At 71.7% G+C, this 56,091-nt stretch carries 52 protein-coding genes (1 of these 52 only partly in view); 18 read left to right on the forward strand and 34 right to left on the reverse strand.

What is annotated here, in order from left to right; all coding sequences use genetic code 11:
- Positions 1-111 precede the first annotated feature (111 nt).
- The 5 genes from AB0H82_RS23210 to AB0H82_RS23230 are packed head-to-tail and all read right to left on the reverse strand — an operon-like array spanning position 112 to position 2,776.
- Positions 112-933, reverse strand: a complete 822-nt coding sequence (locus AB0H82_RS23210) for an isoprenyl transferase (protein WP_362995627.1) — start codon at positions 931-933, stop codon at positions 112-114.
- Between the two features lie 49 nt (positions 934-982).
- A complete protein-coding gene (recO, locus tag AB0H82_RS23215; protein WP_362995629.1) occupies positions 983-1,735 on the reverse strand; it encodes a DNA repair protein RecO in 753 nt (250 codons plus the stop codon).
- A 28-nt stretch (positions 1,736-1,763) separates the two neighbouring features.
- Positions 1,764-2,216, reverse strand: coding sequence for a PIN domain-containing protein (locus AB0H82_RS23220; protein WP_362995631.1), 453 nt, complete (start codon positions 2,214-2,216; stop codon positions 1,764-1,766).
- On the reverse strand, positions 2,209-2,502 hold the full coding sequence (locus tag AB0H82_RS23225) for a type II toxin-antitoxin system prevent-host-death family antitoxin (RefSeq protein ID WP_362995633.1): 294 nt from the start codon (positions 2,500-2,502) through the stop codon (positions 2,209-2,211). The genes AB0H82_RS23220 and AB0H82_RS23225 overlap by 8 nt, the downstream gene beginning before the upstream one ends.
- A 46-nt stretch (positions 2,503-2,548) precedes the next feature.
- Positions 2,549-2,776, reverse strand: a complete 228-nt coding sequence (locus AB0H82_RS23230) for a hypothetical protein (RefSeq protein WP_362995635.1) — start codon at positions 2,774-2,776, stop codon at positions 2,549-2,551.
- A gap of 336 nt (positions 2,777-3,112) precedes the next feature.
- Here AB0H82_RS23230 and AB0H82_RS23235 point away from each other — a divergent pair, with 336 nt between their 5' ends.
- Together AB0H82_RS23235 and AB0H82_RS23240 are read left to right on the forward strand one after the other, a co-directional pair.
- Positions 3,113-3,946, forward strand: a complete 834-nt coding sequence (locus AB0H82_RS23235) for a helix-turn-helix transcriptional regulator (protein WP_362995637.1) — start codon at positions 3,113-3,115, stop codon at positions 3,944-3,946.
- The gene (locus AB0H82_RS23240; RefSeq protein WP_362995639.1) at positions 3,928-4,203 is read left to right on the forward strand and encodes a DUF397 domain-containing protein; all 276 of its coding nucleotides are present in this window, start codon (positions 3,928-3,930) and stop codon (positions 4,201-4,203) included. The genes AB0H82_RS23235 and AB0H82_RS23240 overlap by 19 nt, the downstream gene beginning before the upstream one ends.
- A 28-nt stretch (positions 4,204-4,231) precedes the next feature.
- Here AB0H82_RS23240 and AB0H82_RS23245 read toward each other — a convergent pair whose 3' ends face one another.
- The gene (locus AB0H82_RS23245; protein ID WP_362995641.1) at positions 4,232-5,020 is read right to left on the reverse strand and encodes an isocitrate lyase/phosphoenolpyruvate mutase family protein; all 789 of its coding nucleotides are present in this window, start codon (positions 5,018-5,020) and stop codon (positions 4,232-4,234) included.
- 126 nt (positions 5,021-5,146) lie between these two features.
- Here AB0H82_RS23245 and AB0H82_RS23250 point away from each other — a divergent pair, with 126 nt between their 5' ends.
- The 3 genes from AB0H82_RS23250 (at position 5,147) to AB0H82_RS23260 (ending at position 8,030) form a co-directional block, all read left to right on the forward strand.
- Positions 5,147-5,824, forward strand: coding sequence for an AIM24 family protein (locus AB0H82_RS23250; RefSeq protein ID WP_362995643.1), 678 nt, complete (start codon positions 5,147-5,149; stop codon positions 5,822-5,824).
- A gap of 104 nt (positions 5,825-5,928) precedes the next feature.
- Positions 5,929-6,444, forward strand: coding sequence for a PH domain-containing protein (locus AB0H82_RS23255; RefSeq protein ID WP_362995645.1), 516 nt, complete (start codon positions 5,929-5,931; stop codon positions 6,442-6,444).
- Between the two features lie 89 nt (positions 6,445-6,533).
- Positions 6,534-8,030, forward strand: coding sequence for a PH domain-containing protein (locus tag AB0H82_RS23260; RefSeq protein WP_362995807.1), 1,497 nt, complete (start codon positions 6,534-6,536; stop codon positions 8,028-8,030).
- Here the strand turns inward: AB0H82_RS23260 and AB0H82_RS23265 are convergent.
- Positions 7,975-9,273, reverse strand: coding sequence for an aminotransferase class I/II-fold pyridoxal phosphate-dependent enzyme (locus tag AB0H82_RS23265; RefSeq protein WP_362995647.1), 1,299 nt, complete (start codon positions 9,271-9,273; stop codon positions 7,975-7,977). The genes AB0H82_RS23260 and AB0H82_RS23265 overlap by 56 nt on opposite strands.
- Positions 9,274-9,580: 307 nt before the next feature.
- On the opposite strand from AB0H82_RS23265, the gene AB0H82_RS23270 reads away from it, so the two are divergent.
- From AB0H82_RS23270 to AB0H82_RS23290, 5 genes are read left to right on the forward strand one after another with little or no spacing between them, the layout of a single operon-like run.
- Positions 9,581-11,197, forward strand: coding sequence for an ABC transporter substrate-binding protein (locus tag AB0H82_RS23270; RefSeq protein WP_362995809.1), 1,617 nt, complete (start codon positions 9,581-9,583; stop codon positions 11,195-11,197).
- 28 nt (positions 11,198-11,225) lie between these two features.
- Complete coding sequence (locus AB0H82_RS23275) at positions 11,226-12,185, forward strand: ABC transporter permease (RefSeq protein WP_362995649.1); 960 nt, start codon at positions 11,226-11,228, stop codon at positions 12,183-12,185.
- A complete protein-coding gene (locus AB0H82_RS23280; RefSeq protein ID WP_362995651.1) occupies positions 12,185-14,236 on the forward strand; it encodes a dipeptide/oligopeptide/nickel ABC transporter permease/ATP-binding protein in 2,052 nt (683 codons plus the stop codon). Before AB0H82_RS23275 ends, AB0H82_RS23280 begins: the two co-directional genes overlap by 1 nt.
- On the forward strand, positions 14,233-15,306 hold the full coding sequence (locus tag AB0H82_RS23285) for an ABC transporter ATP-binding protein (RefSeq protein WP_362995653.1): 1,074 nt from the start codon (positions 14,233-14,235) through the stop codon (positions 15,304-15,306). The genes AB0H82_RS23280 and AB0H82_RS23285 overlap by 4 nt, the downstream gene beginning before the upstream one ends.
- Entirely contained in the window at positions 15,303-16,238 is a 936-nt protein-coding gene (locus AB0H82_RS23290) for a dihydrodipicolinate synthase family protein (RefSeq protein ID WP_362995655.1), read from the forward strand. The genes AB0H82_RS23285 and AB0H82_RS23290 overlap by 4 nt, the downstream gene beginning before the upstream one ends.
- Positions 16,239-16,287: 49 nt before the next feature.
- Here the strand turns inward: AB0H82_RS23290 and AB0H82_RS23295 are convergent, their stop codons facing one another.
- The 5 genes from AB0H82_RS23295 to leuA form a co-directional block, all read right to left on the reverse strand.
- Positions 16,288-16,971: a response regulator transcription factor gene (locus tag AB0H82_RS23295; protein ID WP_362995657.1), complete on the reverse strand. Its 684-nt coding sequence runs from the start codon at positions 16,969-16,971 to the stop codon at positions 16,288-16,290.
- Positions 16,968-18,221: a histidine kinase gene (locus tag AB0H82_RS23300; RefSeq protein WP_362995659.1), complete on the reverse strand. Its 1,254-nt coding sequence runs from the start codon at positions 18,219-18,221 to the stop codon at positions 16,968-16,970. Before AB0H82_RS23300 ends, AB0H82_RS23295 begins: the two co-directional genes overlap by 4 nt.
- A gap of 62 nt (positions 18,222-18,283) precedes the next feature.
- On the reverse strand, positions 18,284-20,383 hold the full coding sequence (locus tag AB0H82_RS23305; protein WP_362995661.1) for an MMPL family transporter: 2,100 nt from the start codon (positions 20,381-20,383) through the stop codon (positions 18,284-18,286).
- A 172-nt stretch (positions 20,384-20,555) separates the two neighbouring features.
- On the reverse strand, positions 20,556-21,296 hold the full coding sequence (locus AB0H82_RS23310) for a TerB family tellurite resistance protein (protein WP_362995663.1): 741 nt from the start codon (positions 21,294-21,296) through the stop codon (positions 20,556-20,558).
- A 170-nt stretch (positions 21,297-21,466) separates the two neighbouring features.
- Positions 21,467-23,188: a 2-isopropylmalate synthase gene (gene leuA, locus AB0H82_RS23315; RefSeq protein ID WP_362995665.1), complete on the reverse strand. Its 1,722-nt coding sequence runs from the start codon at positions 23,186-23,188 to the stop codon at positions 21,467-21,469.
- 291 nt (positions 23,189-23,479) lie between these two features.
- On the opposite strand from leuA, the gene AB0H82_RS23320 reads away from it, so the two are divergent.
- The 3 genes from AB0H82_RS23320 to AB0H82_RS23330 all read left to right on the forward strand — a co-directional run bounded on the left by AB0H82_RS23320 (position 23,480) and on the right by AB0H82_RS23330 (position 26,353).
- A complete protein-coding gene (locus AB0H82_RS23320; RefSeq protein WP_362995667.1) occupies positions 23,480-24,556 on the forward strand; it encodes a M4 family metallopeptidase in 1,077 nt (358 codons plus the stop codon).
- Positions 24,557-24,607: 51 nt separating this feature from the next.
- The gene (locus AB0H82_RS23325) at positions 24,608-24,874 is read left to right on the forward strand and encodes a protealysin inhibitor emfourin (RefSeq protein WP_362995669.1); all 267 of its coding nucleotides are present in this window, start codon (positions 24,608-24,610) and stop codon (positions 24,872-24,874) included.
- 120 nt (positions 24,875-24,994) lie between these two features.
- Positions 24,995-26,353, forward strand: a complete 1,359-nt coding sequence (locus AB0H82_RS23330; protein WP_362995671.1) for a GH1 family beta-glucosidase — start codon at positions 24,995-24,997, stop codon at positions 26,351-26,353.
- Between the two features lie 39 nt (positions 26,354-26,392).
- Here AB0H82_RS23330 and era read toward each other — a convergent pair whose 3' ends face one another.
- From era to AB0H82_RS23345, 3 genes are all read right to left on the reverse strand, one after another.
- Entirely contained in the window at positions 26,393-27,355 is a 963-nt protein-coding gene (era, locus tag AB0H82_RS23335) for a GTPase Era (RefSeq protein ID WP_362995673.1), read from the reverse strand.
- Between the two features lie 74 nt (positions 27,356-27,429).
- The gene (locus tag AB0H82_RS23340) at positions 27,430-27,783 is read right to left on the reverse strand and encodes a cytidine deaminase (RefSeq protein ID WP_362995675.1); all 354 of its coding nucleotides are present in this window, start codon (positions 27,781-27,783) and stop codon (positions 27,430-27,432) included.
- A 49-nt stretch (positions 27,784-27,832) separates the two neighbouring features.
- Complete coding sequence (locus AB0H82_RS23345) at positions 27,833-28,738, reverse strand: helix-turn-helix transcriptional regulator (protein WP_362995677.1); 906 nt, start codon at positions 28,736-28,738, stop codon at positions 27,833-27,835.
- A gap of 91 nt (positions 28,739-28,829) precedes the next feature.
- Between AB0H82_RS23345 and AB0H82_RS23350 the strand changes: the two genes are divergently transcribed.
- The gene (locus tag AB0H82_RS23350) at positions 28,830-30,260 is read left to right on the forward strand and encodes an MFS transporter (protein ID WP_362995679.1); all 1,431 of its coding nucleotides are present in this window, start codon (positions 28,830-28,832) and stop codon (positions 30,258-30,260) included.
- 30 nt (positions 30,261-30,290) lie between these two features.
- Here AB0H82_RS23350 and AB0H82_RS23355 read toward each other — a convergent pair whose 3' ends face one another.
- The gene (locus AB0H82_RS23355) at positions 30,291-30,524 is read right to left on the reverse strand and encodes a DUF397 domain-containing protein (protein ID WP_362995681.1); all 234 of its coding nucleotides are present in this window, start codon (positions 30,522-30,524) and stop codon (positions 30,291-30,293) included.
- Positions 30,525-30,672: 148 nt separating this feature from the next.
- Positions 30,673-31,635: a helix-turn-helix transcriptional regulator gene (locus AB0H82_RS23360; protein WP_362995683.1), complete on the reverse strand. Its 963-nt coding sequence runs from the start codon at positions 31,633-31,635 to the stop codon at positions 30,673-30,675.
- 464 nt (positions 31,636-32,099) lie between these two features.
- Between AB0H82_RS23360 and AB0H82_RS23365 the strand changes: the two genes are divergently transcribed.
- On the forward strand, positions 32,100-32,231 hold the full coding sequence (locus tag AB0H82_RS23365; RefSeq protein ID WP_362995685.1) for a hypothetical protein: 132 nt from the start codon (positions 32,100-32,102) through the stop codon (positions 32,229-32,231).
- 209 nt (positions 32,232-32,440) lie between these two features.
- Here the strand turns inward: AB0H82_RS23365 and AB0H82_RS23370 are convergent, their stop codons facing one another.
- From AB0H82_RS23370 to hrcA, 15 genes are all read right to left on the reverse strand, one after another.
- Positions 32,441-32,797 carry an MmcQ/YjbR family DNA-binding protein gene (locus AB0H82_RS23370; protein WP_362995687.1) on the reverse strand — a complete coding sequence of 119 codons (357 nt, stop codon included), beginning with the start codon at positions 32,795-32,797 and terminating at the stop codon, positions 32,441-32,443.
- Positions 32,794-34,107: a hemolysin family protein gene (locus AB0H82_RS23375; RefSeq protein ID WP_362995689.1), complete on the reverse strand. Its 1,314-nt coding sequence runs from the start codon at positions 34,105-34,107 to the stop codon at positions 32,794-32,796. The genes AB0H82_RS23370 and AB0H82_RS23375 overlap by 4 nt, the downstream gene beginning before the upstream one ends.
- Before the next feature lie 4 nt (positions 34,108-34,111).
- Positions 34,112-34,609: an rRNA maturation RNase YbeY gene (gene ybeY / locus AB0H82_RS23380; RefSeq protein WP_362995691.1), complete on the reverse strand. Its 498-nt coding sequence runs from the start codon at positions 34,607-34,609 to the stop codon at positions 34,112-34,114.
- A gap of 12 nt (positions 34,610-34,621) precedes the next feature.
- Positions 34,622-35,638: a PhoH family protein gene (locus tag AB0H82_RS23385; RefSeq protein WP_362995693.1), complete on the reverse strand. Its 1,017-nt coding sequence runs from the start codon at positions 35,636-35,638 to the stop codon at positions 34,622-34,624.
- A 149-nt stretch (positions 35,639-35,787) separates the two neighbouring features.
- Positions 35,788-36,891 (reverse strand): PfkB family carbohydrate kinase, encoded by a 1,104-nt coding sequence (locus AB0H82_RS23390; protein WP_362995695.1) that lies wholly within the window; start codon positions 36,889-36,891, stop codon positions 35,788-35,790.
- A gap of 24 nt (positions 36,892-36,915) precedes the next feature.
- The gene (locus AB0H82_RS23395; protein WP_362995697.1) at positions 36,916-38,220 is read right to left on the reverse strand and encodes a glucarate dehydratase family protein; all 1,305 of its coding nucleotides are present in this window, start codon (positions 38,218-38,220) and stop codon (positions 36,916-36,918) included.
- 82 nt (positions 38,221-38,302) lie between these two features.
- Positions 38,303-39,304: an adenosine deaminase gene (locus AB0H82_RS23400; RefSeq protein ID WP_362995699.1), complete on the reverse strand. Its 1,002-nt coding sequence runs from the start codon at positions 39,302-39,304 to the stop codon at positions 38,303-38,305.
- 29 nt (positions 39,305-39,333) lie between these two features.
- Positions 39,334-40,239, reverse strand: coding sequence for a ribonuclease Z (locus tag AB0H82_RS23405; protein ID WP_362995701.1), 906 nt, complete (start codon positions 40,237-40,239; stop codon positions 39,334-39,336).
- A gap of 15 nt (positions 40,240-40,254) precedes the next feature.
- Positions 40,255-40,608, reverse strand: coding sequence for a histidine triad nucleotide-binding protein (locus tag AB0H82_RS23410; protein ID WP_362995703.1), 354 nt, complete (start codon positions 40,606-40,608; stop codon positions 40,255-40,257).
- Positions 40,609-40,709: 101 nt separating this feature from the next.
- Positions 40,710-43,937, reverse strand: coding sequence for a S41 family peptidase (locus AB0H82_RS23415; protein ID WP_362995705.1), 3,228 nt, complete (start codon positions 43,935-43,937; stop codon positions 40,710-40,712).
- Positions 43,938-43,982: 45 nt separating this feature from the next.
- Positions 43,983-44,600: a hypothetical protein gene (locus tag AB0H82_RS23420; RefSeq protein ID WP_362995707.1), complete on the reverse strand. Its 618-nt coding sequence runs from the start codon at positions 44,598-44,600 to the stop codon at positions 43,983-43,985.
- Positions 44,601-44,723: 123 nt separating this feature from the next.
- A complete protein-coding gene (locus AB0H82_RS23425; protein ID WP_362995709.1) occupies positions 44,724-45,464 on the reverse strand; it encodes a 16S rRNA (uracil(1498)-N(3))-methyltransferase in 741 nt (246 codons plus the stop codon).
- Positions 45,461-46,534, reverse strand: a complete 1,074-nt coding sequence (locus AB0H82_RS23430) for a nitronate monooxygenase (RefSeq protein WP_362995711.1) — start codon at positions 46,532-46,534, stop codon at positions 45,461-45,463. Before AB0H82_RS23430 ends, AB0H82_RS23425 begins: the two co-directional genes overlap by 4 nt.
- Positions 46,535-46,789: 255 nt before the next feature.
- Positions 46,790-47,929: a molecular chaperone DnaJ gene (dnaJ, locus tag AB0H82_RS23435; protein ID WP_362995713.1), complete on the reverse strand. Its 1,140-nt coding sequence runs from the start codon at positions 47,927-47,929 to the stop codon at positions 46,790-46,792.
- Entirely contained in the window at positions 47,930-48,946 is a 1,017-nt protein-coding gene (gene hrcA, locus AB0H82_RS23440; RefSeq protein WP_362995715.1) for a heat-inducible transcriptional repressor HrcA, read from the reverse strand.
- A 155-nt stretch (positions 48,947-49,101) separates the two neighbouring features.
- On the opposite strand from hrcA, the gene AB0H82_RS23445 reads away from it, so the two are divergent.
- Entirely contained in the window at positions 49,102-49,836 is a 735-nt protein-coding gene (locus tag AB0H82_RS23445) for an MBL fold metallo-hydrolase (protein ID WP_362995811.1), read from the forward strand.
- Between the two features lie 35 nt (positions 49,837-49,871).
- Positions 49,872-50,690: a DUF3097 domain-containing protein gene (locus AB0H82_RS23450; RefSeq protein WP_362995717.1), complete on the forward strand. Its 819-nt coding sequence runs from the start codon at positions 49,872-49,874 to the stop codon at positions 50,688-50,690.
- Here AB0H82_RS23450 and hemW read toward each other — a convergent pair.
- Both hemW and AB0H82_RS23460 read right to left on the reverse strand, forming a co-directional pair.
- Positions 50,687-51,919, reverse strand: coding sequence for a radical SAM family heme chaperone HemW (gene hemW / locus AB0H82_RS23455; RefSeq protein WP_362995719.1), 1,233 nt, complete (start codon positions 51,917-51,919; stop codon positions 50,687-50,689). The two genes, AB0H82_RS23450 and hemW, sit on opposite strands and share 4 nt — an antisense overlap.
- Positions 51,920-51,975: 56 nt before the next feature.
- A complete protein-coding gene (locus AB0H82_RS23460) occupies positions 51,976-53,931 on the reverse strand; it encodes an ATP-binding SpoIIE family protein phosphatase (protein WP_362995721.1) in 1,956 nt (651 codons plus the stop codon).
- Between the two features lie 267 nt (positions 53,932-54,198).
- On the opposite strand from AB0H82_RS23460, the gene AB0H82_RS23465 reads away from it, so the two are divergent.
- Positions 54,199-56,091: the beginning of a HAMP domain-containing protein gene (locus AB0H82_RS23465; RefSeq protein WP_362995813.1), read on the forward strand. Its footprint extends 2,211 nt past the window's final position; only the first 1,893 of its 4,104 coding nucleotides appear in the window; its start codon is at positions 54,199-54,201; the stop codon falls past the right edge of the window.

The raw sequence follows: 56,091 nt of genomic DNA on the forward strand, positions 1-56,091 counted from the left end.
TCCGTGGTGCCCGCCCCAAGGCGGGTGCTCCTTTTTGTGGGGTTACGTTTGTTGGGCGGCCCCCCCCGTCCGGGCGCCGGCGCGCCCCCACTCGGCCGTCCACGGGTCTGTCTAGCTCTCGGCGATCTGCTGCTCGTTCGGGATCGCGCCGCCGAAGCGCCGGTCGCGGGAGGCGTATTCGAGGCAGGCGCGCCACAGGTCGCGGCGGTCGAAGTCCGGCCACAGGACGTCCTGGAAGACCATCTCGGCGTAGGCGCTCTGCCACAGAAGGTAGTTGGAGGTGCGCTGCTCACCGGACGGGCGGAGGAAGAGGTCGACGTCCGGCATGTCCGGGTAGTACAGGTACTTCGCGAAGGTCTTCTCGTTGACCTTGGACGGGTTGAGGCGGCCCGCCTTCACGTCCTCCGCGATGGCCTGGGCCGCGTCCGCGATCTCGGCGCGGCCGCCGTAGTTCATGCAGAAGTACAGGGTCAGCTTGTCGTTGTCCTTGGTCTGCTCCTGGGAGATCTCCAGCTCCCTGGCGACCGACTTCCACAGCTTGGGCATCCGGCCCACCCAGCGCACCCGCACGCCGAGGTCGTCCAGCTGGTCGCGGGTCTTGCGGATGAAGTCGCGGTTGAAGTTCATCAGGAACTTCACCTCGTCCGGGGACCGCTTCCAGTTCTCCGTGGAGAAGGCGTAGAGCGAGATCGCGCCGACGCCCATCTCGATGCTGCCCTGCAGCACGTCGAGGACGCGCTCGGCGCCGACCTTGTGCCCCTCGGTGCGCGGCAGGCCGCGGTCCTTCGCCCAGCGTCCGTTGCCGTCCATGACGATCGCCACGTGCTGCGGGACCAGCTCACCGGGGATCTTCGGCGGTCGCGCGCCCGAGGGGTGGGGTTCGGGCAGCTGATACTCACGGCGGGACCGTCCGAGGATTCCGCGTCGTGCCATGGGGGGCTCTCTCCTACCTAGCTGTTCGCGCACGCGACGTACTCACCGTTCACGTGCCTTTCTCTACGTACCGCAAAGAGCGCAGTCCGCGCTCCAGGTGCCAGTGCAGATAGGCGGAAACAAGCCCGCTGCCCTCCCTGGCGTGCCGCGCCTCGCACGCGTCCGCCGTCTCCCAGTCGCCGGTGAGCAGCGCGCCGAGCAGCGTGAGCGTCTCCGCCGACGGTACGACGCTGCCGGGCACCCGGCAGTCGACGCAAATCGAGCCGCCCGCCGCGACGGAGAAGAAACGGTTCGGGCCCGGCATGCCGCATTTCGCACAGTCGGTGAAGCTGGGCGCGTAGCCGTTCACGGCGAGGGAGCGGAGCAGGAAGGCGTCGAGGACGAGGTGGGGCGCGTGTTCGCCGCGCGACAGGACGCGCAGGGCGCCGACGAGCAGCAGATACTGCTGCACCGCGGGCTCCCCCTCATGGTCCGTGAACCGCTCGGCGGTCTCCAGCATGGCCGTCCCGGCGGTGTAGCGCCCGTAGTCGGTGACGATCCCGCTACCGTACGGCGCGATGGTCTCGCTCTGCGTGCAGAGCGGCAGCCCGCGCCCGACGAGCTCACTTCCGCGCGCGAAGAACTGCACGTCGACGTGCGAGAACGGCTCAAGGCGGGCCCCGAACTTGGACTTGGTCCGCCGCACACCGCGGGCGACGGCGCGCACGCGTCCGTGACCGCGGGTGAGCAGCGTAATGATCCTGTCCGCCTCGCCCAGCTTCTGGGTGCGCAGCACGATGCCGTCGTCGCGGAACAGACTCATGGGGTCCATTCTCGCGTACGGATCGGCCTCACAGGTCGTCGGGGAGCAACCGGAACGCGCGGTGTGCGGTCAAGGGACGCATCATCCGGAAGTGCGCGTCGGCGGTCAGCATGTCGGCGGTCTGGAACGCCGCCGCGAGGGCCACGTTCATGGCATCCGCCAGACCGACACCCTTACCGCCCGCCGCATCGCCGTACCCTCGCATCACCGCCATGGCCCCGCGCAGGTGCGGAGCCGTCTCCGGGATCTCGAAGCGCCGCGCTTCCGCTTGGCGGGCGATGAAGTCGAGGGCGGTCATGGATGCCTGGGCTCCGACCCGCTGAGTCAGCAGGTAGTCGAGTTCGGTGAGCACCATGGGCGAGACGACCAGGTGCCCGATACGGGCAAGCGCCTCCTTGTGCGCCGCATGGCGCGGATCCTTCGGCGTGAACAAGCGGTACAGGGCGTTGGTGTCCGCGATCGCTACGGGAATGTCAGACATCCGCCGCCCCCATGCCACCCATACCGCGCAGGACGTCGTCGATCTCGTCGTCACTGAGGGCCGGCCCATCGAGGTCCGGAAGATCGAGCAGGCCCATCGGGTCGGTACGGAACGGGTAGGAGGGCTGCCCCAGACGTCCACCCCTCGGCACAATGTCCCCTATCGGTACGCCATCCTTCGTGATCGTCACTGTCTCGCCCGCCTCCACGCGGGCCATGACCCGGGACGTCTGCTGGTTGAGCTCGCGCAGGGGGACGTCATTGCCGCTCTCCGTGTTTCCAGCCATGATTTCAGCGTACTACTCGTTCTACATCCCGGCCTGTCCGCTCACGTCAAGGCACCTCGCCCCGGCTCCGGGCGTTCGCGTACGCCGTCGCCGCGCGCAGCCGTTCCGCCGTCGTCGCCGTGCGGATGGCTTCCGGGGCGCAGTCCCACTCGCGGCCCCCGCCGTAGGGGCGCAGCTGGACGTACGGACCCTCGTGGCCCATCACGCGCCCCACACGGCCACTGCGCGTGTCGACCACGTACGCGCCCACCGGAAGGTTCGCCGGAAAGCTCATGGCGCGCTCCTCAGCGCGGCCGCGAGGCGGGCCGCCGCGTCGGCCGAACACCCTCCCAATTCGATCCGCGGACACGGGGCCTCCCGGGCGACCGACGCCGGATCGACCCCCAATGACGGCAACACAATTCCCGCTCGCGTCAGCGCGGCGCGCAATTCCCTCACGGCTTCCTCCGCCTGTTCGACACATGCCTCTGCGTGGCGCTTTCCGTCCGCCTTCACGTGGCTCCCCTTCGCCTCCGGATTTCACTCTTCTCACCCCCACAGTGACGCACGCCACCTACACTCGGCAGGGGTCTGCCCTCTACAACTGCGGGGCAGTGAAAGGCGGTTGGCCATGGCCAATGGTTCGCGGCAAGCGGCCTGGGAGTTCTTCGGAGCCGAGCTGAAGCGACGCCGCGAGGAGGCGGGGCTCAGCCAGACCGCTCTGGGGGTACGGGTATTCGTATCCGGGGGATACATCGGCCAGTTCGAGCAGGCCATTCGAAAACCTCAGTTGGACGTGGCACAGCGCATTGATGAGGTGCTGCAAACCGATGGCTTTTTCGAACGGTTGTGGCGCAAGCTCATCAAGGATCAGCCTTTTACGGAGTACTTCGCGCACGCGGCGGAGCTGGAGCGGTTGGCGACGGAGATCTGCGACTTCGCACCGGCGGTCGTACCGGGGCTTCTGCAGACCCCCGAGTACGCGCGAGCGGTCTTCCTGGGCAGCAACCCGTTCGCCACCGACGAGTACGTCGAGGAGCTGATCAGGGGCCGCATGGACCGCGCGCTGCTCCTCGCGGACGCGGCACGACCCGTGTACTGGGCGGTCCTCCACGAGACCGTGCTGCTGGTGCCGGTCGGAGGTCACACCGTGATGGCCCGGCAGCTCGATCACATCGCGGCAATGGTGCGCGAGCGCAAGGTGCTGGTGCAGGTGCTGCCGTTCGCAGCCGGAGCGCACCCGGAGATGGGCAAGATGATGACGCTCATGGAGTTCGAGGATGCCCCGCCAACGATCTATACAGAAGCGGTGCTTTCGGGGAATCTCCTGGATGAACCGGCTGTGGTGAAGCGGACACGGGCGACTTACGATCTGCTCAGGGGAGTCTCGTTGTCGCCGGAGGCGTCCCTGGACCTGATCGAGTCGGTGTCGGAGGACTACAGACGATGCGCGAGTACGACCTGAGCAACGCCCGCTGGCGCAAGAGCAGCTACAGCGGCGGCAGCGGCGGGGAGTCATGCGTCGAGGTCGCATACGACTTCGTGGGCGCCGCCCGCTGGCGCAAGAGCAGCTACAGCAACGGCGAAGGCGGCAGCTGTGTCGAGGTCGCCGACGGAGTCGTAGGCGTCGTCCCCGTGCGGGACAGCAAGGTCCCCCAGGGCCCCGCCCTGGTGATAGGCACCGGCGCCTGGGCCGCGTTCGTGGCGATGGTGGCCCCGTAAGGGGCGCGGGGCTGTATCGATGTGCGGCTCAGGCGAAGGCCCCGGCCAGCGCCTGCGTCTCCGCGTACGAGGGGATGTCGGCGCTCACCGACAGGCTCCGCGCCGCCGCCACCGCCGCGCCCAGCGCCGCGCGGAACAGCAGTGAGCCGCAGCTGACCCGGCGTACGCCCGCCTCGGCGAGCTCCGGCACGGAGGGCCCCTCAGGAGCGTGGAGGGTGTTGAGCGGGGTGTCTGTAAGGCCCGAGGTCAGTTCGGAGATGATCCTCAGGTCGCGCAGGCCGGGTACGAACACCCCGTCCGCGCCCGCCCGACGGTAGGCGTCCAGTCGCTCCCCGGTCTCCGGGGCCTGCCCCGCGCCCGGCAACCAGTACGTGTCCGTGCGGGCGTTGACGAAGAGCCCGCCGGCCACGGACTCCCGTACGGCACGAAGGATCTCGCACTGGTGGGAGAGGTCCCGCAGCGTGCCGTCCGGGCGGCCGTCCTCGATGTTGACGCCGACGATTCCGGCGTCCGCCAACTCGGCGGCCAGAGCGGCCACTTCCTCGGGGCATTCGCTGAAGCCGCCCTCGATGTCGACGCTGACCAGCGCGTCGAGGCGGGAGAGGCCGCGGGCCAGCCGGACGGTCTCCGCCCGGGTCGCGCCCGTCCCGTCGGGCAGTCCCGCCGCGGCCGCCACGCCCAGGCTGGTCGTCCCGACCGCGCGGAACCCGGCGGTGGCGAGCGCGGCGGCCGACGCGTGGTCCCAGGCGTTGGGCAGCAGCAGGGGCGCACCGGCGCGGTGCAGGTCGCGGAACTCCTCGTAGCGGTGTGGCTTCATGCCACGACGGTAAGGGGGTGATGCTTCGGCGCGGGCCGAAGTGTGGCCGTGCCCGCGCCGAGGTGCTGGTCCGCGGAGTGGCGCGCTGCGCTTCCGTGCGCACCGGGCGTGGCTCAAGATGTGGGCATGAAGAGTGACTTGTTCGCCAGTGATCACATGGCTCAGCCGGCCCTCGCCCCCGGCATGACGCTTCAGAACGCCAAATCCATCAAGTACGCCGTGAACGGCGAGATGTTCGCCCGGCAGGGCGCCATGATCGCCTACCGGGGCGAGCTGCAGTTCGAACGCAAGGGGCAGGGCGTCGGCGGCATGCTCAAGCGCGCCATGACCGGCGAGGGGCTGCCGGTGATGGCCGTGCGCGGCAAGGGCGAGGCGTGGTTCGCGCACGAGGCGCAGAACTGCTTCGTCGTCGACATCGAGCCCGGCGACGTCCTCACGGTCAACGGCCGCAACGTCCTCTGCTTCGACGCGACCCTCTCGTACGAGATCAAGACCGTGAAGGGCTCGGGCATCGCCGGGGGCGGGCTGTTCAACAGTGTCTTCACCGGCAGTGGGCGGCTCGGCCTGGTCTGTGAGGGGAATCCGCTGGTCATCCCCGTGTCGCCGCAGCAGACCGTGTACGTCGACACGGACGCGGTGGTCGGCTGGACCGCCAACCTCAGCACGTCCCTGCACCGTTCGCAGTCCATCGGGTCGATGATCCGCGGCGGCTCGGGCGAGGCCGTGCAGCTGAAGCTGGAGGGTGAGGGGCACGTCATCGTGCGGCCGAGCGAGGTGACGCCGCAGAAGGCTCAGCAGCACTGAGCCCCCCGCGGCCCGCGGTGGTCGGTGGTCGGTGGTCGATTACCGGCCGAGTGCCGCTACAGGCGGTGAGCAGGCGTCTTGTGCGAGCAAGTACCTTTCGTCTCATGCTTGTCGACCAAGGAGACGAGAAGGCGGTCGTGCGGCTGCGTCCGCCGCGCCATCCCCTGGACCGCCGCGCCGTCGCCTGGTGGCGTACGCAACTGCTGCTGACGACGGCCGTCCCCGTGGGCGTCCTGGTCCTGCTCGCCGTGCTCATCGCGCCGGCCCGCTTCTGGCTGCTGCTGCCCGCCGTGGTCATCGCGGTGCCGGGGCTGCTCGCCGGGGTGCTGCTGCCGCTGTGGTGGTACAAGGTCCACCGCTGGGAGGTCACCGACGACGCGGTGTACGTGCGGACCGGCTTCTTCTGGATGGAGGGCCGGATCGCGCCGATGTCGCGGCTGCAGACCGTCGACACGATGCGCGGGCCCGTGCAACGGGTCTTCGGGCTGACGACCGTGACGGTCACCACGGCGTCCGCCAAGGGGGCGTTGAAGGTCAAGGGGCTCGATCACGCGACCGCCGCTGAACTGGCCGAGCGGCTCGCCCTTGTCACCCAGGCGACACCCGGGGACGCGACGTGAGCGGACTCGACCTGGGCGGGCTCGCCGAGTCCCCCGACGAGCCCGGCTGGCGGCGGCTCGACCGGCGTTCGCTGCTCGTCACCGTGCAGATGACCGGCGGTGTGGTGACCGCCATCGGCCTGCCGGTCACCCTCAGCTTCCAGGGCTGGGTCGACATGGGGCCCGTGATCGCGTGGGCGGTGGGGCTGAGTCTGCTGGTGATCGCGTGCGGCGTCGGCCTCGACGCGCTGCGCCTGCGCCACAGCCGCTACCGCGTCGGGCCCGAACGGGCCGAGCTGCGCAGCGGCATCCTCTTCGCCAAGCACCGCTCCCTGAGCCGCGAGCGGATACGTTCCGTCGACCTCGTCGCCCACCCGCTGCTGCGCCTCCTCGGCCTCGTCGAGGTCCGGATCGGCACCGGCGAGCAGAGCTCCGCCCAGGAGGCCACCCTCGAACTCCGCCCGGTCCGCAGGGCCGAGGGCGAGCGGCTGCGGCGCGAACTGCTCAGCCGGGCGGCCCCCGGCGCCGCGTCGGACGCGGAGGGCACGATCGCCGCCCTCGACCCCCGCTGGATCCGGTACGCCCCGCTGTCCTTCGTCACCTCCGCGCTCGCCGCCGCGGCGGGCGGCGCGGTGATGCAGGTCAGCGAGTGGTTCGGGGTGCAGGAGGAGGTCATCGCGTGGGTGGGCGACCTGTTCCGCGGGATGTCCGTGGCGGGCATCGTGCTCGCCCTGGTCGCGGGGGCGCTGGCCGCCGGATCGGTGGGGGCGCTCGGACTGTGGATCGAGATGTGGTGGAACTACCGCCTGGAGCGGGAGCCCGGCGGGACGCTGCGGGTGCGGCGCGGGCTGCTCACGACACGCTCGATCTCCCTTGAGGAGGCCCGGCTGCGCGGTGTCGACGTGGTGGAGCCGCTGGGCCTGCGGCTGTCGGGCGCGGCCCGCGTCGACGCGGTCGCCACGGGTCTGTCCCGCCGTGACGAGGAGGACCAGGCGGGCCCCAGCACCCTGCTGCCCGCCGCGCCGCGCCGGCTCGCCGACGAGGTGGCGGCGCGCGTCCTGCGGGAACCGGTGACGCCCACCGCCGCGCGGCTCACGGCGCACCCGCGGGCGGCGCGGGCCCGGCGCATCCGCTGGGCGGTGTCGGCGGCGCTGGCGCCCGCGCTGGTCCTGCTGCTGCTCGGGGCGCTCACCGGCCTGCCGGCCCTGACGTATCTGGGGGCGGGCGTCGCGGTGGTCCTCGTGCCGGCCGCGGTGGCGCTCGCCTGCGACGCGTACCGCAGCCTGGGGCACGCGCTCGACGCCGACTACCTGGTCGTACGCTCCGGCACGCTGCGGCGCTCCACGGTGGCGCTGCGCCGCGGCGGCGTCATCGGCTGGACGGTCAAGCAGTCCGTGCTCCAGCGCCGGGCGGGCCTGATCACCCTGAGCGCGACGACGGCCGCGGGCGCGCAGGCGTACGCGGCGTACGACGTGGACGAGGCGGAGGGACTGACGTTCGCCGAGCGGGCGGTGCCCGGACTGCTGGGACCGTTCCTGTGTCCGGTCGGGCTCAGCGAGCCGCCCGGGCCCGCTGCTCGTAGCCCACGAGGCGCACACACACGGTGAGGCCCTTGATCGCCTGTTCGAGCTCCGCGAGGCCGGGGTAGCTGGGCGCGACGCGGATGACGGCGTCGCGCGGGTCGCCACCGTACGGGTGCGTGGCCCCGGCCGGGGTGAGGACGATCCCCGCTTCGGCGGCGCGGCGCACGACGTCCTTGGCGCAGCCGTCCGGGACTTCGAGGGTCACGAAGTAGCCGCCCTTGGGGGAGGTCCATGTCGCGAGGCCGGTGCCACCGAGCTCCGCGTCCAGGATGCGGGCGACCGTCTCGAACTTGGGCTGCAGCAGGGCGCGCTGGCGCTCCATGTGGGCGCGTACGCCGTCCGCGTCCTTCAGGAACATCACGTGCCGCAGCTGGTTGACCTTGTCCGGGCCGATGGACCGCTTCTGGTTGTTGGCGAGGAGCCACTTCACGTTGGCGGGCGACGAGCCGAAGAAGGCGACGCCCGCGCCCGCCGCGGTGATCTTCGAGGTGGAGCCGAAGACGAAGGCGCGGTCCTCGTGCCCGGCCGCCGTGCAGGCGGCGAGCAGGTCGGCGATCTCGGCGGGCTCGTCGGTGAGGTGGTGGGCGGCGTACGCGTTGTCCCAGAAGATGCGGAAGTCCGGGGCGGCGGTGGGCATCGCGGCGAGGCGGGCCACGGTCTCGTCGCTGTAGACGACGCCGTCGGGGTTGCTGTACTTCGGCACGCACCAGATGCCCTTGACCGCCGGGTTGTCGGCGACGAGGCGCTCGACCTCGTCCATGTCGGGGCCTTCGGCGGTCATCGGCACGGGGATCATGTCGATGCCGAACCGCTCGCAGAGCGCGAAGTGCCGGTCGTAGCCGGGCACCGGGCAGAGAAACGCGACGCGCTCCTGGTCCACCCAGCGCGACTCGGCGCCGGGCAGCACGCCGAGGAGGGCGTGCACGAGGCAGTCGTGCATCAGCTCCAGGCTGGAGTTGCCGAGCGCGAGCAGCTGCCCCGCGGGCACCTGGAGCAGCTCGGCGAAGATCTCCCGGAGCTCGGGCAGGCCCTGGAGGCCGCCGTAGTTGCGCACGTCGGTGCCGTCGGCGGCGGTGTGCCGTCCACCGGGCAGGCTCAGCAGGTCCTCGGCGAGGTCGAGCTGCTCGGGCGCCGGCTTGCCCCGCGTCAGGTCGAGGGAGAGCCCGCGCCCGGCGAGCTCGTCGTAGTCCCGCCGGGCCCGGTCGAGCAGTCCGGCGAGGGCCGGGGCGTCGGGGGCCGTGGCGTCGGGGCTCAGCTCGGTGGTCATGGTGTCGCCTCTCGCAGGTACCGCTTCGGTGGATCGGATGGATCGGATGGCTCGACGGGTGAGCGTCCCGAGGATACAAACCGGCACGCGCCCCCCACCTGAACGCCCGCACCGCGAGACCGCGAGCCCCGCGCGGCCCCCGCCGACGCCAGTCTGAACCCACGTCTCCCACCCGCACGAGTCCCCCGTCCGGAGTCTTGACCAGCCCCCCTCCCGCTCCTATCGTCGCCACGCCACCCATGACGTAGGACGTGGGACCTCTTAGGTAGGCAAGGGAGACACAGTGACCGATCTGCCCTCTCCGACCATGCGCCGCGCCGTCCCGCCGGACCGCCGGGCCTTCCTCAAGTACTCGGGTGCGCTGAGCGCGGCCGCCGCCGTCACGACCACGCTCTCCGCCTGCTCGGGGCCCGAGTCCACCAACGAGACCGGGGGCGGCGGGCAGGGCGGCGAGTCGACGCTCACGGCTGTGATCGGATACGGGAACGACGGGAGCTGGGATCCGACCCAGACCGCGTCCGCCTTCGCGATGGCCGGCAATGAGCATATTTATGAGGGGCTGCTCGGGACCGATCCCCTCACTCGTGAGCCGTACGCCGCGCTCGCCACGGAGATCCCGAACGACCTCAAGGCGACGACGTGGAAGTTCACCCTGCGCCCGGGGGCCAAGTGGCACGACGGGAAGCCCGTCACCGCCGACGACGTCGTGTTCGTCTTCGACCGGATCCTCGATCCGAAGACCCAGACCCTCGCCAAGGGCTTCTTCGCGAGCTGGCTGAAGGAGGTCAGGAAGGTCGACGCGACCTCCGTCGAGCTGGTCCTCAAGTTTCCGTTCCCCGACGGCGCCGCCCGGCTCTCCCTCGCCAAGATCATGCCGAAGCACGTGTTCGGCGAGCCCGGCGCCTGGGACGAGGCGACCAAGGGGAAGGCGGTGGGGTCGGGACCGTACAAGCAGGCCTCGCACCACCCCAAGTCGAACACGACCTTCGAGGCCTTCGACGACTACAACGGCCCGCGCAAGGCCGCCTTCAAGAAGATGAACTGGCTGACCATCGTGGACGCCGCGCCGCGCGTCGCGAAGATCTCCGGCGGCAGCGCCGACGCGGAGATCGCCGACAACATCCCGTACGCCAACATCGAGCAGCTGAAGAAGGGCGGGATGACCGTCGAGGGCGGGGCCGGGATGAACAACCTCTTCCTGCTCTTCAACACGGCCCACAAGCCGTTCGACGACGTCCGCGTGCGGCAGGCCCTGCACTACGCCATCGACCGCGACAAGATGATCGAGGCCGCCCTCAAGGGCCACGGCAAGGCATCCACCTCCTTCCTCAACGAGGCCAACCCCTCCTACCGGCCCGCCAAAAAGGTCTACGGATACGACCTGGCCAAGGCGAAGAAGCTGCTCATGGAGGCGGGCGTCGGCTCGCTGAAGATCAACCTCATGGCCGTCAACGTGAGCTGGATCGTGGACTGCCTGCCGACCATCCAGGACGGCTGGGAGAAGCTCGGCGTCGAGGTCACCCTCGACCCGCAGGAGACCACCGCCGTCTTCACCAAGCTGGACCAGAAGAAGGACTTCCAGATCGTCGCGGCCGCCTCGAACCCCAACCAGTTCGGGCTCGACGCCGACCTGATCATGCGCTACAACTACGGCCCCGAGAACCTGTGGATGGCGTATGCGCGCTGGGCCGACAACGCCGTCGCCCGCAAGCTCTTCAAGGACATGGACGCCGCCACCCGCGAGCCGGAGGCCGGGCGCAAGAAGACCATGGTCCAGGCGTACATCGACACCGTGGCCGAACAGGCCGTCCTCTACCCCGTCGTCCACAACGAACTCATGACCGCCTGGGACCCGAAGAAGGTCACCGGCGTCAAGGCCCAGCCGTACCCCGGGATCAACCTGCTGCAGGCCAAGTGGGTGTGAGCGCCGCACAGTTCAGGAGTCGTACGCCGTGACCGCAGTCCTCAGAATCCTGGCCCGCCGCGTCGCCCTGCTCGTCCCGCTGCTGCTCGGCATCGTGCTCTTCGTGTTCCTCGTGATGCGCTTCTCGGACGTCGACCCGGCATCCGCGTTCTTCCAGGGCGCCAACCCGACACCCGAGCAACTGCACGAGTTCCGCGAGGAGAACGGGCTCCTCGACCCGCTGCCCGTCCGCTACGTCGCCTTCGTCGGTGACCTGCTCCAGGGCGACATGGGCATCAGCGTCCTCAACCGCTCCCCCGTCGTCGACCAGGTCACCACCGCCCTGCCGCTCACCGTGCAGCTCACCTTCCTCGGGCTCGGCATCGCGGTCGTCCTCTCCCTCACCCTCGGCGTCACCGCGGCCATCTACCGCGACCGCCTCCCCGACCAGCTGATCCGCGTCGTCTCCCTGACCGGCGTCGCGGCGCCCGGCTTCTGGCTGGCGCTGCTGATGATCCAGTACCTGGCCGTGGACCTCGGCTGGTTCCCGACCGGCGGCTACATCAACCCCGCCGACTCCCTCACCGGCTGGCTCAAGACCATGACGCTGCCCGCTCTCGCGCTCTCCCTGCCGGTCGCCGCGGGCCTCACCCGCATCATCCGCACCTCCGTGGTCGAGGAGCTCGACAAGGACTACGTACGGACAGCCATCGGCAACGGGCTGCCCCCGGTGGTCGTCGTCGGCCGCAACGTCCTGCGCAACGCCCTCATCAACCCGCTCACCGTCCTCGGCCTGCGCGTCGGCTATCTGCTCGGCGGCGCCGTCGTCATCGAGACGATCTTCTCGCTGCCCGGCATGGGGAAGCTGATGATCGACGCCGTGAAGAACGGCGACCCCGCCGTCGTGCAGGGCGTCGTCATCACCACCGCCGTCGGCTTCGTCGTCGTGAACCTCGTCATCGACGTCCTCCACCTGCTGGTCAACCCGCGTCTGAGGGGGTCGAGTTGATGTTCACCTCACGCAAGGCGCTCACCGAACGCCTCACCGTGCCCGGCCTGCGCGTCCGCTCCTTCCGCAAGCTCCCCGTCCTGTCCCGGATCGCGGTCTGCGTCGTCGGACTCGTCGTCCTGGTGGCGCTGTTCGCCCCACTCATCGCCCCGCACGACCCGCTCGACCAGCAGCCCCAGACCGACGGCACAGGCCACCCCTCCGCCGACCACTGGATGGGCCAGGACAGCCTGGGCCGCGACATCCTCAGCCGGCTCATGTACGGGGCGCGCTGGTCGCTGGCCATCGGGCTCGGCGCCACCCTGCTCGCCCTCGTCGCCGGCGCCCTCATCGGCGCCGTCGCGGCGACCTCCCGCAAGGCCGTCGACGAAACGCTGATGCGCTGCCTCGACGTCGTCATGGCGTTCCCGGGGATCGCGCTCGCCGCCGTGCTCGTCGCGGTCTTCGGCGGCGGCATCCTCGTCCTGATCTGCGCCATCGCCTTCCTCTTCACCCCGCCCATCGCCCGCGTCGTACGGGCCAACGTCCTCGACCAGTACGGCGAGGACTACGTCGTCGCCGAACGCGTCCTGGGCGCCCGCACCCCGCACATCCTGATCCGCCACGTCGCCGTGAACTGCGCGGCGCCCGTCCTGGTCTTCTGCACCGTGCAGGTCGCCGAGGCCATCGTGTTCGAGGCGTCGCTCTCCTTCATCGGCGCCGGGGTGCGGCCCCCCGACCCGTCCTGGGGCAGCGTCATCGCCGACGGCAAGAACATGGTCCTGATCGGCGGCTGGTGGGCGACGGTCTTCCCCGGGCTCCTGATGCTGCTCACCGTCCTCGCCCTGAACATCCTCTCCGAGGGCGTGTCGGACGCCTGGGCGGCCCCTTCCGGCCGCGACGTCGCGGGGTCCGCCCGCACGCAGGACCGCCTGGAGACCCCCGAGCCCGGCAGCGGCCGCGTCCTCGAACTCCCCGGCCTCACGGAGGCCGCCCACCGCCTGCGCTCCCGCGCCCGCCCCCTCCCGGCCGGTGAGCCGGTCCTCTCCGTGACCGACCTGACCATCTCCTTCCCCGAGCGCCACGCGGGCGTGGAAATCGTCGACGGCATCAGCTTCGACGTACGCCCCGGTGAAGTGCTCGGCCTCGTCGGCGAGTCGGGCTGCGGCAAGTCACTGACCGCGCTGACGGTGATGGGCCTGGAGCCGAAGGGCGCCCGCGTCGGCGGCCGCGTCCTCTTCGACGGACAGGAACTGACCGGCCTGCCGATGCGCGCCCGGCGCCGCCTGCTCGGCCACGACATGGCGATGATCTACCAGGACGCCCTCTCCTCCCTGAACCCGGCGATGACGGTCCGCTCCCAGCTCAAACAGGTCGTACGAAGGGGCGGCCGCCGCACGGCCGTCGAACTCCTCGAACTCGTCGGCCTCGACCCCGAACGCACCCTGCGCAGCTACCCGCACGAGCTGTCCGGCGGCCAGCGCCAGCGCGTCCTGATCGCCATGGCCCTCTCCCGCGACCCGAAGCTGATCGTCGCCGACGAGCCGACGACCGCGCTCGACGTCACCGTGCAGGCACAGATCATCCAGCTGCTGCTGCGGCTGCGCGAAGAGCTGGGCTTCGCGCTGATCCTCGTCTCCCACGACCTGGCGCTCGTCGCCGACGTCACGGACCGGGTCGTGGTGATGTACGGCGGCCAGATCGTCGAGACGGGCGTGACGGCGGACCTCGTGGAGTCCCCCGCGCACCACTACACGCGCGGACTGCTCGGCTCGGTGCTCTCCCTGGAGTCGGCGGCGCAACGCCTCACCCAGATCAAGGGCGTGGTGCCGTCCCCGACGGACTTCCCGCGGGGGTGCAGGTTCGCGGACAGGTGCCCGCTGGCGAGCGAGGTGTGCCGTACGACGACACCGGAGCTGGCGGGTGCTTCCGGGCACGCAGCCGCCTGCCACCACCCGGCGACGCGCCCTGGAGAAGCCCCTTCAGGGGCGGCTTCAGGGGCGCGGGCAGTATCAACAGGTGGCTCCGCCACCGGGGCGCGACCAGCCACGACGGAGCGTGAGGCGAAATGACGACCCCCCTCGTCGAGTTGGACGACGTCCACGTAGTGCACAAGGCCAGGTCCGGCGGCCTGTTCTCCCGGGACAGGGTGTACGCCCTGACCGGAGCCACCCTCACCGTCGCCGGAGGCGAAACCGTCGGCATCGTAGGAGAGTCCGGCTGCGGCAAGTCGACCCTCGCCAAGGTCCTCGTGGGCGCCCAGCGACCCACCACGGGAACCGTCTCCTTCCGCGCCCACGACCTGTGGAGGATGACACCCGCCGAGAGGAGGAGTTCCATCGGCTCCCACACGGGCATGATCTTCCAGGACCCGTCGACCGCCCTGAACCGCAGGCTCCCGGTCGGACGGATACTCCGTGACCCTCTCGACGTGCACAAGCGAGGGACACCGAGGGAACGCGCCGACCGAGTAAGGGAGTTGATGGCGCTGGTCGGTCTGCCGAAGGCACTCGCCGACGGGCTGCCCGGCCAGCTGTCCGGCGGTCAGCGGCAGCGCGTGGCGATCGCCCGCGCCCTCGCGCTCGAACCCGACCTGCTGGTCGCCGACGAGCCGACGAGCGCCCTCGACGTGTCCGTCCGCGCCCAGATCCTCAACCTGCTCCTCGACCTGAAGGAACGCCTGGGCCTCGCCCTCGTGTTCGTGTCCCACGACATCCAGACCGTACGCAGGATGAGCGACCGGGTCGTCACGATGTACCTCGGCCGGATCGTCGAGGAGGCCCCGGCCGCGGAGATCCTGGACCGCGCCCGGCACCCGTACACCCGCGCCCTGTTCTCCGCGACGCCCGGACTGCTCGACCCCATCGACCCGATTCCGCTGGTCGGCCCCGTACCGTCGGCGACCCGTCCGCCGAGCGGCTGCCCGTTCCGCACCCGCTGCTGGAAGGCGGACGAGGTGTGCGCCACCGCCATGCCGGACGCCCGGTCGGCGGGCGCGGGGCACCGGTTCCGCTGCTTTCACCCCGTCGACGAGGGGGAGTCGACCCACGAGCTCGTCACCCAGGCCGCCGCCACAGCCACCACAGCCGCCGCCACGGCATCCGGCACGGCCTCTGTCACCGCACCGAGGGAGCATCCATGACCCTTCCCACCCCGCTGACCGGTGTCGTCCCGCCCGTCTGCACGCCCCTGACACCGGACCGCGAGGTGGACACCTCCTCCCTCACCAGGCTCGTCGACCACCTGGTCGCGGGCGGTGTCGACGGTCTGTTCGTGCTCGGCTCGACCTCGGAGGTCGCATATCTGACGGACCGGCAGCGGGCGCTCGTCGTCGACACGGTCGTCCGGCACGTGGACGGCCGGCTGCCCGTCCTCGCCGGGGTGATCGACATGACCACACCCCGCGTCCTGGACCACGCGCGGGCAGCGGCCCGGGCGGGCGCGGACGCGGTCGTGGTCACCGCGCCCTTCTACACGCGGACCCATCCGGCCGAGATCGACCGCCACTTCCGGCTGGTCGCGGCGGGCTGCGCGGTGCCGGTCCTCGCGTACGACCTGCCGATGGCGGTGCACTCCAAGCTCGGCGCGGGCCTGGTCCTCGACCTGGCCCGGGACGGCGTCCTCGCGGGGCTGAAGGACTCCAGCGGCGACGAAGGCTCCTTCCGGAGCGTCGTCCTCGGCAAGCGGTCGGATCCGGGGCTCGCCGGGTTCAGCGTCCTCACCGGGTCGGAGGTGACGGCCGACTCGGCGCTCGCGATGGGCGCGGACGGCGTCGTGCCCGGCCTCGGGAACGTGGACCCCGGCGGGTACGTGCGCCTCCACCGGGCGTGCCGGGAGGGCGACTGGGCGCGGGCCCGGGCCGAACAGGAGCGGCTGTGCGGCCTGTTCGGGATGGTGGCGGCCGGGGATGCGGCGCGGATGGGCGGGAGTTCGTCGGCGCTCGGCGCGTTCAAGGCGGCGCTGCGGCTGCGCGGGGTGATCGACTGCGCGGCCACGGCGGAGCCGCAGATCCCGCTGTCACGTGCGGAGACGGAACGGGTCGGCGAGCACCTGGCGACGGCCGGGCTGCTGTGACGCTCCCCCTGCACGCGTAAGAGAAGCCGCCGTCAGAAAGAAGCCGCCGTCACGGAGAGCCCACCGAGCCCGGCGCCACCAGGCCCGACTCGTACGCCATGATGACCAGTTGGGCCCTGTCGCGGGCCCGCAGCTTCCCCATGATGCGGCTGACGTGGGTCTTCGCGGTCAGCGGGCTCAGGCCCAGCGTGTCGGCGATCTCCTGGTTGTTCAGGCCGCGTGCGACGAGCCGCAGGACCTGCCGCTCCCGTTCCGAGAGGTTCTCGGGCCCGCCGGTGAGGGGCGTCTCCGCGTCCGGTGCCCGCAGCACGCGGGCGATGAGGCGGGCCGTGGGTCCCGGCGAGAGGAGGGAGTCGCCGGCCGCCACCGTGCGGATGGCGTCGAGGAGTTCGGCGGGCTTGGTGTCCTTGACCAGGAAGCCGGACGCGCCCGCGCGGAGCGCGTCGACGACGTGCTCGTCCGTGTCGTACGTCGTCAGCATCAGGACCTTCACGCCCGCCAGGTCCTCGTCGGCCGCGAGCAGCCGCGTCGCCTCGATGCCGTCGAGGTCGGGCATGCGGATGTCCATGACGACGAGGTCGGCGCGCTCGGAGCGGGCCAGGTCGACCGCCGAGCGGCCCGTGCCCGCCTGCCCCACCACCTCCATGTCGGGCGCCGAGTCGACGAGCATCGCGAACGCGGCGCGCACCAGCGTCTGGTCGTCGGCGAGCAGCACGCGGATCGGTACCGTCATGACAGTCCTCCCAGGGACGCGGGTGCCAGGGGCAGCACCGCCGACACCATGAAACCGCCCTCGGGGCACGGGCCCGCGTCCAGGGTGCCGCCGACCGTGCGGGCCCGCTCCCGCATCCCGACGAGCCCGTACCCCGGCGCGTGGCCGGTCTCCCGGGTGGTGCCGGTGCCGTCGTCCGTGACGCGCACGCACAGCGCCGCGTCCTCGGCGCGCACCGACACCCGGACGGTGCTGCCGGGGCCCGCGTGCCGTACGACGTTGGTGAGCGCCTCCTGCACGATGCGGTAGGCCGCGGCGCCCACGGCGGCCGGTGTCCGGCACTCGGCCACCGCGAGCTCGACGCGGGCGCCCGCGGTGCGGGCCGCGTCGGCGAGGTCGGGTAGTCCGTCGAGGCCGGGCAGCGGCCCTCTGGCCTCGTCGGTGTCGCCGTCGGTGTCCGACCTCAACACCTGGAGGGTGGCGCGGAGTTCACCGCGGGCGGCGCGGCAGGTCTCGGCGACGTCGTCGAGGGCCTTGGCGACGGCCTCGCGGTCGAGGCGGTCCGGGTCGGCGGCCAGGACGTGCGCGGCGACGGACGTCTGGACGCCGACGAGGGTGATGCTGTGCGCGAGCAGGTCGTGCAGGTCGCGGGCGACCCGCAGCCGCTCCTCGGCGACGCGGCGGCGCGCCTCCTCCTCGCGGGTGCGCTCCGCCCGTTCGGCGCGCTCCAGTACGGAGGTGACGTACTGGCGGTGGATGCGGACGTATACGCCGAGCAGCAGGAAGGCGACGATCCAGCCGGAGATGCGCAGCGACTGCGCGCCCTCGGCCATGCCCTCGTGGAACTTGACGCTCAGCATGGCGCCCATGACACCGGCGCCGATGAGGAGCGTGTTGCGGGGCCGGGTGCGGGAGGCCACGGTGAACAGCGCGACCATCGACACGGCCATGGGGGCGGTGTGGTTGTTGTCCAGGGAGTGGTAGGTCAGCAGGATCGCCATCAGGGTGACCATGACGCGCACCGGGGCGCGGCGCCGCCACACGACGACGATGTGGGCGACGAGCAGCAGCGCCCAGCCGGCCGCGTCCGGCGCCTGCCCGTTGTCCCGCACGACCCGCACGATCACGACGGCGCTGACCGCCATGGCGAGGGCGAACAGGGCGTCCGTGCGCAGGCGTTCGCCGGGTGCGGCCGGTCCGATGACGCGCTCGACGAGGTTGCGGCGGGCGGAGCCACGCCCCGTGTCCTGACCGGTCCCGGGAGATTCCACGGCTCCATCTTCCGGCACGCGGGCGCCCCTCCGGGAGAGGAGGGGCGCCCTGAGGTTCCGGCTCAAGGCGACGCGACCGGGACGGGTTCGGCCTCGCGGGGTGGCGGGGCGGGCGCGGCGGGTGCTTTGGAGAGCGGTCCCGGCCACCACACCTTCCTGCCGAGTGCCACGCTCGCGCTCGTCACCAGGTAGGTGCGGACAAGGAAGGTGTCGAGGAGTACGCCGACGGCGATGACGAAGCCCAGTTCGACGAGTTGGACCAGCGGCATGTTGGTCAGCACGGCGAACGTCGCGGCGAGGACGAGTCCCGCGGAGGCGACGACGCCGCCGGTGGTGCGCAGGGAGGTGAGTGCGGCCGTCCCGGGTTCTGCCCCGTTCAGGCACTCCTCGCGCATGCGGTGCATCAGGAAGATGCCGTAGTCCACGCCGAGTGCGACGAGGAAGACGAAGGAGAGCAGCCCGAGCCCCGGGTCGGTGCCCTCGAACCCGAAGAGGGGTTCGAAGACGAGGCCCGCGATGCCGAGCGAGGCGCCCCACACCGCGACGACCGCGGCGAGCAGCAGCAGCGGCGCGACGAGGCTGCGCAGCAGGGCGACGAGGACCAGCAGGACGGCGCCGAGTACGAGCGGGACGACGATGTTCCGGTCGCGGGCGTTGGTGTCCTTCAGGTCGAGCTGCTGTGCGCTCGCGCCGCCCACGTAGGAGGCGTCGAGGCCGTCGCGGAGCGCTTCGATGGTCGCGGTCTCCCCGGCCGACTCGGGTGCGGACGCCGCGGTGACGGTGATCTCGGTCCAGCCTTCGGCGGTACGTCCCGGTGCCGCGCTGTCGACTCCCTTCGTGCCGCGGATCTCGGTGAGGGAGGCGTCGGCCCGGTCGGCGGGCGTCATGACGGTGATGGGCTGGGTGCCGCGCTCGGGGTAGGCGGTGGCGAGGGTCTTCATGGCGGACACGGATTCGGGGGTCTTGGTGAAGGAGTCCTCCTGTTTGAGGGCGCCGGGCAGGTTGAGCGCGCCGAGGGCGAGTGCGCCGAGCAGCACGGCTCCGCTCGCGAGCACGGTGAGGGGCCTGCGCCCGGCCGAGCTGCCCATCGCGGCGAAGAGGCTGCGCCGCTGTTTCGGAGTGCTCCCGAACGCGGGGACGAGCGGCCAGAACACGCGCCGTCCGAGCAGGACGAGCACGGCGGGCAACAGGGTCAGCATCGTCACGAGGGCGCAGAGCACGCCGACCGTGCCGAGCGGGCCCATGCCGCGGCTGCTGTTGAGGTCGGCGGCGAGCAGGCAGAGCAGTCCGGCGGCGACGGTTCCGGAGGAGGCGAGGATCGCGGGCCCGCAGCCGCGCAGGGCGGCGACCATGGCGTCGTAGGGCTGCTCGATCCTCCTGAGTTCCTCCCGGTAGCGGGAGACGAGCAGCAGCGCGTAGTCCGTCCCCGCGCCGAACACGAGGATGGTCATGATGCCGGAGCTCTGTCCGGTGACGGACGTCCCGATGCCCTGGTTGAGTCCGTACGCGACGCCCATCGCGAGGTAGTCCGCGACGCCGGCGACGGCGAGCGGCACGAGCCACAGGAAGGGGCTGCGGTAGATGAGGATGAGCAGCAGGGCGACGACGCCCGCGGTGGTGTAGAGCAGGGGTCCGCCGAGCGCGTTGTAGACCTCGCTCGCGTCGGTGTCGAGGGCCCCCGCCCCGCCCACGTCGACACTCAGCCCGTCCGCGCCGCGGGCGGTCTCCCTGATGTCCGCGACGAGGGCGTCCCGCTTCTCCTCGTCCTGTCCTGGCTCGGTGGTGGCGATCGGGTACATGAGGGTCGCGCCGTCCTCGGAGGGCACGGCTTCGGGCTTCGCGACGAGCCGGTGGGCCCGCGCCATCTCGGCGACCTGCTGCCCGGCGGTCGTCCGGTCGGCGGCGGTGAGCCCGCCGTCCCGGTGGTAGACGAGCACCAGCTCGGTGGCCTCGCCGCCCGGCAACTGCTCCTGGAGCTCGGCGACTTCGGTGGACGCGGCGCTCGCCGGCAGGTAGTCGACGGCCCGGTCCTTCTGGACGTCGGCGAGCTTCGCCGCGAACGGCGAGGCCAGTGCGAGCACGACGATCCACAGCCCCAGGAACACCCAGGGCACGGCGCGCCTTCGCCGTCGCGGCGCGGCAGTGGTCTGTGCGGGCCCCATGACGGGCCTCCTTCGGCAGGGGTGACGTGTCGGGGTCAACCCTGCCGGGCCCTGGCCCGCAATCCGTCGGGCGGACGGGCGAGTTGGGCGCTACGGCCCGGGGAGGCCGCCGACCGGAACTACTCCCCGCGGAGTAGGCGAGGTGTCTCCGGGAGGCGGTGCCGGGCGAGGCTCAGGAAGGTGTGCGGGCTGTCACCAGGAGGCGGGCGACGTCCTCCGAGCAGATCGTGAGCGCGCAGCCCGCCGTGGTGAGCACGTCCCGTTCCGCGGGGGTGTACGGGCCGTCGGCGAGGGCGATGCGGGCGCCCTGGAGGAGCAGGGCCTCGCGGCCCGCGGGGGCGAGGTGCGGGGCCAGCGGGCCGAGTGCCTCGTGGAGTTCGATGGCGAGTCCGGGGAGGCCGGGGCCGCAGTCGGAGTCGGTGGCGTGCCCCGCTTCGGTGGCGAGCGTGTCGACGAGGGCGACGAGCCGGTCCTCGGAGCAGTCCTCGTGTCCGGCGCCGTTCAGCGCGCAGACGGCCGTTTCGATGACCGCGCGGGAGCCGGTGCCGCCCGTGGAGAGGACCGCGACGACGATCGCGTGCACGGCGTCGCGGAGCATCGCGGAGAGCCGGGTGGTGGTGGGGTGGTCCAGGACGTCCGGGTCGAACAGGTCCTGGCAGGCGGCGCACTGGATGACGGGCCCGCGGGTGCCGCGCGGCACGACGGGCAGGCCGAGCAGGACGAAGCGGCGCCGTCCTGTGAGCCGCTGGAAGTTGCGGTCGCCGCCGCAGGCCGGGCAGAAGAACTCGCCGTCGCCGACGGTGTCCCAGGCGGTGTGCATGCCGACCACGCGCCTGCACAGCGCCCGGCCGCGGGAGACCGGCTTGGCGGGGATGCGGGAATTCCGGCCGTTTCGTCCATGATCTGGCAGCACCACGCACCTCCGTAACTCCCCGGCTGCATTGCCGTGTTGGCGTGATGTTAGCCACATCGATGATGCGGCGTCAGCATCTCGTACAGGAGAGCGAGCCGGACATGGCCGGGAGACGACGCGGCCCCGCCCGCCGGATCGGCGGACGGGGCCGGACGGAACCGTTCGGGGGACTAGCGCGCCGCGCGGTTGACGGCGGAGACGGCGGCCTTCAGGGAGGCGCGCGTCGTGTTGGCGTCGATGCCGATGCCCCACAGCACCTTGTCGCCGATCGCGCACTCGATGTACGAGGCGGCCTGCGCGGACGCGCCCTCGCTCATCGTGTGCTCCTGGTAGTCCAGGAGGCGTACGTCGATGCCGATGCGCTGCAGCGCGTCGAAGAACGCGGAGATCGGACCGTTGCCTGAGCCGGTCAGGACGGTGTCCGCGCCGTCCAGGGTGGCCTCGACGGTGAGGGTGTCGACGCCGTCCGTGTCGGTCGTCGTCTGGCCGTTCTTGACCTGAATACGACCCCAGGGGTTCTCGGGGTTCGGCAGGTACTCGTCCTGGAAGACGCTCCAGATCGCGTCGGGCGTGACCTCGCCGCCCTCGGCGTCCGTCTTCGCCTGGATGATCTTCGAGAACTCGATCTGCATGCGGCGGGGCAGGTCCAGCTTGTGGTCGTTCTGCAGGACGTACGCGATGCCGCCCTTGCCGGACTGCGAGTTGACGCGGATGACGGCCTCGTAGGAGCGGCCGACGTCCTTGGGGTCGATGGGCAGGTACGGCACGGCCCACTCGATGTCGTCGACGGTCTTGCCCGCCGCTGCCGCGCGGCTCTCCAGCGCGTCGAAGCCCTTCTTGATGGCGTCCTGGTGGGAGCCGGAGAAGGCGGTGTAGACGAGGTCGCCCGCGTACGGGTGGCGGGGGTGGACCTCCATCTGCGTGCAGTACTCGTACACGCGACGCACCTCGTCGATGTCCGAGAAGTCGATCTGCGGGTCGACGCCCTGGCTGAAGAGGTTCATGCCCAGGGTGACCAGGTCGACGTTGCCGGTGCGCTCGCCCTGGCCGAACAGGCAGCCCTCGACGCGGTCGCCGCCGGCCATGACGGCCAGTTCGGCGGCGGCGACGGCGGTGCCGCGGTCGTTGTGCGGGTGGATGGAGAGGCAGACGAACTCGCGCCGGGACAGGTTGCGCGACATCCACTCGAAGCGGTCCGCGTGGGTCGAGGGCGTCGAACGCTCCACCGTGGCGGGCAGGTTGAGGATGATCTCGCGCTCGGCGTCGGGCTGCCAGACGTCCATGACGCCCTCGCAGACCTCCAGGGCGAAGTCCAGCTCGGTGTCGGTGAAGATCTCGGGGCTGTACTGGTATCCGAACGTCGTACGGTCGTCCAGCAGCTTGTCCGCGTACTCCATGACCAGCCGCGTGCCGTCCACGGCGATCTGCTTCACGGCGTCGCGCGAGCCGCGGAAGACCACATCGCGCCAGACGGGAGCAGTCGCGTTGTACAGGTGGACCGTCGCGCGCCGGGCGCCCTTCAGGGACTCGACCGTGCGCTCGATGAGCTCCTCGCGCGCCTGCGTCAGGACGGAGATGGTCACGTCCTCGGGGATCGCGTCCTCGTCCTCGATGATCGACCGTACGAAATCGAAGTCGGTCTGGCCCGAGGAGGGGAAGCCGACCTCGATCTCCTTGTAGCCCATGCGCACCAGCAGGTCGAACATGGCGCGCTTGCGGGCCGGCGACATGGGGTCGATCAGCGCCTGGTTGCCGTCGCGCAGGTCCGTGGAGAGCCAGCGCGGAGCGACCGTGATCCGCTTGTCCGGCCAGGTGCGGTCGGGGATGGCGACCTGCTCGTACTGCCCGTACTTGTGGACCGGCATGGAGGTGGGGCGCTGGAAGTTCGGCATCTGCGGGGCTCCTCGGAAGTGTCCTGAAGGACGGCCGACGGTCTTAGCGCAACGCCGAACTCCGCGGGGAGGGGGTCGGCCTCGACTACAGGCCCTCGCCGCGGCAGCTAAGGAGAAGCAGCCCGAATCGCATGATGTGCCGCAGCCTAGCCGAGCCGCGCTCTGCGCGCGGGCCCGTATCAGTATGCGGGACCGTGGCCGGATAAACCCTCAGTGGTGATCTATCCCTCTATTTCAGCAATCATGGTCGCAGGTAGTGACAGTGGCATGACCCAGTGCCACATTGCCGCCATGACCGCCAACCCCACGGGCTTCGAGCCCGTCTTCTGCACCATCGTGCCGCCCCACGTCCTGGACACCCTCGCCCAGAGCCAGGACCCCGCGCTCGCCGTACCCGCCCGCCGCACCCTGGAGCGGGACTCCATCGAGCGCACCCACCGCCGGCTGACGACCGTCATCGGCGCGCCCTCCGTCGCCACCCCCAAGGAAGCCACGGCCGGCAAGCCGCACCGCACGATCTACGACGCCAAGCACCGCACCGAGCTGCCGGGCCGCAAGGTGCGCGGCGAGGGCGACAAGCCGGGCAAGGACGCCACGGTCAACCGCGCGTACGCCGGCCTCGGCGCCACCTTCGAGCTCTTCCAGAAGTCGTACGACCGCAACTCCATCGACGGCAACGGCCTGCCGCTGAACGCGACGGTCCACTACGGCGAGGACTACGGGAACGCGTTCTGGAACGGCGAACAGATGGTGTTCGGCGACGGCGACAACGAGATCTTCCTCGACTTCACCATCCCCGTGGACGTCATCGGCCACGAGCTCACCCACGGCGTCGTGCAGTACACGGCGAACCTGACGTACTTCGGCCAGCCGGGCGCCCTGAACGAGTCGATGGCGGACGTCTTCGGCTCGATGATCAAGCAGTACACGCTGGGCCAGACCGCCGCCGAGGCCGACTGGCTGATCGGCGCGGGCCTGCTCGCCCCGCGCGTCACCGGCAAGGCGCTGCGCTCCATGAAGGAGCCCGGCTCGGCCTACGACGACGACGTGCTCGGCAAGGACCCGCAGCCCGCCGACATGGACCACTACGTCCGCACGGGCCGCGACAACGGCGGCGTGCACATCAACTCCGGCATCCCCAACCGCGCGTTCTACCTGGTCGCCGACGCCCTCGGCGGGCACTCGTGGGAGCGGGCCGGACAGATCTGGTACGCGGTCCTGACCGGCGGCGAGCTGGCGCAGGACGCGTCGTTCACCGACTTCGCCAAGCTGACGGTCGCCGCCGCGCGCCAGAAGTTCGGCGACGGCGACGAGCTCAAGGCCGTCGTCGACGCGTGGTCGACGGTCAAGGTGCCGACGAGCGAGTGACGGCTTGACGGCGTGCTACCGGCCTCCCGCCCGGTGGAGTAGACAGGACCCATGCTTATCCAGGTGAAGCGGACCGGAGGATTCGCGGGCATCGACCGGCATGCCGAGGTGGACACCTCGCAGCTGGCCGATGCCCCGGAATGGCACGCCCTGGCCGAACAGGCCGTGGCCGAGGGACGGGACACCCCGCCGATCGGGGTGCCGGACGGCTTCAGTTACCAGCTGACGGTGGACGGGCGGACGGTGTACTGCGCGGACCCGCGGCTGACGGAGCCGCAGCGGAAGCTGATCTCGCGGGTGCTGAAGGAGGGTTCGTAGCGCGGCCGACGGGGCGCGGACAGAAGCGGTCGGCGCGGCCCGGGTAAAACCTGAGCTTTGTTCATCTTCTTGCCGCACGCCCATTGACTTCCGTACTCGCCGGTACGGAGGATCCCGCCCATGGCAGCGAGTGCGGCGAGCCCGATACCCACCTTCCCCCGCGACTTCCTGTGGGGCGTCTCCACATCGGCCCACCAGATCGAGGGCGCCGCCGACGAGCGCGGCGCCTCGGTCTGGGACGCGTTCACGGCCGTGCCGGGGAACGTGAAGGACGGCACGACCGCCGCGGTCGCCTGCGACCACTACCACCGCTACCGCGAGGACGTGGCGCTCGTCCGCGACCTCGGCGTGGACGCCTACCGCTTCTCCGTCTCCTGGCCGCGCGTGCTGCCCACCGGCGCGGGCGCGGTGAACCCGGCGGGCCTCGACTTCTACGACCGGCTCGTCGACGAGCTGTGCGCGGCGGGCGTACGCCCCGTCCCCACCCTGTTCCACTGGGACACCCCGCTGGTCGTACAGGAGGCGGGCGGCTGGCTGAACCGGCGCACCGCCGAGCGGTTCGCCGACTACGCGGCCGTGGTCGCGGCCCGCATCGGCGACCGCGTCACGAAGTGGATCACCCTCAACGAACCGGCGGAACACACCCTTCTCGGCCACGCCCTCGGCCGGCACGCCCCCGGTGAACGGCTCCTCTTCGACGCGCTGCCCGCCGCCCACCACCAGCTCCTCGCCCACGGCCTGGCCGTACGGGCGCTGCGCGCGGCGGGCGCCGACGACATCGGCATCGCCAACTCGCACGGCCCGACCTGGCCCGCCTCCGCCACCGCGGAGGACACGGCCGCCGCGGACCTCTACGACGCGCTCCTCAACCGCCTCTTCGCGGACCCGCTGCTGCTCGGCCGCTACCCGGAGGGCATCGGCGAACTGATGCCCTCGGCGGACCCGGACGCGGACCTGAAGGTCATCTCCGAACCCCTCGACTGGTACGGGATCAACTTCTACCAGCCGACGAAGGTGGGCGCCCCGCTCCCCGAGGGCACGGCCGCCGAGTTCTCCGGCGTCACGCTCCCGCCCGAACTCCCCTTCGCCCCCAGGGAGATCGAGGGATACCCGCGCACCGACTTCGGCTGGCCCGTCGCCCCCGACGCCCTCACCGAACTCCTCACCGCCTTCCGCGACCGCTACGGCGACCGGCTACCGCCCCTGGTCATCACCGAGAACGGCTGCTCGTACGGAGGACTCGACGACCAGGACCGCATCGCGTACCTGGACGGTCATCTCCGCGCCCTGCACCGCGCCCTGGAGGCGGGCGTCGACGTGCGCGGCTACTTCGTCTGGTCCCTGATCGACAACTTCGAGTGGGCGGAGGGCTACCGGCAGCGCTTCGGCCTCGTCCACGTCGACCACACCACGCAGAAGCGCACCCCGAAGGCGTCGTACCACTGGCTGCGCGAGACACTGCGGACGCGCCGCCCCTGACCGCCACCACGCGGGGCGCCCGCCCCCGTGGCGCCCCTCCTAGAACCCGAGCTTGCGCAGCTGGCGCGGGTCCCGCTGCCAGTCCTTGGCGACCTTGACGTGCAGGTCGAGGAAGACGGGCGTCCCGAGGAGCGCCTCGATCTGCTTCCTGGACTTGATGCCGACGTCCTTCAGGCGCTTGCCCTTCGGGCCGATGATGATGCCCTTCTGGCTGGGCCGCTCGATGTAGACGAACGCGTGGATGTCGAGGAGCGGCTTGTCGGCGGGGCGGTCCTCGCGCGGCAGCATCTCCTCCACCACGACCGCGATGGAGTGCGGCAGCTCGTCCCGCACGCCCTCAAGCGCCGCCTCGCGGATCAACTCGGCGACCATGACCTGCTCGGGCTCGTCGGTGAGGTCGCCCTCGGGGTAGAGCGGGGGGCCCTCGGGCAGCATCGGCACGATGAGGTCGGCGAGCAGCTCGACCTGCTCGTCGCCGACGGCCGACACCGGCACGATCTCGGCCCACTCCAGGCCCAGCTCCTTGCCGAGCTGGTCGACGGCGATGAGCTGCTCGGCGAGCGTCTTGCTGTCGACGAGGTCCGTCTTGGTGATGATCGCGATCTTCGGCGCCTTCTTGATGGAGGCGAGCTCCTTGGCGATGAACCGGTCACCGGGGCCGAGCTTCTCGTTCGCGGGCAGGCAGAAGCCGATCACGTCGACCTCGGCCCACGTCGTCCGCACGACGTCGTTGAGCCGCTCGCCGAGCAGCGTGCGCGGCTTGTGGAGCCCGGGGGTGTCGACCAGGATCAGCTGGGCGTCCGGGCGGTGCACGATGCCGCGCACCGTGTGCCGCGTGGTCTGCGGCCGGTTCGAGGTGATCGCCACCTTCTGGCCGACCAGAGCGTTCGTGAGGGTGGACTTGCCCGCGTTGGGGCGGCCGACGAAGCAGGCGAAACCGGCGCGGTGGACGGCCTCGGACGGCTCGGCTGATGACGGGGTACGAACGCTCATGGCGCCCATTGTCCCTGATCCCCGGAGCCCCGCCGCACCGCCCGGCCGGAAGGGGGGAAGCCGGAGACCCGGAACCGGAGACCTCAGCCCGCTTCGGCCCGCACCCGGACCTCGCCGTCGGGCCCCGCCAGGAAGACCGGCGTCCCGGCCCCGCCCAGGTCCCGCACCGCGGCCAGGTCCTCGTCGGAGACCTTCTCCGCACCGGAGACGACCGCCGCCGCCTCAAGGGACTCCGCCCCCGACGCGACCGCCATCGCCACCGCCGTCCGCAGCGCGGACAGCCGGAGCGAGTCGAGGGCCACCGTCCCGGCGACGTACGTACGACCGGTCTCGTCCCGCACGGCCGCCCCCTCGGGCACACCGTTGCGGGCCCGGGCGGAACGGGCCAGGGTCACGATCTTGCGGTCCTCGGGGCCAAGCGCGGCGCTCTCAGTCATGCCCCGAGCATACGGAGCACACCCCGCCGCACCGCCACCGGATGGACGGTCACATCGCCACCCGATAGATCGATCCCCGGCGTCCCTCGGGCGAGGCGAGCCACGCCAGCTTGCCCGCCGTGTCCGCCTCGGCGTGCGGCATCGGCGTGTGCAGCACGATGGTGAGGTCGGGCCTGGCCGGCACCTTCAGCTGCGTCGACTCCAGGAACAGCGCGCCCACCACGGGGTGCTGGATCTCCTTGGCGACCTGCCCGCCGGGCAGGATGTCCCGCCGCTCCCACAGCTCCGCGAACTCGGGGCTCACCGACTTCGCCTCGGCGATCACCGCGGCGAAGCCGTCGTCGTCGGGGTGCTCGGAGCACGCGGCCCGGTACATCGCCACGACCTGCGGGGCGTTCCGCTCCCAGCTCCGCGCCCGGGCCCGGTAGATGGGGTCGGTGAAGAAGGTGAGCAGGCAGTTCTCGGCGGTCTCCGAGCGCATGCCGAGCACCGACGCGGCCGCGTCGTTGTACATGACGCAGTTCCAGTACGCGTCCATGATGTGCGCGGGCTGCGGCATCCACGTGTCGATGAGGCGGTGCAGGCCCTCGCACATCTCCGCGTCGTCCCTGGCGACCTCGGGCCGCGGCGGGTTGAGCCCGGCGAGCACGTACAGATGCCGCCGCTCGGCGCCGCTCAGCTTCAGGACGCGCGCCACGGAGTCCAGGACCTGCGGCGACACGGAGATGTCGCGGCCCTGCTCAAGCCACTGGTACCAGGACGCCCCGACCCCGGCGAGCACGGCGACCTCCTCGCGGCGCAGACCGGGCGTGCGCCGCCGGGCCCCGCCGTCCGGGAGCCCGGCCTCCGCGGGGCTGATCCGCGCGCGGCGGCTCATCAGGAACTCCCGCAGCTCCCCGAGGCGACGCGCCTTCGACGCGTCCGTGTCCGACGCCGCGACCGACGGTGTTGCCATGTGGCGCTCCCCCAAGCCCTGACTGGTGTTCCGACCACCAGCATAAGTTCCCGCTCCCCACGTCTATTCCGGCCGCCGCAAGCTCTTGACCATGGCGATCGACACCACCACTGCCCCGTCCCCCCAGGCCGCGCCACCGGCGCCGGCCCCGCACCACCCCAAGCTCTCCGCCCGCGACAAGCTCGTCCTCTTCGTGCTCTGCGCCGCACAGTTCATGGTCGCGCTCGACTTCTCCGTACTGAACGTGGCGCTGCCCGTGCTCGGCGCCGACCTCGGCATGAGCCACTCCGCGCTGCAGTGGGCGGTGACCGCCTTCGCACTGCCCTCGGGAGGGTTCCTGCTCCTCTTCGGCAGGACCGGTGACCTCTTCGGGCGCCGCAAGCTGTTCCTCGCGGGCCTCGCGCTCTTCGGCCTGGCCTCGCTGCTCGCCACGTTCGCGTGGGACCCGGCGTCGTTCCTGACGGCGCGTGCGCTGCAGGGTGTCGGCGCGGCGGCGATCGTGCCGACCGGCATGTCGCTCCTGACGACGACGTTCCCCGAGGGCCCGCAGCGCGACCGGGCGCTCGGCATCTCCGGCACGCTGCTCTCGCTCGGCTTCACGGTCGGCATGGTGCTCGGCGGCGTACTGACCGACACGCTCGGCTGGCGCTCCACGATGGGCCTGCTCACGCTCTTCGCGCTGATCGTGCTGCCGCTGGCCCCCGGGCTGCTGCCGGAGTCCCGCACCCCGGACCGCCCCCGCCTGGACATCCCGGGCGCCGTCACGGTCACCGGCGGTCTGCTCTCCCTGATCTACGCCCTCTCCACGGCGGCCGAGCGCGGCTTCGGCGGCACGGACGTCCTCGTCGCCCTCGTGGCGGGCGTCGCCCTGCTCGGCGCGTTCGGCTACGTCGAGTCGCGCGCCGCGTCCCCGCTCGTCTCACTGCCGATGCTGCGCCGCCGCACGGTGGCGTGGGGCAATCTGGGCGGCCTGGTCACGTTCTCGATGATGTCGACGGTCGTCTTCGTGCTGACCCTGTACCTCCAGGAGGTGCTGCGCCTCTCCGCCTTCGAGACCGGGCTCGTCTTCGGCGTGCAGGGCGTCGCCTCGGTGGTCGCCGGCGTGTACGCGCCGAAGGTCATCGGCCGCTTCGGCGCCCGCCGCACCCTGGTCGGCTCGCTGGCCGGTCAGGGCGTGCTGGGCGCGGCGCTGCTCGGCATCGGCGAGAGCGGCTGGTCGGTCTGGCTCGCCACGGCCGCGGTGTCGCTGGCGAGCATGTGCCACCTGGGCGCGATCATCTCGTACGGTCTGACGGTCACGTCGGGCGTGCCCGACGAGGAGCAGGGCCTGGCGACGGGCCTGGTCACCTCCACGCAGCAGGTCGGCATCACCATCGGCATCCCGCTGCTCGGTGTCCTCGCGACGACCGCCCCCGACCTGCTCACAGGGACGCGGACGGTCCTCGCGATCGACGCGGCGGTGGTCCTGGCCGCGGCGGCCGCGGTCGCCGTCGGCCTGCGCCGCGGTGGCGTCCGCGCCTGACCGCCGCGTCCGGGAACGGCCCGTCCTCTCTCAGAGGCGGGCCGTCCGCTCGTCGTCCCGGGGGCCTCGGCGGGTGTCCGGTGGCGTCCCCGCCAGCCGGCCGACGAACGCCGTCCACGCCTGGGGACGGAAGGCGAGCACGGAACCCCGTGGACAGACGGAGTCGCGGACGAGCACCGCGTCACCGGTCCAGGCGATCTCCACGCAAGTGCCCGAGCTGCCGTCGCTCGCGCTGCTCTTGCGCCACGTCCATGAGCCGCCCACGCTTCTCCTCCACCCCGGGTGCGAAGGCCAGCCGTCGCTTCCCCCGCGCGGCTGGTGCAGGGACACGCAGCACCTCTTCCAGAGTAACGGGGCGTCACACAAATATGAACGAGCCGTTTCTCGCCAAGGTCGCGCGTTCCAGGGGGCGTTACCCCTGCGGCACCTCCTGCGGGACTTCCTGCGCGGCCTCCTGGGCGACTTCCGGCGGGGCCTCCTGCGGCACGACGTCCCGGATCAGTGTCTCCAGGTCGTCGCTGCCTTCGCCGACCCTCGCGGCGAGGGCGCGCAGCAGGGCGGGCATGTCGTCCTTGATGGCGAGGTCCTCCAGCTCCCAGAACCGCTCCAGGTAACGGCCGGTCTCCTCCGGGGCGTCGGTGACGTACGAGTCGCCGCGCGGGTTCTCCAGATAGAGCGAGTCCGGCATCTCGTCCACCCCGAACTCGAAGTGGCTGAAGGGGCCCTGGATGCCCGCGTGGGCGCCGACGCTGAACGGCAGGATCTGGATGGTGACACCCGGCCGCTCCGCCAGTTCCGCGAGCCGCTCCAGCTGGGCGCGCATCACCCCCCGCCCGCCGACGTGCCGGCGGACGACCGCCTCGTCGAGGATGTAGAAGACCTCCCGGCCCCCCGAGGTGAGCAACTCCTGGCGGGTGAGGCGCACTTCCACGCTTCGTTCCAGGCGCTCCTCGGGGATGTCCTTCTCGTACGAGAGCATGATGGCGCGCGCGTACTCCTCGGTCTGGAGCGAGCCCGGCATCAGCAGCGCGCCGTAGTGCCGGACGATCGACGCCGAGGTCTCCAGGGCGAGGAACGCCAGGAACTCTTTGGTGTAGAGGTCGCGGTACTCGCTGAAGGGCATGCGCCGACTGCCTCTGGCGAGGTCGAGCAGCTCCTCGATCTTGCGCCGGTCGCGGATGCCGTACGCATCCAGCAGGGGGCGCAAGTCGTTGACAGAGATGCCGACTTCACCGGCCTCGATGCGGATCAGCTTGGACGGGCTCCACTCCATCTTGGCCGCGACCTGACGCTGAGTCAGCTGTGCGGCGGTCCGCGCCCTTCGGAGCTCGGTGCGCAGCCGCAGCCGCTGAAGTGCCGCACTTGGCACGTTCATGATGGCTCCACCCCCAAGCGGACCGTGCGAGGTGCAACATAGCAGACTAGCAGCTTACTCATCGAGACCTTCCGGGACGACAGTTCACGCCACTGCCAGGAGACCTGAGTTTCCCCGCAGCGGCAACCGCACAGAGCTGTCCGGGCGACAGCTCCGAAAAGCTATATCGCATTCAGCGAGCTGTGGAACCGCACCCCTACCTCCGCGAGGTGACGTATGGGCACTACCCACATGGCGATGTGCGGGCTACGCTGGTGCGGAGGGGTAGCTTGCTTCAACTTTCCGACAGGGAAAGGAGGTTGCACATCAAGAAGACCAGCGGGGATCTCACTCCAACGAGTGTCGCCGGCCGCCCGGTTCGCTGGTCCACCGCCTGATCCGATTCCCCCTTCCTGCTGCCACCCGTTCGTGGGGCGCCGCGGTATCCACGACTGAGAGTGGGACCAGGAAGGAGAACAAGCCCCATGGCTGAGAAGCCGGACGGGCGTCGCGCCACCCGCACGTGGACCGACTGGGCCGCCCATGCGGCTCCGTGGGCCAGTCTTCTCCTAGTGCTCGGCGAGTGCTTCGAGAAGTGGGTACTGCCCCACGTGTGACACAGAACCGGCCCCGACCCGAGAGGGCCGAGGCCAGACACGGCGGACGTCATCGCACTGACGTTTCCACTCCGAGTTCCCTTGGCCGGCAGCCCGGAGTGGGAGCGTTACGGAACCGCCGTCACCCCATTCTGCCCGCCCACCACCCCGATGGCGAGGGGCTGTCGGGACACTCCGCACAGAGCCCACCGGAACGCGCGCGCCGCTTCTCACGGGCGGTCGAGCCGCAGCCGCTCCGTCCGGGGCAGACCCGCGACCACCAAGTCGTACGAGTCCTCGACGAGCTCCCTGACCTGCCGGCCGGAGAGCCCGCCGTCGACCGTCACCGTGTTCCAGTGGCGCTTGTTCATGTGCCAGCCCGGCACGATCTCCGGGTGCTCGGCGCGCAGCCGGACGGCGATGTCCGGCTCACACTTGAGGTTGACGGTGAGCGGGCGTCCGTCGAGTGCCGTGAGCGCGAACATCTTCCCGGCCACCTTGAAGACCGACATCTCCGGCGTGAAAGGGAAGTCCTCCACCGCGCCGTTGAAGGACAGGCAGAACGCGCGCAGACCCTCGGGCGTCACCCGGACTCCCCCGCCTTCACCGCGCCGCCCCCGGTATCGGCCGGGGCGGGCTCCACGAGCACCGTCATGATCCGGTTCCGGCGGCCGGCCGCGGACTCCGCGGTGAGCTTCAGCCCCCGCCCGTCCGGCAGCGGCACCACCGCGGACGCCCCCGCGATCGGGACGCGGCCGAGACGCTTGGCGAGCAGCCCGCCGACGGTCTCGACGTCCTCGTCGTCGAACTCGTCCAAGCCGAACAGCTCGCCCAGGTCACCGATGTCGAGCCGCGCCGTCACGCGGTAGCAGCCGTCCGCCAGCTCCTCCACCGGGGGCAGCTCACGGTCGTACTCGTCGGTGATCTCGCCGACGATCTCCTCAAGGATGTCCTCGATGGTGACGATGCCGGCCGTCCCGCCGTACTCGTCGATGACCACGGCCACGTGGTTCCGCTCCTGCTGCATCTCGCGCAGCAGGTCGCCCGCGTTCTTGGTGTCCGGGACGAAGGTGGCCGGGCGCATCGCCGTCGACACCAGGTCGGACTCGCTGTCGCGGTTGATGTGCGTCTTCCGCGCCAGGTCCTTCAGATACACCATGCCGACGACGTCGTCCTCGCTCTCACCCGTCACGGGTATGCGCGAGAAACCGGAGCGCAGCGCGAGGGTGAGGGCCTGGCGGATCGTCTTGAACCGCTCGATGGCGACCAGGTCGGTGCGGGGCACCATGACCTCGCGCACCAGGGTGTCGCCCAGCTCGAAGACGGAGTGCACCATGCGGCGCTCCTCGTCCTCGATCAGGGACTCCTTCTCGGCGAGGTCCACCATGGCGCGCAGCTCGGCCTCGGAGGCGAACGGGCCGCGCCGGAAGCCCTTGCCGGGCGTGAGCGCGTTGCCGATCAGGATGAGGAGCGGCGGGATGGGGCCCATGACGCGGGCCAGCGGCAGCAGGACGTACGCCGACGCGGTCGCCGTGTTCAGCGGGTGCTGGCGGCCGATGGTGCGCGGGGAGACCCCCACCGCCACATAGCTGACGAGGACCATCACGCCGATGGCGACCGCGAGGGCCTGCCAGGTCTCGTCGAACTCCCGCAGACAGGCGTACGTCACCAGGGCCGCCGCGGCCATCTCGCAGGCCACCCGGACCAGCAGCGCCACGTTGAGGTAGCGGGTCGGGTCGGCGGCGACCTGCGCGAGCTTCGCGCTGCCGCGCCGCCCCGAGCGGACCGCCTCGTCCGCGCGGAAACTGGAGACCCGGGCGATGCCCGCCTCCGCGCACGCCGCGAGCCAGGCCACGACGACGAGGGCGACCGCGCCGACGATCAGCTGAGGACTCATGGCGCTACGAGACGGTGGGCGCCGGAGACGGGCCGGTCAGGCCCTTCTCGGCACGCCAGCCGTCGACGATCGCGGCCTGCAGACCGAACATCTCGGCCTTCTCGTCGGGCTCCTCGTGGTCGTACCCGAGCAGGTGCAGGACGCCGTGGACGGTGAGGAGCTGGAGCTCCTCATCCATGGAGTGCTGCGTGGGGGCGTCCTTGCCCTGCTGCGTGGCGACCTCGGGGCAGAGCACGATGTCGCCGAGGAGGCCCTGCGGGAGCTCGCCGTCGTCCTTCATGGGCGGCCGCAGCTCGTCCATCGGGAAGGACATGACGTCCGTCGGCCCCGGCAGGTCCATCCACTGCATGTGCAGCTGCTCCATGGCGTCGGCGTCCACGACGATCACCGAGAGCTCGGAGAGCGGGTGGATGCGCATCCGCGCGAGGGCGTAGCGGGCGATGTCGAGGATCGCCTGCTCGTCGACCTCGGTTCCGGATTCGTTGTTGACGTCGATCGACATGGTGGTGCTCGTCTACTTCCCGTCGCGGCTGTCGTGCTGCTCGTACGCGTCGACGATACGGCCGACGAGCTTGTGCCGGACGACGTCGTGGGACGTGAGCCGCGAGAAGTGGATGTCCTCCACGCCGTCGAGGATCTGCTGCACCTCGCGCAGACCGCTCTTGGTGCCGCCCGGCAGGTCGACCTGGGTGATGTCACCGGTGATGACGATCTTCGAGTCGAAGCCGAGGCGGGTGAGGAACATCTTCATCTGCTCGGCGCTGGTGTTCTGCGCCTCGTCGAGGATGATGAACGCGTCGTTCAGCGTACGGCCGCGCATGTACGCGAGCGGCGCCACCTCGATGGTCCCCGCCGCCATCAGCCGCGGAATGGAGTCCGGGTCGAGCATGTCGTGCAGGGCGTCGTAGAGCGGGCGGAGGTACGGATCGATCTTCTCGTACAGCGTGCCGGGCAGGAAGCCGAGCCGCTCGCCCGCCTCGACCGCGGGGCGGGTCAGGATGATGCGGTTGACCTGCTTGGACTGCAGGGCCTGCACGGCCTTGGCCATGGCCAGGTAGGTCTTGCCCGTGCCGGCCGGGCCGATCCCGAAGACGATGGTGTGCTTGTCGATCGCGTCGACGTACCGCTTCTGGTTCAGCGTCTTGGGGCGGATGGTGCGGCCGCGGGACGAGAGGATGTTCTGCGTGAGGACCTCGGCGGGGGTCTCCTCCGCGCCGTCGCCGTTCTCGTCCGCCCTCAGCATGGCGATCGAGCGTTCCACTGCGTCCTCCGTCATCGGCTGACCGGTGCGGAGCACCAGCATCATCTGGTCGAACAGGCGCTGGATGAGGGCGACTTCGCGGGCCGCGCCCACGGCGCTGATCTCATTGCCCCGGACATGGATGTCGGCCGCCGGGAAGGCCTTCTCGATCACCCGCAGCAGGGCGTCCCCGGAACCGAGGACCGTCACCATCGGATGCTTCGCCGGGACGGTGAAGTGCGCTCGGGACTGGCCCTGGGCGTCGGTGTGAGTTGTGGGTGTCTGAGTCATGGGCCGGCTCTGAAGGCCTGCTCATCCTCCTCATGCGGGGCTCGGTGGCCGCTCGACAGCCTTGCACTGCCAAGAGTACGACGCGCCGCGCCCGAGGCCGTAGGCCTTTTCCCCCCGTCCGCCCCACGCACCTCCCCGGGCCCGGCCCGTCACGCCGACCTGAACCCGATCGTCGGCACCGCCCGCCGCAGGGGCCACGGGCGGGCCGCCGCCGGCAGCAGGCCCTCCAGGAACGCGTACCGGCGCAGCGCGACCGGGTCCTGGCCGTCCAGTTCCCGTACCCGGCGCCACCACGCGCCGACCTCCGCCCAGCCCGGCGCCGACAGGGAACCGCCGAACTCCTGCACCGAGAGCGCCGCCGTCAGCCCCGCGAAGGCGAGCCGGTCGGCGAGGGGCCACTCCGCGAGCGTCCCGGTGACGAAGCCCGCGACGAAGACGTCGCCCGCGCCGGTGGGGTCGAGCGCCTCGACCTCGATGGCCGGGACCTCCGCGGTCTCGCCGGTCCGCCCGTCCACGGCGTACGCGCCCTCCGCCCCCAGCGTCACCACGGCGAGCGGCACGTACTTGGTCAGTGCCCGGGCCGCGGCGCGGGGGCACGACGTGCGCGTGTACCGCATCGCCTCCTCCGCGTTCGGCAGGAACGCCTCGCAGTGCTCCAGGTCGGGGAGCGCGGCGAGGTCCCAGCGCCCGGTGTCGTCCCAGCCGACGTCGGCGAAGATGCGGGTGCCGCTGCGCGCGGCCCGCTCGATCCAGGGGGCGTGGGTGCCGGGCGTCAGCGAGGCGACGGCGGCACGCGCGCGTGGCGGGCAGGAGGGGGCGCCGCCGTCCGGCGCGCCGGCGTCCGGCGGCGGCTCGTGGCCGTGGCTGACCATGGTCCGCTCGCCCTCGTACGCCATGGAGACCGTCACCGGTGAGTGCCAGCCCGGCACGGTCCGTGACGGGGTGAGGTCGATGCCCTCGCCCTGTTCGAGGGCGTCCCAGCAGTACTCCCCATAGTGGTCGTCCCCGAAGGCCGCGGCGAGCGACGTGTGGAGCCCGAGCCGGGCGAGCGCGGTCGCCATGTTGGCGACGCCGCCGGGGCTCGACCCCATGCCGCGCGCCCAGGACTCGGTCCCGCGCACGGGCGCGGAGTCGAGCCCGGTGAAGATGATGTCGAGGAAGACCGTGCCGGTGAGGTAGACGTCGCAGTCCGGATCCCCGGCTCTGCGGGCCGCCTTCAGCGGGTCGACGGTGGGCTGTACGGGTACGACCATGCAGGCAACGTAACGGACGAGGGGCTACCAGCGCGGCACGGCCGGGGTCGTCCACGCCGGGTCGGCCACCCGCATCGCCGCCGCGTCGTCCCGCTCCCGCAGCGCGCGGAAGTCGTCGTCGAGCCAGCGCGCGTGCAGGGCGGCGAGCCTGTCCCGGTCCAGCTCGACGCCGAGACCGGGGGTGTCGGTGACGGTGACGTTCCCGTCGGTGAACCGCAGCCGGGAGGTGAGCACGTCCTCGGCCTGCCACGGGTAGTGGGTGTCGCAGGCGTGGTCGAGTCCTGGCACGGTCGCCGCCACGTGCGTCATCGCGGCGAGGCTGATGCCCAGGTGCGTGTTGGAGTGCATGGACACGCTCACGCCGAAGGTCCGGCACACGGCGGCCAGCTCACGGGTGCGCCGCAGGCCGCCCCAGTAGTGGTGGTCGGAGAGCACCACCCGCACGGCCTTCTTCGCGAAGGCCTCCGGTATCTCCTCGAAGGTCGTCACGCACATGTTCGTGGCGAGCGGCACCGACGTGCGCGCGGCGACCTCCGCCATCGCGGGCGTGCCGAGCGCGGGGTCCTCCAGGTACTCCAGTACGTCGCCGAGCTCGTCCGCCACCTTCAGCGAAGTCTGTACGGACCAGGCGCCGTTGGGGTCGAGCCGGAGCGGGCGGCCGGGGAACGCGTCGGCGAGGGCGCGGATCGCGGCGGCCTCCTCGTCCGGCGGGAAGACGCCGCCCTTGAGCTTGAAGGACGAGAAGCCGTACCGCTCGGCGAAGAGCCGGGCCTGGGCGACGATCCCGGCCGGGTCGAGCGCGGCGCCCCACCCCTCGTCCTGCTCGCTCGCGATCCCCGCCGGATGCTCGGCCCACTTGTAGAACAGATACGCGCTGTACTCCACGGCGTCGCGGACCTTGCCGCCGAGCAGCGCGTGCACGGGCAGTCCGAGCGCCTTGCCGAGGGCGTCCAGGCAGGCCACCTCGAATCCGGAGACTACGGAGAGCCGCAGCTTGTCGGCGGTCTGCACGCCGCGCAGGCCGCCGACGTCCACGGAGTCGTCGACGCGGGCGGCGTCGACGGCCGTCTCGTCCGCGAGTGTGAACAGCCGGTTCGGCTCAGAGACCGCGTGGCCGACCAGCCGCCGGGCGAGCGGCCGCGCGATCTCCAGGTACTTCGCGTCCCCGTAGGTCTCCCCTATGCCGCTCACCCCGCCCGCGGTGACCACCTCGATGATCAGGCGGGGCGTGTAGGGCTGGTGCACGCCCTGGGTGTTGAGGAGCGGCGGGTCGGCGACGAGGACGGGAGTGAGGCGGACGTCCGCGATGACGAGACTCTGTCCATACATGGGAACGGAGGCTAGGTATGCGGACGACGCCCGTCAATGGCGCGGACAGCACCCGCGCCCGGGGGCACGGCGGCCGCGGCGGTCAGTCGAACGAATAGGCCTCGACCTCGGCGAGGTACTTCGCCCGCAGCGCCTCGTCCGCCGCGTCGCGGTCCAGGAAGGCCGCCTCGAAGGAGTTCCGCGCCAGCGTGCGCAGCCGCTCCTGGTCGAGCCCGAGCGCCTCGCGCACGGCGTGGAAGGTGTCGTCGACGTACCCGCCGAAGTAGGCCGGGTCGTCGGAGTTGACCGTGCACATCAGGCCGGCGTCCAGCATCCGCGGCAGCGGGTGGTCTTCGAGTACGTCGACGGCGCGCAGCCGGACGTTGGAGAGCGGGCAGAGCGTGAGCGGCACGCGGTCGCGGACCAGCCGCTCCACCAGCTCCGGGTCCTCCATGCAGCGCAGCCCGTGGTCGATGCGCTCGACGCGCAGGACGTCGAGGGCCTCCGTGATGTACGCGGGCGGGCCCTCCTCCCCCGCGTGGGCGACGAGCCGCAGTCCGCGGGCGGCGGCGGCCTCGTACACCTCCTTGAACTTGGCCGGCGGGTGGCCGACCTCGGCCGAGTCGAGGCCGATGCCGATGATCCGGTCGAGGTGGGGCTCGGCGGCGGTCAGGGTCTCCAGGGCGGAGTCGGCGGACTGGTCGCGCAGGAAGCACATGATGAGCCGGGTGGAGATGCCGTGCCGCTCCTCGCTGCGGTCCAGGGCGCGGCCCAGGCCTTCGACGACGGTGGCGATGGGGACGCCGCGGGCCGTGTGCGCCTGCGGGTCGAAGAAGATCTCCGCGTGCCGGACGCCCTGTTCGGCGGCGCGGGCGAGGTAGGCGTCGGCGAGCTCCTCGAAGTCGGCCTCGGTGCGCAGGACGGCCATGAGGCTGTAGTACAGGTTGAGGAAGGTCTGGAGGTCGTCGAAGAGGTAGGCCTTGCGGAGCTCTTCGGTGTCGGCGTAAGGGAGTTCGACGCCGTTGCGCGTGGCGAGGGCGAAGGCGAGCTCGGGTTCGAGGGTGCCTTCGATGTGGAGGTGGAGTTCGGCCTTGGGGATCGGCATGGTGCGGTCTCGCTCAGTTCGGGGGTGGTTCAGGTTCGTTTGGGGAGGGGTACGCGCAACAGGTCGCGGGCGATGGTGAGTTCGCCGTCGAAGCCGGCGGCGCGGGCCTGCTGTTCATAGACGTTCGGGTCGGGGTAGCGCTGGCTGAAGTGGGTCAGGACGAGGTGGCGCACGCCCGCCTCGACAGCCACGCGGGCGGCTTGGCCGGCCGTCAGGTGCCCGTGGTCGGTGGCAAGTTGCTCGTCCTCGTCGAGGAACGTCGACTCGATGACGAGCATGTCGCAGCCCTCGGCGAGCGCGTGCACGCCGTCGCAGAGGCGGGTGTCCATCACGAAGGCGAACCGCTGCCCGCGCCGCACCTCGCTGACCTCGTCGAGGGTCACGCCGCCGAGGCCGCCCTCCTTCTGCAGCCGTCCGACGTCGGGCCCCTCGATGCCGCGCTCGGCGAGCAGCGCGGGCAGCATGCGGCGCCCGTCGGGCTCGGTGAGGCGGTAGCCGTACGACTCGACCGGGTGCGAGAGCCTGATCGCGTCGAGGGTGTACGAGTCCGTGACGGCCAGCGGTCCGTCGGCGGCGACCGGTTCCTCGGCGAGCTGCACGGTCTCGCGGTAGGCCGTCGCGTACCGCAGGCGGTCGAAGAAGCGCTGTCCCGACGCCGGGTAGTGGGCGGCGACGGGGTGCGGGACCCGGTCGAGGTTGATGCGCTGGATCACCCCGGCGAGGCCGAGGGAGTGGTCGCCGTGGAAGTGCGTGACGCAGATCCGGTGCAGGTCGTGGGCGGCGACCCCGGCGCGCAGCATCTGCCGCTGCGTGCCCTCGCCGGGGTCGAACATGATGCCCTGGCCGTCCCAGAGCAGGACGTAGCCGTTGTGGTTGCGGTGCCGGGTGGGGACCTGGCTGGCGGTGCCGAGCACCACCAGTTCACGTACGGACAAGGAGGACGGTCCTCGCTATCCGGGAGGCCACTGGAGGCCGCGGCCGCCCAGGACGTGCGCGTGCGTGTGGAACACGGTCTGGCCCGCGCCCGCCCCGGTGTTGAAGACGATGCGGTAGCTCTCCGCCTTCTCCTGCGCGGCGACCTCGCCCGCCTCGCGCAGCACGTCCGCGGCGATCTGCGGCTCCGCGGCGGCGAGGGAGGCGGCGTCCGGGTAGTGCGCCTTGGGGATCACCAGGACGTGGGTGGGCGCCTGCGGATTGATGTCGCGGAAGGCCACGGTCGTCTCGGTCTCCCGGACGAGCGTCGCCGGCACCTCCTTCGCGACGATCTTGCAGAACAAGCAGTCACTGTGCGCTTCGCCCGCCATGGGCCGCCTCCTGGCTGAGTATGGGCACGAGGAAAGATCAGTACATTCGGCATGCTATCGGCCGCCGCTTCGAGGGGCCGGGGGCCGGGGCCCCCGCCGGATCACTCCGCGCCGGGCAGGAGCGGCGGCGTCTTCGCCGGGTTCTCCTCCAGCGCGGCGAGCGCGATGCGGACCGCCTCGTCCAACTGCGGGTCGCGGCCCGCCACCTGGTCGTCGGGGGTGGTGACGACCTCCACGTCCGGGTCGACCCCGTGGTTCTCGACGCCCCACTCGTGGCCCTCCAGCCAGAACGCGTACTTCGGCTGCGTCACCAGCGTCCCGTCGACCAGGTGGTACCGGCTGTCGATGCCGACGACGCCGCCCCACGTGCGCGTGCCCACCACGGGCCCGATGCCGAGCGCCCTGATCGCGGCGTTGACGATGTCGCCGTCGGAACCGGAGAACTCGTTGGCGACGGCGACGACGGGGCCGCGCGGCGCGTCCATGGGGTAGCTGAGCGGGCGCGAGCCGCGCGGCAGGTCCCAGCCGACGACCCGGCGCGCCAGTTTCTCCACGACGAGCTGCGAGGTGTGCCCGCCCCGGTTCTCCCGCACGTCCACGACCAGGCCCTCGCGGGCGACCTCGACGCGCAGGTCACGGTGGATCTGCGCCCATCCCGGCGCCTGCATGTCGGGCACGTGGAGGTAGCCGAGGCGGCCGTCCGAACGTGCGTGGACGTACGCCCGCCGGTCGGCGACCCAGGCGTGGTAGCGCAGCGGCTCCTCGTCGTCGACGGGGATCACCACGGCGTACCGCGGGTCGCCGCCGCCGGACGGCGACACGGTCAGCTCGACCGGCTTGCCCGCGGTGCCCACGAGCAGCGGCCCGGGGCCCGCGACCGGGTCGACGGGCATGCCGTTGACCTCGATGACCGCGTCGCCGGGGCGGGCCGCGACGCCGGGCGCGGCGAGCGGGGACCGGGCGGCAGGGTCGGAGGACTCCGAGGGCAGGATCCCGTCGATGCGCCACAGGCCGTCCTCGCCGCGCGACAGGTCCGCGCCGAGGAGACCCTGCCGGGGCCCGCCGCCCCCGCCGCCGGAGACCACGTACGCGTGCGAGGTGCCGAGCTCGCCGTGCACCTCCCACAGCAGGTCGACGAGGTCGTCGTGGGTGGCGACGCGGGCGAGCACCGGCCGGTAGCGGTCCAGGACCGCGTCCCAGTCGACGCCGCCCATGTCGGGCCGCCAGAAGTTGTCCCGCATGAGGCGGCCCGCCTCCTCGTACATCTGACGCCACTCGGCGGCCGGGTCGACGGTGAACCGGACCCGGGAGAGATCGACGGTGATGTTCGAGTCGCTGTCCTCGTCGCCGGAGGCGCGCCGGTCGCTGGGCACCACCTTCAGCTTGCCGTCGGTCCACAGCAGGATCCGCTTGCCGTCGCCGGTGACCGCGAAGTGGTCGGCGTCCGCAGCAAGGCCCTCCACACGGCGCTGTGCGAGGTCGTACCGCTCCAGCTCCGTCTTGGGGTCCGGGTCGTGCGGGGTGGCGCGGGAGGCGCCGAGCACGCCGCGCACCGGGTGGCGCAGCCAGAGCAGCCCGTCCTTCGCGGCCCGCAGCGTGGTGTAGCGGGCGGCCTCGACGGGGAACGGCACGATGCGGTCGGCGAGCCCGTCGAAGTCGATGCGGGTGACGGGCGCGCCCTCGCTGTCGGGTGTCTCGGTGCCGTCGTGCGCCTCGAAGGGCCTGCCGTGCCGCTGCGGTCCGAAGGGGGACGGCGTGGTCGCGGCGAGGGTGAGCAGGTGCGGCCGGGAGCCGCCGACGAAGGCGAGGTCGAAGACGTGCTCGTCGTAGACCGGGTCGAAGGCGCGCGCGGAGAGGAACGCGAGGTGCTTGCCGTCGAGGGTGAACGCGGGCGCGTAGTCGCGGAAGCGCAGCGGGGTCGCCTCGGCGACCGACAGGTCCGCGGTGTTGGCGAGCTTCAGCTGGCGCAGCGGGCTCGGTCCGGGGTGCGACCAGGCGAGCCAGGCGGAGTCCGGTGAGAAGACGAGCCCGGTGACCTCCCCGTCGGCGCTCCGGTCGACCTCGCGGACCTCGCCGCTGTCCCGCTCGACGAGCAGCACCCGGCCGTCGTGCGAGGCGACGGCGGCACGGGAGCCGTCCGGCGCCACGGCGAGCCCGAGGACCCGGCCGAGCTGCCCCGCGGCGAGCCTGCGCGGGGTGGTGCCGGGCGCGGGGCCGGTGGCCGGCGCGAATTCGAGCGCCTCGTCGCCCTCCGCGTCGGTCACCCACACCACGTGCTCCTCGCCCTGGACGCGGAAGGTGCGGGGCAGCCGGGCGCGCACCCCGGGCTCGGCGGCGAGCGCGCGGGCGGGGCCCTCGCGGTGCGTGACCCAGTGCACGGAGCCGCGCACGGAGACGGCGCTGCCGCGCCCGGTGTGGTCGGGCGCGGCGGCCCCGAACCAGCGGGCGGCGGACACGGGGTGCGGCTGCAGGTCGGTGCGCTGCCCGCCGAGGCGGAGTGCGACGCGGCGCGGCCCGGCGTCCGCCAGGTCGTCGAGGAGCCACAGTTCACCGGCGGACATGTAGACGACGCGGGTGCCGTCGGTGGCGGCGTGCCGTGCGTAGAAGCCGCCGTCGACCGGGGTGTGGCGCCGCAGGTCGGTGCCGTCGGGCAGCGAGGAGTAGAGGGCGCCGACACCTTCGTGGTCGGAGAGGAAGGCGATGCGGTCGCCGACCCAGAGCGGGTACTCGATGTTCCCGTCGAGGTTTTCGTGGACGCGTACGAACGGTTGCGCGTCCTCGTCGCTCCCGGCGGGCGGCCGTATCCACAGCTTGCCCGCGGTGCCGCCCCGGTACCGCTTCCACCAGGCGGCCTCGCGGCCCATCGGGGCGGAGAGCAGCAGGACCTGCCCGTCGGGGCCGTGCGCGACGTCGCCGACGATGCCGTACGGCAGGGTGGCCGCGGGTCCGCCGTCGAGCGGCACGGCCCGTGCCCAGCTGCGCCGCAGGGAGGCCTGCCCCGCCGCGCTGACGGCGAGGACCTGCCCGTCGGGGGTCCAGCCGCACACGGCGGTCTTCCCACTCCCCCAGTACGTGAGCCGCTTGGCGGGCCCGCCGTCGAGGGGCGCTATGTGCACCTCCGGGGCCCCGTCGCGGCGGGAGGTCCAGGCGACGGTCGTGCCGTCCGGGGAGATCCTGGGGTGGTTCACGGGTACGTTGTCGGCGCTGACCCGCCAGGCGCGCCCCCCGTCGAGGGGTGCGACCCAGACGTCGTCCTCGGCCGTGAAGGCGATCAACTCGCCGTGGATGTGCGGGAACCGGAGATACGCGGAGTGCGCTGCCTCTGTCACGCCGACCAGCCTAGGCAGGGTCCCGGCGGGTCGACAGAGGGCGGATCACTTGCCGGGGAGGCAGGTGCAGGTCGGGTGGGGCGGCGGGTCCGGGGTGACGGTCACGGTGACGGTGGCGGTGGGCGCGGGGTCGGGCGGGTCGTGGGAGGGCGGCGGCTCGTGGGAGCCGGGCGGATCGGAGGGCTGCTCCGAGGATCCCCCGCCTCCGTCCCCCTCACCGTCGCCCGCCTCGCAGTTGCCCAGCACGTCGACGCGGAACCACTGCTTGCCGTCGACCTTGGCGGTGAGGTCGCCGCGTACGCAGCCGCCGTCGACGACGGAGTGCACCTTGCCCTTGATGGTGATGTCCTTGCCGTCGTCGGTCTCGCCCTGGCAGTCCACGTCGACCACGGCGTCCGCCGACGCGGACCTGCCGCGCGGGGTGACCTTGTCGTCGAAACTGGCGGTACAGCTGAGCCACGCCACGTCGGCCTTCTGCCGCTCCAGCTCCCTGGTGCCCACCTCGTCGGTGGTGAGCGCGACCGCGGAGGTGTTGATCCCGCCGTCCACGGGATCGCACGCGGTGACGCCGATCGCTGCGGCGCCGGCCAGCCCGACGGCGTACAGGATCGCCGGACGCCGCTTGCCCGTCACCCGGCCGCGTAACCGTCTCAATGCCCCCATGGGCGGCAGAGTGCCACCGCGCACGCCGGTGCGGTAGGCCCCTTGCGGCCATCTGTCCCCTCGCGGCCGGGAGTCACGCCGACCGGAAACGGCTCAACCGCCGGGGCGCCCCGCGGGGTGCGGTCAGGACCAGCGTCCCGTACGCCCCAGCAGCAACGCCGTCGCCGCGGTTCCGGCGGTCGAGGTGCGCAGCACGCTGCGCCCGAGGCGGTACGGCTTCGCGCCCGCCTCGGCGAACACGGCCAGCTCGTCCGGGGACACGCCCCCTTCGGGGCCGACCACCAGCACGATGTGCCCGGTCGTCGGGAGCCCCGCGGTGGCCAGCGGTTCGCTGCCCTCCTCGTGCAGGACGGCCGCGAGGTCGGCGCCCGCGAGGAGCGCCGCGACCTGCTTGGTCGACGCGGCGTCGGCGACCTCGGGGAAGCGGACCCGGCGCGACTGCTTGCCCGCCTCGCGCGCGGTGGCCCGCCACTTGGCGAGGGCCTTGAGACCGCGGTCGCCCTTCCACTGGGTGATGCAGCGGGACGCGGTCCACGGCACGACGGCGTCGACGCCGGTCTCCGTCATGGTCTCCACGGCGAGTTCGCCGCGGTCGCCCTTGGGCAGCGCCTGCACGACGGTGATGCGGGGCGACTCCGCGGGCTCCTCGGCCACGGAGTCCATCCTCACCACGAGCCGGTCCTTGCCCTCGGTGTCGAGGACCACGCACTCGGCCCACCGTCCGGCGCCGTCGGTCAGGACGACGTCCTCACCGGCGTGCAGCCGCTTCACGGAGACGGCGTGCCGCCCTTCCGGCCCGTCCAGTACGTACCGTCCGTCGGTGCCCGCGGTGAAGTCCTCGACGACGAAGACGGGGGCGGTCACGCGGCGCCCTCCGCCGTCAACGAGGCCTTGGCCTCGGCCAGTTCGGCGGCGAGGACCTCCACGAGCTGCCCTGCGGGCAGCTCCCGGGCGAGCCGGTGGCCCTGCCCGGCCCAGAGCGCCATGGCCTGCGCGTCACCGGCCTTCGCCGCGGCCTTGCGCAGACCGCTGGTGAGGTGGTGGACCTGGGGGTAGGCGGCGGGGGCGTACGGGCCGTGCTCGCGCATGAAGCGGTTGACGAGGCCGCGCGCGGGACGCCCGGAGAACGCCCGGGTCAGCTCGGTCCGCACGAACAGCGGATTGGTCATGGCCTGCTTGTGCAGGGCGTTGGCGCCCGACTCGGGGGTGACGAGGAACGCCGTGCCGAGCTGCGCCGCGTCCGCGCCCGCCGCGAGCACGGCGGCGATCTGCGCGCCGCGCATCAGGCCGCCGGCCGCGACGATCGGGATCTGCGCGGTCTCGCGGACCTGGGTGATGAGGGAGAGCAGCCCGATCCCGCAGCCGTCGGTCTCGGGGTTGTCCTTGTGCGTGCCCTGGTGTCCGCCCGCCTCGACGCCCTGCACGCACACGGCGTCGGCACCGGCCCACTGCGCGGTCTGGGCCTCCTCCGCCGTGGTGACGGTGACGACGGTCAGGGTGCCGACGCGCGCGAAGGCGTCCAGGACGTCGCGGGTGGGGCAGCCGAAGGTGAAGGAGACGACCGGCACCGGGTCGTCGAGGAGGATCGCGAGCTTGGCGTCGTACCCGTCGTCACGCCCGCTGTCCGGGTCGCCGAGCTCCGTCTCGTACCAGGTGGCCTCGCCGGCGAGCTGGTTGCGGTAGACCTCGACGGCCGCGGGGTCCGCGGTGTCGGGCTGTGGCATGAAGAGGTTGACGCCGAAGGGCCGCGAGGTCAGCCCCCGCACCTGTTTGATCTCCTGGTACATCCCGTCGGCCGTCTTGTACCCGGCGGCGAGGAACCCGAGCCCGCCGGCCTCGGCGACGGCCGCGGCCAGCTGCGGGCCTGAGGCACCGCCCGCCATGGGGGCCTGCACGATCGGATGGCGGCAGAGATCGGTCAGTACGGAGGACATGCACGCATCGTGCCACGCGCCCCGCCCGCCACCGAATCGCACCCGGCACCCGGCGCACGCGCCCCGTCTGCCCGCGACCGCCCGCCGGCGTCTGCGGGCCGTCCCGGGTTGCTCGCGCAGTTCCCCGCGCCCCTGAAAGGCCCGTCCCGGGCCCCTTCAGGCGCACGGGAGGTGCGCTTTTTTCAGGGGCGCGGGGAACTGCGCGACCAGCCCCCACGACCCGCAGACGACGAACAACGCGCACCGCTCAAGGCGCTACCGCCCGTTGAACGCGTCCTTGAGGCGGGAGAACAGACCCTGCTGCCCCGGCTGGAACTGCCCCGTGGGCCGCTCCTCACCGCGCAGCTGCGCCAGCTCGCGCAGCAGCCGCTCCTGCTCGGGGTCGAGCTTCGTCGGCGTGAGGACCTCGACGTGCACGATGAGGTCACCGCGGCCGCCACCGCGCAGGTGCGTGATGCCGCGCCCGTGCAGCGGGACGGACTGCCCCGACTGCGTGCCGGGCCGGATGTCGATCTCCTCCAGGCCGTCCAGCGTCTCCAGCGGCACCTTCGTGCCGAGCGACGCCGCGGTCATCGGGATCGTCACCGTGCAGTGCAGGTCGTCGCCGCGCCGCTGGAAGACGGCGTGCGGCAGCTCGTGGATCTCGACGTAGAGGTCGCCGGCGGGGCCGCCACCGGGCCCGACCTCGCCCTCACCGGCAAGCTGGATCCGCGTGCCGTTGTCGACGCCGGCCGGGATCTTGACCGTCAGCGTCCGGCGCGAGCGGATCCGCCCGTCGCCCGCGCACTCCGGGCACGGCGTCGGCACCACGGTGCCGAAGCCCTGGCACTGCGGGCAGGGCCGCGACGTCATGACCTGTCCGAGGAAGGACCGCGTGACCTGCGACACCTCACCGCGACCGCGACACATGTCACAGGTCTGGGCGGACGTCCCGGGCGCGGCACCCTCACCGCTACAGGTCGTACACACCACAGCCGTGTCGACCTGAATGTCCTTGGTGGTCCCGAAAGCGGCCTCTTCGAGGTCGATCTCCAGACGGATCATGGCGTCCTGGCCGCGGCGCGTGCGCGACCGGGGGCCACGCTGCGACGCCGTCCCGAAGAACGCGTCCATGATGTCGGAGAAGTTGCCGAAGCCACCGGCGCCGAAACCGCCCGCGCCTCCGCCGCCGCCCGCCTGGGACAGGGGGTCGCCGCCGAGGTCGTAGACCTGCTTCTTCTGCGGGTCCGACAACACCTCGTACGCGGCGTTGATCTCCTTGAAGCGCTCCTGAGTCTTCGGATCCGGATTCACATCCGGGTGAAGCTCACGCGCCAGCCTCCGGAAGGCCTTCTTGATCTCGTCCTGGGAAGCGTCGCGGCGCACGCCGAGTACGGCGTAGTAGTCCGTGGCCACTTACGACTCCGCCAGGATCTGTCCGACGTAACGTGCCACTGCGCGTACTGCTCCCATCGTTCCCGGATAGTCCATGCGGGTCGGTCCGACCACGCCGAGTTTGGCGACTGCCTCGCTTCCCGAACCGTAGCCGACCGAGACCACGGACGTGGAGCTGAGCCCCTCATGGGCGTTCTCGTGACCGATCCGTACGGCCATGCCCGAATCCTGCACCTCACCAAGCAACTTGAGGAGCACGACCTGCTCCTCAAGGGCTTCGAGAACGGGCCGGATGGTGAGGGGAAAGTCATGTCCGAAGCGGGTGAGATTGGCGGTGCCGCCGATCATCAGCCGTTCTTCGGTCTCCTCCACGAGCGTTTCGAGGAGGGTGGAGAGGACCGTCGCGACCGTGCCGCGGTCCTCGGTCTCGAAAGCCTCGGGCAGGTCCTGCACCAACTGTGGCACATCCGCGAACCGCCGCCCCGCGACCCTGCTGTTCAGCCGGGCCCGCAGATCCGCGAGCGCGCTCTCGCCGAACGGCGCCGGGCAGTCGATCATGCGCTGCTCGACCCGTCCCGTGTCCGTGATCAGTACGAGCATGAGCCGGGCCGGAGCCAGCGAGAGAAGCTCCACGTGCCGCACCGTCGACCTGGTGAGCGACGGGTACTGCACGACGGCGACCTGCCGGGTCAGCTGCGCGAGCAGCCGAACCGTACGCCCCACGACGTCGTCGAGGTCCACGGCACCGTCGAGGAAATTCTGGATGGCGCGACGCTCGGGCGCGGTCATCGGCTTGACGCCGGCGAGCTTGTCGACGAAGAGGCGGTAGCCCTTGTCGGTCGGGATGCGCCCCGCGCTGGTGTGGGGCTGGGCGATGAACCCTTCCTCCTCCAGCGCCGCCATGTCGTTGCGGACGGTGGCCGGGGAGACTCCCAGACGGTGCCGCTCGGTGAGCGCCTTCGAGCCGACGGGCTCCTCCGTCCCCACATAGTCGTGGACGATGGCGCGCAGCACTTCGAGCCTGCGTTCATTGAGCATCGCGCACACCTCCAGCTGTCTTTGTGAGCCCCGCCTGGCACTCACCGCGGGCGAGTGCCAGCCTTTCAAAGGGTCAGTGTACGGCCGTCGGGTACGGCCCCGGCAAGACAGCGGCTGCCGAACACCGCGCGTGCGGATAGCGTCACCGTATGAACGTGACGCCGGCATGGGAAGCGGCGGGCTGGGAGCGGCTCGCACCGCGCGTGGGGCGGCGCCGCCTGCCCGTCTGGGACTGCACGGCGGGGCTGGTCGTCGGGGACGACGCGGCCCTCATGATCGAGGCCGGGGCGAGCCTCGCGGAGGGTGCGGCCCTGCGCACCCAGGCCCGGCAGCTCCTCGGCGGCGGCCGCAGAGTCACCCACCTCGCGCTCACCCACCCGCACTTCGACCACGTCCTCGGCGGGGCCGCCTTCGCGGGTGTGGAGGTGTACGGGGCGGCGGGCATCGACGCGGTCTTCACCAAGGGCCGCGAAGAGCTGCGGGAGGACGCGGTACGCCACGGCCTGGACCCGGACGCGGCGGCGGAGGCGGCCGACCTCCTGGTCCACCCGCACCACCTGGTGTGCGGGGAGTGGACGCTCGACCTGGGCGGCGTCCAGGTGCTGCTCGCGAACATCGGCCCCGGCCACTCGGGCCACGACCTGGCGGTCCTCGTCCCCGGCACCGACGGCGGACCGGAGATCGTCTTCTGCGGCGACCTCGTCGAGGAGTCGGGCGAACCGCAGGCGGGCCCGGACGCGGTGCCGAAGCGGTGGCCGGCGGCGCTGGACCGCCTCCTGGATCTGGGCGGCGAGGACGCGCTGTACGTCCCCGGACACGGCGCGACGGTGAATGCGGCATTTGTCCGAGCCCAACGCGCCACACTGGCGGCCCGTTTCGGCGTGTCGTGACCAAACCCGCCCCCGCTCTTCCTATCGTCACCAGAATGCGCCAGTACTCCGCCGACCTCACGCCCCCTTGGAAGAAGCCGAAGCCCCTACCGGAGGTGGCGGCGGACGCCGGCCTCGTGGTCGAGGAGCTCAGCACCGGTTTCTGCGGGGCGGTGATCCGCTGCGAGAAGACGGCGCAGGGCCCGACGGTGACGCTGGAGGACCGCTTCGGCAAGCACCGCGTGTTCCCGATGGACCCCGGCGGCTTCCTCCTGGAGGGCCGCCCGGTCACCTTGGTCCGCCCCACGCAGCCTGCTCCTCCTGTACGTCCCTCCCGCACCGCCTCCGGTTCGGTGGCCGTCCCCGGGGCGCGGGCCAGGGTCGCCCGCGCGGGACGCATCTACGTGGAGGGCCGGCACGACGCCGAACTCGTCGAACGCGTCTGGGGCGACGACCTCCGCATCGAGGGCGTCGTGGTCGAGTACCTGGAAGGCATCGACGACCTTCCCGCGATCGTCGCCGAGTTCGCCCCCGGCCCCGACGCCCGTCTCGGCATCCTCGTCGACCACCTGGTCCCCGGCTCCAAGGAGTCCCGCATCGCGGCGGAGGTCACCAGCGCGCACGCCCTGGTGGTCGGCCACCCCTACATCGACGTGTGGGAGGCGGTGAAGCCGTCCTCCGTAGGCATCCCCTCCTGGCCCCGCGTGCCACGCGGCCAGGACTGGAAGACGGGCGTGTGCAGGTCCCTGGGCTGGCCGGAGAACACCGGCGCGGCCTGGCAGCGCATCCTGAACTCGGTCCACTCCTACAAGGACCTGGAGCCCCCGCTCCTGGCCCGAGTAGAAGAACTCATCGACTTCGTCACCCTCCCCTAGTCGACCAGGTCCCGCACCACCGCATCGGCCAGCAACCGCCCCCGAAGCGTCAGCACGGCCCGCCCCTCCCCGTAGGGATGCGCCTCAAGCAGCCCCTCCGCCAGAGCCCGCCGCGAGGCGGCCAGCCCGGCCTCCCGCAGCAGCGACAACGGACACCCCTCCCGCAACCGCAGCTCCAGCAGGATCCGCTCCACCCGCCGGTCCTCGGCGGAGAGCACCTCCCGCCCGGCCCCGGGCGACCCCCCACCCGCCAGCGCCCCCGCATACGCCCCGGGATGCTTGACGTTCCACCACCGCACGCCCCCCACGTGACTGTGCGCGCCGGGCCCGGCGCCCCACCAGTCGGCCCCGCGCCAGTACAGCTCGTTGTGCAGGCACCGCCCGGCCTCGGACGTCGCCCAGTTGGACACCTCGTACCAGTCGAAGCCCGCGCCGCCCAGCACCTCGTCGGCGATGAGGTACCGGTCCGCGTGGACGTCGTCGTCAGTCATCGGCACCTCCCCGCGCCGAATCCGCCGGGCCAGCTGCGTCCCCTCCTCCACGATCAGCGCGTAGGCGCTCACGTGGTCGGGACCGGCCCCGATCGCCGCGTCGAGGGAGGCCCGCCAGTCGTCGTCCGTCTCGCCCGGCGTGCCGTAGATGAGGTCCAGGTTCACGTGGTCGAACCCGGCCGCCCGCGCCTCGGCGACGCACGCCTCGGGCCGGCCGGGCGTATGCGTACGGTCGAGCACCTTCAGGACGTGCTGCTTCGCGCTCTGCATGCCGAAGGAGACCCGGTTGAACCCGCCCTCCCGCAGCTCGCTCAGATACGCCGCGTCGACGGACTCCGGGTTGGCCTCGGTCGTGATCTCGGCATCGTCCGCGAGCCCGAACTCGTCCCGCACGGCGCCCAGCATCCGCACGAGATCCCCGGCGGCGAGCAGCGTCGGCGTACCGCCTCCGACGAACACGGTCCGCACGGGCCGCGGGTCGTCCCCGAGGACCTTCCGGGCGAGCCGCACCTCGTCGACGAGGGTGTCCGCGTAGTTGTCCCGGGAGGCGAGCACGCCGCCGGAGCCGCGCAGCTCGGTGGCGGTGTACGTGTTGAAGTCGCAGTAGCCGCAGCGCGTGGCGCAGTACGGGACGTGCAGGTAGAAGCCGAGCGGGCGGGAGGCCGCGCCGTCCAGGGCGGACGCGGGCAGCGCCCCGTCCTCGGGCATGGGCTCACCATCGGGCAGTGCGGAAGGCATACCTTCGATTGTCCCGCACCCCGAGGCAACCCCACACCGCTCACCTCACCCCCCACTTACCGAGCCCGAAGCACCAGCAACGCCAGATCGTCGTCCGGCGGCCGCTCCGAGAATTCGTGGACGAGCCTCCGGATCCGCTCCGCCACCAGCGGAGCGTCCAGCCCCGCGCACCCGGCCAGCGCCTCCGCGAGCCCGTTCCCGTCGTCGAACTGGCGCCGCCCCACCCGGCGCTCGGTCACGCCGTCCGTGACGCACAGCAGCGTCTCGCCGGTGCGCAGGTCGAAGGCCTCGCTCGTGTACGTCTCGTCGTCGACGACCCCGAGCAGCATCTGCGGAGTGGCCGCCTCCCGTACCTCCCCCTCCGGGGAGAGAAGGAGCGGCAACGGATGCCCGGCGCACGCGATGGTGCAGCGCACGCCCCCTTCGTACGGCACGAGCTCCCCGTAGAGGAGCGAGAGGAAGCGCGAGGTGGGTCCGTCGGGCGGCACGCCCTGCCCGCCCGCCACCGCGACGACCGCCGCCGCCGCGTCCGCCGCCTCGGTCGCGTCGTCGAGGAGCAGTTGGTTGAGGCGGTCCATGACCTCCGCGACCTGGTACCCCTCGCGGGCGAGGAGCCGCAGCCAGGGGCGGGCGAGCCCGATGACGACGGCCGCCTCCGGCCCCTTGCCCTGGACGTCGCCGAGCGCGAAGCACCAGCGGCCCTCACCCGCCTGGAACACGTCGTAGAAGTCGCCGCCGGGGCCGCCCTTGTCCCGGGGTTCGTAGACCAGGCCGCTCTCCACGCCGGGGATCTCCGCGACCTTGCTGGGCAGCAGTCCGCGCTGGAGGACCTGGCTGATGTTGGCCTGGCGCTGGTAGCGCCGCGCCGTGCTGATCGCAAGGGCGACCCGGCGGCTGAAGTCCTCGACCAGGCCGGTGACCTCGTCGGGGAACCGGACGAGACCGGCCCGCCCGATGAGGAGCGTGCCCAGCGCGCGCCCGCCCGCGGTCAGCCGGTACGCCAGAGCCGCCCCGGACGACCCGGACGCCCCGGAACCCTCGGCCACCACAACGGTCACCTCGGAGCCACCGGACCCGCCGACCCCACCAGACGCCCCGCCCACCCCGCCCGCCAGCGCCTCCCCCGGCCAGGGAACAGGAAACGCGCCCGAGCCCGCCGCCTCGGGCACCCGGGGCGGCTCCTTCTCCAGGACGCGGCGCAGTTCCTCTATCCGGTGCTCACTGGTGTGCCACACGCGGGCGAGGCGCGCCCCCGGCGCCCCCACGCTCCCGCGCGCCGGCCCTTCCGAGGCGTCCTCCAGCCACACCGCGCACCAGTCCGCGAGGCGCGGCACGAGCAGCTGCCCGGCGAGGGCGGCCACCATGTCCTCGTCGAACTGTCCGGCCAGCAGGTCGGACGCCTCGGCGAGGAAGGTCAGCGCGCCCCTGTTGGCCCACTCCATGTCGTCCGAGGTGCGCTTGGGCAGCGGCGCGAGGATCTCGGCGGCGCGCAGGCCGCGCTGGAGCGCCTGCTCGGTCGCGTACGACTCGATCTCCTGGGCGGCCCTGACGCCTTCGACGGGCAGCCGGGCCCAGACCGTCTTGGTGCCCGTGCGGTAGGTGATGCCCCAGGACCCGGAGAGGGTCGCGACGAGTTGCAGGCCCCGGCCGTACTCGGGCGTGCCGGAGGGCGGCGGCGGGCCCTGTTCGCTGCGGACGGCGCGGGAGGGGTGGTGGTCGGAGACCTCGATGACGAGGGCTTCCGTGCTCTCGTCGGGCAGCGCGTCGTCGAGCCGGCACAGCAGGTCGACGGCGGTGCCCGCGTGCACGACGGCGTTGGTCACCAATTCGCTGACGAGCAGCACGGAGTCGTCGGCCAGGCGGTCGGTGATGCCCGCGGCGGCGGGCACGCCGAGCTCGGTCCAGTCGGCGAGGGCCGCGCGCACGAACCGGCGCGCGGCGGCGGGCGCCAGCGGGTTCCCGGGCAGCGAGGTGCGCACCACCGCCGGTGGGCCCGAGCCGTCCGGATCCATGGCAGAGGCACGGAAATCGTTCTTCCGTTGCATCGGAATGGACCCCACGGTGCGGCTCCTGAGCAGTTCGGGCGAATGCGCCTCAGGCGACACCGACAGAGTGACAGACTGACCACGCCCATAAGCACCGAGTCACTGAAGTGGGCCGTTATGAGTGAGAACAGTGCTATGCCTGTGTCCGGCCGGGACAGGCTTCCGGTTCCGGCGCAGAAGGCCGACTCCGGCGCGGAATCGGTCACCAGTCAGCTGCGTCCGCTTCTCGCCGCCATGCGCGCCGCACGGGACGGGGACTTCACCAAGGTCGCACCGGTCGGCGAGGGCATCACCGCCGAGCTGTACGCGGTCTTCAACGAAATGCTCGACCGTTCGCTGCACTTCGACGGCGAACTGGTCCGCGTGCGCCGCGAGATCATACGGCACGGCCGCCTGGACGAGCGGTTCGGCGCGAGCCCCGGGCAGGGCCGTTGGGCGGCGCGTGTCTCGGAGGTCAACACCCTGCTGGACGCGCTGGTCGCGCCGGCGGCGAACGCCACCCGGGTGCTGAACGCGGTGGCGGGCGGCGATCTGACGCAGCGCGTGGACCTGCACGACGGCACCCGTGAACTGCGGGGCGATTTACGCCGTCTGGGGCGCGCCGTCAACACGATGGTCGATCAGCTGTCCCTCTTCACGGGTGAAGTCACGCGTGTCGCCCGCGAGGTGGGCACGGAGGGGCGGCTCGGCGGGCGTGCCAAGGTGCGGGGGCTCTCGGGCAGCTGGCGGGACGTGACGGAGGCCGTCAACACGATGGCATCGCGGCTCACGGCCCAGGTGCGGGACATCGCCCTCGTCACCACCGCGGTGGCGCAGGGCGACCTGACCCGCACGGTCACCGTGGAGGCCACGGGTGAGCTGCTCGAACTGAAGCTGACCGTGAACACGATGGTGGAGCAGCTCTCCGCGTTCGCCGCCGAGGTGACGCGCGTGGCCCGTGAGGTCGGCACGGAGGGCCAGTTGGGCGGCCGCGCCCAGGCGCGCGGGGTGTCGGGCGTGTGGAAGGACCTCACCGACAACGTCAACTTCATGGCGTCGAACCTCACCTCCCAGGTCCGCAACATCGCCCAGGTCACCACCGCCGTCGCCAACGGCGACCTGAGCCAGAAGATCACCGTCGACGCCCGGGGCGAGATCCTGGAGCTGAAGTCGACGGTGAACACGATGGTGGACCAGCTCTCCGCCTTCGCCGACGAGGTAACCCGCGTCGCCCGCGAGGTCGGCACGGAGGGAAATCTGGGCGGGCGCGCCCAGGTGCGGGGCGTATCGGGCGTCTGGAAGGACCTCACCGACAACGTCAACTTCATGGCCGACAACCTCACCTCCCAGGTGCGGAACATCGCGCTCGTGTCGACGGCCGTCGCCCAGGGCGACCTCGGCAAGAAGATCACGGTGGAGGCGAAGGGCGAGATCCTGGAGCTGAAGTCGACGATCAACACGATGGTCGACCAGCTCTCCGCCTTCGCCGACGAGGTCACCCGCGTCGCCCGCGAGGTCGGCACGGAGGGCAACCTCGGTGGTCAGGCCCAGGTCCGGGGCGTCTCGGGCGTGTGGAAGGACCTCACCGACAACGTCAACTTCATGGCGTCGAACCTCACCTCCCAGGTCCGCAACATCGCCCAGGTCACCACCGCCGTCGCCAACGGCGACCTCTCCAAGATGATCACGGTGACGGCGCGCGGTGAGATCCTGGAGCTGAAGGACACCGTCAACACCATGGTGGAGCAGCTGCGCGCCTTCGCCGACGAGGTGACCCGCGTCGCCCGCGAGGTCGGCACGGACGGCCGGCTGGGCGGCCGGGCGCAGGTCCTCGGCGTGTCCGGGGTGTGGAAGGACCTCACCGACAACGTCAACTACATGGCGGACAACCTCACGGGCCAGGTCCGCAACATCGCGCAGGTCGCGACCGCCGTGGCCCAGGGCGACCTCTCCAAGAAGATCGACGTGGACGCGCGCGGCGAGATCCTGGAGCTGAAGACCACCATCAACACCATGGTGGACACGCTGTCCTCGTTCTCCTCCGAGGTCACCCGCGTGGCCCGCGAGGTCGGCTCCGAGGGCCAGCTGGGCGGGCAGGCCCGGGTCGAGGGCGTGTACGGCACGTGGAAGCGCCTGACGACGAACGTG

Source organism: Streptomyces sp. NPDC050732 (assembly GCF_040654255.1).
Taxonomy (GTDB): Bacteria; Actinomycetota; Actinomycetes; order Streptomycetales; family Streptomycetaceae; genus Streptomyces.

Excerpts from the sequence above, each read along its gene's own strand:
- AB0H82_RS23210 (WP_362995627.1), bottom strand. The coding sequence starts at position 933 with ATGGCACGACGCGGAATCCTCGGACGGTCCCGCCGTGAGTATCAGCTG.
- recO (WP_362995629.1), bottom strand. The coding sequence starts at position 1,735 with ATGAGTCTGTTCCGCGACGACGGCATCGTGCTGCGCACCCAGAAGCTG.
- AB0H82_RS23220 (WP_362995631.1), bottom strand. The coding sequence starts at position 2,216 with ATGTCTGACATTCCCGTAGCGATCGCGGACACCAACGCCCTGTACCGC.
- AB0H82_RS23225 (WP_362995633.1), bottom strand. The coding sequence starts at position 2,502 with ATGGCTGGAAACACGGAGAGCGGCAATGACGTCCCCCTGCGCGAGCTC.
- AB0H82_RS23230 (WP_362995635.1), bottom strand. The coding sequence starts at position 2,776 with ATGAGCTTTCCGGCGAACCTTCCGGTGGGCGCGTACGTGGTCGACACG.
- AB0H82_RS23235 (WP_362995637.1), top strand. The coding sequence starts at position 3,113 with ATGGCCAATGGTTCGCGGCAAGCGGCCTGGGAGTTCTTCGGAGCCGAG.
- AB0H82_RS23240 (WP_362995639.1), top strand. The coding sequence starts at position 3,928 with ATGCGCGAGTACGACCTGAGCAACGCCCGCTGGCGCAAGAGCAGCTAC.
- AB0H82_RS23245 (WP_362995641.1), bottom strand. The coding sequence starts at position 5,020 with ATGAAGCCACACCGCTACGAGGAGTTCCGCGACCTGCACCGCGCCGGT.
- AB0H82_RS23250 (WP_362995643.1), top strand. The coding sequence starts at position 5,147 with ATGAAGAGTGACTTGTTCGCCAGTGATCACATGGCTCAGCCGGCCCTC.
- AB0H82_RS23255 (WP_362995645.1), top strand. The coding sequence starts at position 5,929 with ATGCTTGTCGACCAAGGAGACGAGAAGGCGGTCGTGCGGCTGCGTCCG.
- AB0H82_RS23260 (WP_362995807.1), top strand. The coding sequence starts at position 6,534 with ATGACCGGCGGTGTGGTGACCGCCATCGGCCTGCCGGTCACCCTCAGC.
- AB0H82_RS23265 (WP_362995647.1), bottom strand. The coding sequence starts at position 9,273 with ATGACCACCGAGCTGAGCCCCGACGCCACGGCCCCCGACGCCCCGGCC.
- AB0H82_RS23270 (WP_362995809.1), top strand. The coding sequence starts at position 9,581 with ATGCGCCGCGCCGTCCCGCCGGACCGCCGGGCCTTCCTCAAGTACTCG.
- AB0H82_RS23280 (WP_362995651.1), top strand. The coding sequence starts at position 12,185 with ATGTTCACCTCACGCAAGGCGCTCACCGAACGCCTCACCGTGCCCGGC.
- AB0H82_RS23285 (WP_362995653.1), top strand. The coding sequence starts at position 14,233 with ATGACGACCCCCCTCGTCGAGTTGGACGACGTCCACGTAGTGCACAAG.
- AB0H82_RS23290 (WP_362995655.1), top strand. The coding sequence starts at position 15,303 with ATGACCCTTCCCACCCCGCTGACCGGTGTCGTCCCGCCCGTCTGCACG.
- AB0H82_RS23295 (WP_362995657.1), bottom strand. The coding sequence starts at position 16,971 with ATGACGGTACCGATCCGCGTGCTGCTCGCCGACGACCAGACGCTGGTG.
- AB0H82_RS23305 (WP_362995661.1), bottom strand. The coding sequence starts at position 20,383 with ATGGGGCCCGCACAGACCACTGCCGCGCCGCGACGGCGAAGGCGCGCC.
- leuA (WP_362995665.1), bottom strand. The coding sequence starts at position 23,188 with ATGCCGAACTTCCAGCGCCCCACCTCCATGCCGGTCCACAAGTACGGG.
- AB0H82_RS23320 (WP_362995667.1), top strand. The coding sequence starts at position 23,480 with ATGACCGCCAACCCCACGGGCTTCGAGCCCGTCTTCTGCACCATCGTG.
- AB0H82_RS23325 (WP_362995669.1), top strand. The coding sequence starts at position 24,608 with ATGCTTATCCAGGTGAAGCGGACCGGAGGATTCGCGGGCATCGACCGG.
- AB0H82_RS23330 (WP_362995671.1), top strand. The coding sequence starts at position 24,995 with ATGGCAGCGAGTGCGGCGAGCCCGATACCCACCTTCCCCCGCGACTTC.
- era (WP_362995673.1), bottom strand. The coding sequence starts at position 27,355 with ATGGGCGCCATGAGCGTTCGTACCCCGTCATCAGCCGAGCCGTCCGAG.
- AB0H82_RS23340 (WP_362995675.1), bottom strand. The coding sequence starts at position 27,783 with ATGACTGAGAGCGCCGCGCTTGGCCCCGAGGACCGCAAGATCGTGACC.
- AB0H82_RS23345 (WP_362995677.1), bottom strand. The coding sequence starts at position 28,738 with ATGGCAACACCGTCGGTCGCGGCGTCGGACACGGACGCGTCGAAGGCG.
- AB0H82_RS23350 (WP_362995679.1), top strand. The coding sequence starts at position 28,830 with ATGGCGATCGACACCACCACTGCCCCGTCCCCCCAGGCCGCGCCACCG.
- AB0H82_RS23360 (WP_362995683.1), bottom strand. The coding sequence starts at position 31,635 with ATGAACGTGCCAAGTGCGGCACTTCAGCGGCTGCGGCTGCGCACCGAG.
- AB0H82_RS23365 (WP_362995685.1), top strand. The coding sequence starts at position 32,100 with ATGGCTGAGAAGCCGGACGGGCGTCGCGCCACCCGCACGTGGACCGAC.
- AB0H82_RS23375 (WP_362995689.1), bottom strand. The coding sequence starts at position 34,107 with ATGAGTCCTCAGCTGATCGTCGGCGCGGTCGCCCTCGTCGTCGTGGCC.
- ybeY (WP_362995691.1), bottom strand. The coding sequence starts at position 34,609 with ATGTCGATCGACGTCAACAACGAATCCGGAACCGAGGTCGACGAGCAG.
- AB0H82_RS23385 (WP_362995693.1), bottom strand. The coding sequence starts at position 35,638 with ATGACTCAGACACCCACAACTCACACCGACGCCCAGGGCCAGTCCCGA.
- AB0H82_RS23390 (WP_362995695.1), bottom strand. The coding sequence starts at position 36,891 with ATGGTCGTACCCGTACAGCCCACCGTCGACCCGCTGAAGGCGGCCCGC.
- AB0H82_RS23395 (WP_362995697.1), bottom strand. The coding sequence starts at position 38,220 with ATGTATGGACAGAGTCTCGTCATCGCGGACGTCCGCCTCACTCCCGTC.
- AB0H82_RS23400 (WP_362995699.1), bottom strand. The coding sequence starts at position 39,304 with ATGCCGATCCCCAAGGCCGAACTCCACCTCCACATCGAAGGCACCCTC.
- AB0H82_RS23410 (WP_362995703.1), bottom strand. The coding sequence starts at position 40,608 with ATGGCGGGCGAAGCGCACAGTGACTGCTTGTTCTGCAAGATCGTCGCG.
- AB0H82_RS23420 (WP_362995707.1), bottom strand. The coding sequence starts at position 44,600 with ATGGGGGCATTGAGACGGTTACGCGGCCGGGTGACGGGCAAGCGGCGT.
- AB0H82_RS23430 (WP_362995711.1), bottom strand. The coding sequence starts at position 46,534 with ATGTCCTCCGTACTGACCGATCTCTGCCGCCATCCGATCGTGCAGGCC.
- hrcA (WP_362995715.1), bottom strand. The coding sequence starts at position 48,946 with ATGCTCAATGAACGCAGGCTCGAAGTGCTGCGCGCCATCGTCCACGAC.
- AB0H82_RS23450 (WP_362995717.1), top strand. The coding sequence starts at position 49,872 with ATGCGCCAGTACTCCGCCGACCTCACGCCCCCTTGGAAGAAGCCGAAG.
- hemW (WP_362995719.1), bottom strand. The coding sequence starts at position 51,919 with ATGCCTTCCGCACTGCCCGATGGTGAGCCCATGCCCGAGGACGGGGCG.
- AB0H82_RS23460 (WP_362995721.1), bottom strand. The coding sequence starts at position 53,931 with ATGGATCCGGACGGCTCGGGCCCACCGGCGGTGGTGCGCACCTCGCTG.